This is a genomic window from Acinetobacter apis, from assembly GCF_900197575.1.
GTDB classification, from domain to species: Bacteria; Pseudomonadota; Gammaproteobacteria; order Pseudomonadales; family Moraxellaceae; genus Acinetobacter; species Acinetobacter apis.
This window is the reverse complement of sequence record NZ_FZLN01000003.1, coordinates 1-57,671: the sequence shown is the minus strand read 5'-3', so window position 1 is coordinate 57,671 and position 57,671 is coordinate 1. Positions and strand designations below refer to the sequence as shown.

Below are 57,671 nucleotides of genomic sequence, written 5' to 3'. Positions count from 1 at the left end.
ACAGCTGTGGCTTTGATCTAAGCTTGTACCACAGCGCTCATTCACAATGCGCCACAACACATCGCGATGAGATAAAATATGGTGTAGCACAATGATCAGACCAATAATAATAGCTGCTGCTACACCATATTTCGTTTTCATCTTTACAATCCAGTGTTCAATTACTCTTTGGCAGGATTGACCGTTTTATACTGCTGATTAATATCTAAATCATAGGCGTAAGGACTCAACCACAACTGTTGATATAACTGCTTGACACGTTGTGTAAATTGACCATCATTTAAGACAATTTCTAAGTTGCGAGAATGGTCAAAATATCCGCCTGTCCAGTTCGAAGTACCAATCCAAGTTGTTGATTCATCAATGGTCATATACTTACTATGTATAACACGAGCAAATGGAATAAAGCCATCTTTACTCTTCGGAATCGTCACCAATTTAATTTTAATATTTGGCACTAACGCTAAACTTTTTAACCAAGCAATATCAGGCTGCTTTAAATTCCAATCTGAAACTAAAAGCTCAACTGCAACCCCGCGTGCAGCGGCAGCGCGTAAACTGTTATCAATCAGTGGATAAAAGTTTCTTTTGCCCTTGCCTTCAGCATAACCGAGAGGTGCATATTGCATCACTTGAATAGAAATTTTAGATTGTGCTGTAGCAATCAGTTGAGGAAATGCGTCCTCGGTAACATAGATATTTTCAGGGGTCACTTGAGCTGGACTGGCTAATAAATAATAGCCGTGCAGTGGCTTAGTCAGCACTTTATGTTTTTGGTACTGAATCAATTTTTTGTTGGTGACAAGATTGTGTTGATTCGACCAATCTGTATTGAAGATACTTAAAATTTGCTTGACGATGGTGCTATCGTCAATTTTAAGTCCTGTTTCATGAATGTGTGTAAGTGCACGCCAATCAAAGTTTTGGCTGCCAACAAATGCTGTTTTTTGGTCAACTAGAATATATTTGGCGTGGATAATACCATTTTCTATTTTAGAAAAATCCATCACTCGAAACTCTAAGTTGGGAATACTTTGAATTTCTTTTATGGTGTCTGGATTAGAGATCCCGACCCCTTTTTGATCAAGTAAAAAACGGATTTTTACTCCACGTGTTCCTGCTTGCTTTAATGCTGCCAATACCGTGTCTAAATTCGACTTTGGCTGGTTATATACATAAAACTGTGCAATATCGATTTGATGCTGTGCATGATTGAACATATCCACCCAAACCGCTGTCGCATCTCTTAAATCTTGATTTGGAAGCTGTGTTTCAATTGGTGTATTCACCACCAACTCAAAACCGTTTGACTGCATACTTGCATTACCTACTGAAATAGTTAAACACATAAACAAGCTAAGGCGACTAAAAAGTCGCCCCACTTGGTTTACTGCGTTATGCAAAGGTTTTTTTGTCAGTTGCTTCAGTTTTCCATTCTTTTGCATGACTTTTCTTACTTTTCCCAGCACGGATTAAAAGGATTTTAGAGACTTCGCCAATACGTTCCATACGGCTGCCTAAAAAGTTATTCATGATTAAAGCGATGAGCGCAATACCAATCCCAAGCCCTGTGGCATATAACGCTGTTCCCATACCACCCGATACTTTACTTGCATCAGATGTACCTGATGCTGCTAAAGCTTGGAAGGTATCAACAATACCAAGTACTGTGCCTAATAGACCCAATAATGGTGCAGCAGCAACAATCGTTTCAACAATCCAAATTCCTCTGTTGAGCGCTGTCTTACTGCCAATATATTGTTGTTCAACCACATCTGCACGCTCATTTTCAGTCATATGCGTTGCAAGCAACGGCTCAACCAAAATATAAGCTGGATTTTTGTCTTTTTTCTCAACTTGATTCTCATCAATTGTTTGATGTTGCGTTAATTGATGATCAAGCTTTAGTGTTTGTTTTAATGTCCATGAGAAATAAATCACACGCTCAATGAAAATTACAACCAGTAAAGCCAAAGATGCATACATGATATAAAAAATAATATTATGGATAAGATCAGCACTCATATTTTGTTACCTATTACATTTTTGCAGAAAGTGAAATAACGAATGTTCTTTCTTCACCTATTGCATAAGCAGGTGCCGAACCAGTCGCTACACCAGTTGTTTTCGAGTTAATTTGAATGGTACGTGCGATATCTAGATATTCTTTATCAAAGATATTGTTCACACCAAAGCTAAGTTTTGCTTCTTTAATGAACTTCTTATCAACTGGCAAATTTACGCCTGCAGAGAAGTCAAATGTGGTACGACCTGCGATTTTTTCATCATTGGTCATATCACCATAGAAGGGACCTGTGTAATTGCCTTTAAAGTTCCATGACCACATGTTGTCATCATAACCGACACTTGCAGTTAACAAGTTTTTCGAGGTATTTGGAATTTCTTTACCTTTAGTTGGTAATTCAACACCGCGAGATGTGACGTTATTTTTTTGCTCAGTATCAATGTAACTATACGATAAGTAGTAGTTAAAGTTCTTCGCAAAATTACCACCCCACTCAAGCTCCAAGCCACGGCTATTTACCTTACCAGCATTAATCATAATGCTGTCATTGCTTGCATCTTGGCTTGAAATTTGACGGTTTTTATAACCCATGTTGAAAAGTGTTGCACTTAACAACATTTTTTCAGTTTGGTAACGCCAGCCCAATTCATTATTCAAGCTTAATTCAGGATCTAAACTGAGTGAGTCGCCTGAGTTATACAACACATAGTTTTGTGGTGTACGCATATTTCTTGAAATATTGTAAAACACTTGATGATTTTGATTGATTTGATATTTCGCGCTAAAGTTTGGTAGTAGCTCGTTATATTTTGCTTCTTTTTGAGAAGCAACAGTTGATAAGCTGCCACGGTTTTCACCTTGACGCTTAACACTTTCCCAAGCCAAACCACCAGATAAAGTCACTTGTGGAGATACAAACCAAGTGTCTTGGATCCATACACGTTGCGCTGGCGTGGTTGTAAATTGGTTACGACCTTGAACAATTTTGCCATTTGCATCAGTAAACTGATTTGAGTCAGCCCAACGGTCTGCAGGCCCTGTCACATTATTTGTTGTAATGTACGGCTGTGTTTGACGTTGTCTTGCACGCTCATACCAATAGCCTGCAGATAAACTGTGCTGCTCGTTAATGTCCCATTTTACTTTTGCTGTCACACCTGGACGCCATGTTGCTGTCATTGATGGACGATAAAATGCGGTTGTACCTGCAAGGTTACTTAAATCATAAATACCTGAACGGCTTGATGATCTAGATAAATTGCTGGTTCCACCTGAACCACCACCGTTACCCCAATAGTAATATGGCTGAATACTTGCGCTGACTGTATCGCTTAACAACAATGTTTGCGTAAACGAGATATTCAAGTTTTCAAATGGATTCAAGGCATTTTTATAACGTGGATCATCATAATCTGCACGATGCCCTGTTGTACCAGCTGCGTTCTCTGCAGCATCATAGTTGGCTTTGGTAACATTATTATATTGATAGTTATTTTGCTTATTGTACTTAATAATTAAGTTACTGGTATTGCCATTGTCTGCTTGGTAAAACATGCTGCTTTCAATACGGGTTGATTCAAGTGAACCAAAACCACGCCACTTATCAGCCTCTGTGTTCGATGCAGAAAGCCAAGCGCTGAAATTACCAATTTTACCTGTTTCTATACGAGCAAAGCTTTTACGTAAGCTGTTACTACCAAACTTTTGCTCAACAAATAAACCCGCATCTTTATCAGGGCGTTTGGTTGATAAACCAATATTACCGCCACTAGAACCAATATGAGGACCATCCGCTTCTGATGAGCCTTGTGTTACAAACACTTGCCCGATATTTTCAGAATCGCCCAATAAGTTTGGATACACTGCATAGTTACCAGAGTCATTTAAAGGTACGCCATCTGCTGACAAACCAATTTGATCTGCACTCATACCACGCATGGTATAAGCTAAACCGCTGATTCCTGATGAATCGTTACTGCTTAGTTGTAAACCTGGGACATTCTTAATTTTGTCTAAAGCATTACCTGCACCTGGATTTTTTTCAAGTGCATCTGCTGTAACAACAGAACGTGCTTTAGGCGTATCTTCTTGTACCATCAGACCGCCACCAAGTGCTTGGCCTTGGACACTTACTGTACCGACATGGACAGTAGACTCTTCAGCAGATACGGTACCTGACAAAAGAATGGATAAAACAGATAATGTTAATATCTTTTTTTCAAACACTTTCATTCACTTTCCCCTGTAGGCGATGCTACGGTGCTGTATAGTTTAATGTTGCAACAAATCGTTTTTGACTTTCTCCTGCAAACGCATCTGCAGGAAATGGCTCAACTTGTTTAATGTTTTTCAAGCTTGATAAAGCTGCTCGGTTCAACAACATGCTCTTTGACTTTGATAACACCCCAGCGTCAATAACACGTCCAGAACGATCAACTTCAAGCCAAACTTCAACATTACCTTCTGGGCGTTCAAGCGATGCTTCTCTACCCGTCGGATACCTTTTTTGCTGTTCCACAGCAGATCGAACAGTTTGTAAGTAGCGTGCTTCTGCCGAAGCATTGCCACCTGATGATGCAGGTTTTGGTGGCTCAGCAGGTTTATGCTCTGCCACAGGTTTTGGCTTTTCAGCAGCTACTGGTTTTTCTTCAGCAGCTTTTTCATGTTTGGTTTCAACATGTGGCGTTGGTTCAGCAGGCTTAGTTTGCTCAACTGGTTTTTCAACCTTTTTCTCTTCCACAGGTTTTTGCTTCGGCTCAACTTTTGGCTTGATTTCAGGCTCAACTTTTGGCTTTACTTCAGGTTTGACTTTTGGTTTCGGTTTAACCTGCTCAATAGCATCTGCTACAGGTACTTCAGGTTCTGGTGCTGGTGGCACTACAGGTGGTGGTGCTGTAACTTGAGGTACAGGCGGATTGACTACAGGCTCAGGTTCTGGCTCTGCCAATACAATCTCAATAGGTTTTTCATCATATTTTGGCTCAATTTTCAGCTCTTCAGGCTGCGCCAAAAAGATGAAATACGCACCAACCAAAATTGCAGGACACCAACTTAGAATATGTCGATTACGGTATACTAAGTATGAACTCATGCTTAAGGTTTCCGAGCGGCAAGCGATACAGAGGTAAATCCATCTGTACGTAAACGATCCATCACATTAACAAGCTGTTCTACAGCCACTGCTTTATCACTGTTAATAATGACAGCGACAGGCTTGCCATCTTGCTGTTTAGACTTTAATGTTTGCGTCAACTGATCGAGCGTTGTTGCTTGGCCATCCAATTGAATTTGATCTGCCATTAATGTGACAATTGCTTTCGTTTGCGGTTTAAGTTCTTGTGACGTGGTCGCAGATGGCAATTGGGTTTTTAATCCCTGAGATGGAATTACGTTTAAACTGATCAAGACAAAGAAGACCAATAGAAACATCATTACATCAATCATTGGAACTAACTCAATGTGCGGCTTTGCTTTTTTCGTCTCACTCCAGCTACGCATAATCGAAACCATTTAAGTTAATTAATTCACGAAAGGGTACATTTCATTTATTACAGAAATTTGAATGAAATATTACATTTTTATTAATTGTTAATTTTTTAAGGTAAATTTAAGTTATTAAAAATATTTTAAAAATATTTGTTTTTATAAAAAAATTTCATGAGTAAACGTTAATTTAAGCGTGAACAACAACCTATCAAAATATAATACAACTCGTTCTATCTGTTTATTTGAATTTTTTGCTTGACCCCAAGAAAATTATATATATAATTGCCTCCACGTTGCCGACATAGCTCAGTTGGTAGAGCAACTGACTTGTAATCAGTAGGTCCTCAGTTCGAATCCGAGTGTCGGCACCAGCCAAATATTTAAAAAGCCATCAAATTTAATTTGATGGCTTTTTTTATGCATTAATCTTCAAGTTTTAATGCGTTTGCAATGTCAGTCCATGGAATGTATTTAAAGTTTTGGTGGTCTTCTGGCATCACTTTATGTCCATCTTGAACCACAAGCATTCCCTTCTTCCATGCTCCACCTAAATTTTGGCTGGTCACATCTAAGCCATCGGTTTCTGTGACTGCATCAATGTCTTGTGCAACATTAATACCAATTTTAAAGCGACCACGATATTGATAAGGTGCTTGAGCATCTACTACCACATAACTGTCATTGCCTTGGCTTGAAATCACAAGATAGTCTTTGGTTTTACCATGATAAAGTGCCATACCTTCAATATCATCTTTCAGACCATGTTCACCTACACGAATGACAGCTTGCATCTCTGCTTTTTGCTTTGGATCTAAACTCAATTGCCATACGGCATGATCTTCTTCACCTAAGAAAATTTGCTCATGTGCATCATCGACTACACAACCTTCTGGCTGAGTTTTTACTGCAAAGCGTTTGACTTCTGTGGCTTTTAGTGTGGATTGACCTTGAATATGGTATTGAATAAAAGTCCCATCTTTATCATTTGGAATGGCATAAATTTCACCTTGGCGATCTTTATACATACAAAAACCATAAATATCTTTTAACGAAGTTGGCAACTGACCAATTTCACTGACTACGCCTGTTTTTTTCTGAATTGCAAATAAATGTAGGCTGTTTGCATCACGATTGGTGGCAATAGCCAAATCAATCATCTTACCTTTCCAATTAAAGTCTGGACGTACATCCACATTATTTAAACGGCCAACAGCCAAATACTGTGTTTGCTTACCTTTTAAATCATAAACTTGTAATCCACCTTGTTTATCTGTACCTAAAATACGAGATTGTTCAGGGTTTGCGCGATTATGCCAAATGGCTGGATCATCTGCGGCATCTCCTGCACTCGGCACAGGTACGGTTTGTACTGTCGGTTGAACTATAACGACATCACTTGCAGGAACTGAGGGTTGTGCTTGAGGTGGAGTTTGATCAATCAATGCATGCTTTAATTGATGGTTATCATTCACTAGTGCAATCACTTTATTACTTTCAACTTTCAAACCCATTTGTTCAGGTTTTACCAAATTGGTTTCAATCTGTTTATTTTGCTTCCAAAGCTTTCCATCATATTGATATTGATATTGATAAATATAAGGTGACTTGCCATCGACAATCCACAATGAACGCCCCAATTGAACAATTGCATGTGGCGTGCCTTGAATCGTGCCATAGGGTTGTACTAAGTCTACAATATGACGAGAAAAAGGCGCTTCAGGCTCTGCTGAATATTGCCATACCCCAACATTTTCTTCATTTACGAATAAAGCATGTTGTTGATCTTCAACAAAACAAAACTTACTATTCACAGGGAAATTTAAGCTACGCATACGCTTTGGTGTCAACATTGGCTTTAAATTTTGCCCAATTAACCATTGCTCACCTTTACCTTGTTCACCCACTAAAAATGAAAAAAGTTGCTTTTGATCATCTTGAAATAAACATACATTCTCAATTTTAAAACTGGTTTTTGGCAAATAAATGGTGTTGTCCCATTTACGCTGGTTTAAATTAAAACTGAGAGTCACTGCTTGTTGACGAACAAGATCTACCGTGTGAACAATTAAGTGTGTTGGAGTTAAACGATAATCTAACGCACCAAAACGCCCCTCTACTTTTTGTAATATACGCTGCTGTGCATCAAGAATTTGTAAACCATCTTTTTTGCTGGTTTGAATTAAGCTTGCTTGTGGCCAATTGGAAATGCTCAGCCATTTAGCATCTTCAACCTTAGTTTGTTGCTGCCCCTGTACATCAAAAGTGACCTGAGATGTCACTGGTGTTTGCGCGAAAGCCCCTAGACTGGTCAGTAAGCTGACTGCCAAAAGAGATGTTTTAAATCGATGTAAATTCATGATAAATCACTCTTAAACGGCTTAACTTGTGGTTAAACCGTTTAATATATTGTTCAAGTAAATGGATTAGAAATGTGTCAATGTCAGTGCTAACTTATACGTCGGGCCATATTTTTCATATTGTGAATTTAAAGCACGCTCACTTGTATAGGCGTAATATTTCTCATTACTTAAATTAGCAACATCAAATTTAAGCTTTAAGTTTTTATTGATATTGTAATAAGTGCTTAAATCAACAAATGTTTGACGATCATTATAAATATCTTGATCAGGTTGGCTTACATCAGCAATTTCATATAAGGCACGTGACTTGTAATTGGCCGATACTTTGACACCAAATAAAGCGCTTTCCCAACCAAGCATGACATTACCAATGACTTTAGAGTGGCTTGGAAAATCAATTTTACGTGTGGTTTGAGCATCTTTAATTGTTGCATCTGAGTGGCTTAATGTAGTATTTACCCCCCAAACTAAACCATTCCATGGTGCAGGTAAGCGATCCATTTTTTGTGAATATGACAATTCAATACCATAAATTGTTGCGCTGCTGCCATTTTGATATGTTTTTGCCTCATCAAAATCTGCCCACTGCCCTGAACCTGCTAAATCTGTATTATAAATGAAGTTATTAATGTCTTTATAAAACGCACTGGCTGATAACACCCCTGCATCACCAAAGTATTTTTCTAAATTTAAATCAAAGTTTCTCGATTTTAATGCTTTTAACTCGGGGTTACCAAACTCAGCATCTAGACCATCAATATTCACACCTGGAGATGACTGTGCAAAGGTTGGACGAACCACTGCCGTTGTAAATGCTGTGCGTAACAATGTATTTTGATCTAACTCATAGCGTAAGCTAATGCTTGGTAGCCAATGATGGTAGTTTTGTTTGGCTGTGGTTTCAGTGATAACACCATCATTATATTGCTGACCTGTTGCTGATTTACGTGTGTCTTCATAACGTAAGCCTGCAATGATTTTTAAACGGTCAATGTCTGTGCTATTCATTAAATACAATGAATTGATATTTTCACGGCTTACAAAATCATTGGCTGCTGAAAGTTGCTCATCCAAATAATCATTCGGATTTAAACCATTCAAATGACTTAAAACACGATTCGGGTCAATCAATGGTCCAAAACGTCCTAAGCTATAATCTGCATCACCATAAAAATCATTGCTGTTGGCTAAACCTTCATATAACAAAACATTTTCGTCATTGGTCTTTTCACGGCGACTGATTTTACCACCAAATTTAATTTGATGATTGTATGACCATAAATTGTAATCACGACTTAAATCGAGTTTGATATTTTTTTCAGTATCACGTGTAAATGATTGCTGACGTTCAATACTATTTAAGGTATAGCTACTTGGGTTATATAAAGCATCGCCTGCAACAAAAACAGGTTGTTTGCTGTTGCTATAGCTTAAATTTTTAAACTTAGCGCTGTATTCTGCCGCAGAAATACCGTATGGGTTTTTTTCTTGTGCACGGCTATATCCTGCCTGTGCATCCACCATCCACATGCCGAATTGTTGTTTGCCGCCCAAAACATACGATTGAATATCTTGTGTTTCTTTTCGAGTTTTTAATGCACGAGTGACTTTACCGCTACACACCTGATCAACAAAACATGGTGTTGTATATTTTACCTTCATGGCATTACGAGATTCAGTATCGACAAATTTGCTATATAAAGTTTTTAAATAGTATTCGCCTGAATCTGTTCTAAAGTCGAAATTTAGTCCTGCACCTAAACGCTCACGCTCAATGTCGTAATAACGCATAGCCACTTTATCAACACCTTGACCTGTCCATTCACCGCCCGTTTCTACGTTATCTGAACCAAATTTACGATTTTGATAACTGACTGCAGCGGCTACCCCAAAGTTGTCTTCACCACCCAAAATGCTAAAACGGTTACTAATCGCACCTGAGAACTTAGGGCTATATTTATCTCTTAAATCGTTATAACTGCCTTCAGCTGTCCCGGTATAAAATAGCCCTTTATGATCAAAAGCAGATAGACTGTTCACTTGAACTGTACCACCTAATGAGTTTGCATCCATATCAGGTGTGAGTGTTTTCACCACAGCCAATGACTGAACCAATTCAGAAGGCAACACATCAAGTGCAACGCCACGGCGATTACTTTCAGGTGCAGGAACGAGTGTACCGTTAATTGTTACCGCATTTAAATCTGTACCTAAACCACGTACAGTCACAAAACGGCCTTCACCCTGATCACGCTCAAGTGCAACACCGGGTAAGCGTTGTAAAGCCTCTGCTGCATTGGCATCAGGTAGTTGCCCAATACCATCAGCATGTACAACGCTGCTGATTGAGTCAGAAGAACGCTGTTCTCTTAATGCCGCATTTATACTAGCAGCTTGTCCAACACCAAGGACTTGAATCGTACCCACAGATACAGGATCGGTATCTGCATGTGCGGTGTGCAATGTCATCATTGCAACAAATAAGGTGGTCAATTGAAACGGATGAGTCGATGTCTTTTTATGTGCAAGGCTAAGCATGTTGTATCTCAGACGGATGAATTTTCTGCAATGCACATTAAATTCCTCTGATTAAAGATTTGTTACAGTCATTTTTTTCTATTTATTTTTAAGTCGTTTTTTCTACATTTTTGGCTCTTAATGAGCTGATTTGACTTTGGAATAGAAAATTTTAGATTCTCTTTTTATGCTGAATAATCACTATATGAGATCGCACTATATTTTTTATACCTTCTAATCAAATACAATGAGCTTATTTGACATTCATCATTGCCATCAAAGTGTCATCTAAACCTGCTTATCTAGTGCAAAATATTATATTGCTTTAAACATGGAACGTCTTTCTACGCATTATTATGTCACATGGGTTGCCATTACTGTGTGGTGTATTCTGACAACCACATTATTTGTCATCTATGGTACACCTAAGCCCTTTGCTCATTGGAATTGGGTGGATATTTTGGGTGAAGGTGGCGTCACTATTTTTGTGTGTATTTGGCTAATTTTAATTTTAAAAAGCCGTCCTGATGGTCGTGTGACTGCATATATCATTTATGGCTTATGTTTTATATTTTTTCATTTATGGGCAGATACGCTCGATGAATTTATTCGTTTACCAAAGTCTATTTCATGGAATAATTGGCTAGAGTCGGTGCCTTTTCCGATTGGGATTGCCTGTTTAACCCTTGGTATTTATTATTGGCATCAAGAACAAATTGCAATTTCAAAGCATCTCTTAAAACGTGAACGCCATGTGCGAGACCATCGTTTATTTGATGCATTAACACCACTTGCAGATGCCAATTACTTTAAAATACAGCTTGATGACATCATCCAAAAATTTCCTCAGCAAGAACACTGTGTCATTTTGCTTGATATGAAACAATTTGCTCAGATTAACCAGCACCATGGCTTTAAAGAAGGCTCTTTGGTTCTACAGTATGTCTCTCAAGTTTTAACATTAAATATTAAACCTAATGATTTGGTTTGTCGTTTGGCAGGTGATCGCTTTGTAATTTTATTGCCAAATACCCCACTTTATCGCGCAGAACATATGCAATATCAACTTAGCCAAGTTATTGAACTGAGTCATTATTATAGTGAAAGCAATTCAGTGCGTATTCCACTTGCTGTTTCAAGCGCCTGTATTTTAGTTCAACAACCCACAGCGAAAGATGTATTAAAAACGCTTAATCAAACTTTACATCGCAATAAAAATAATTTAGCAAAGGCCCATGTCATCTATGAGTTATGATCATGATTATCCGTTTATACCGGCACACCACCAACTCTCGTTATTAATTGATTTAGCAGAGCAATATGGTGTTGATCATCACTTGCTGTTGAGTGGAAGTGGCATTTTTTTACAAGATATTTTACAAGGGCAGAAACTGATTTCTTATCATCAGTTTCAGTATATTTTAACGCGAGCCAATAGCTTGTTTAAAGGTGAAGATTTACGTTTTTTATTTGGTGAGCGCTGCTTAACCACACCATTTAATGATGCATTTCAATCCATGCTGTATGCCAAAACTTTAAAAGATGTTTTTACACGTTATATTGAATTTCATGCGTTGATCTGTCCTTGGCTCATTCCAAGAGTAATGTATAGCCATGAAGACATGATCATTTATTGGTTAAATGCCCAAGCACCTGAAAAACTGCACTTGGTTGAAATGACAATGAGTGCTGTAAAAGCCATGAGCCGAGCAATTTATCAGAACAAACTTGAATGGACATTTGAGTTTAATTGCCAAGAGCCCGAATATATTGAGCAATATTGGACGCACTTGGGCGATAATTTAAAGTTTAATCAACCCATTCATTGTATGCGACTCCCTTTGGCTTATTTATCGGAACGTCTGCCACAACATGCTTTAACCATGTCGTCAGTGAGCTATTTAAAAGCACAGCAATCGCTGCATCAGCAACAGCTAACTATGAGTTTTTTAGAGCAAATTGACCAATATATTATGCAAAATATTCAGCATGCTGTGACATTAGAACAAGTCGCAACCTATTTTGATATTAGCCCTGCCACCCTAAAACGGCGGCTTAAAAAACACAATACGCATTTTCAAGCCCAACTTGATCAATGTCGTTTGCATACAGCCGTCATTTTACATCGTGTTCATGGATTTAAAACTGAGCAAATCGCTCAACACTTGGCTATTTCAGATTTAACTAACTTCAAACGAGCATTAAAACGTTGGTGTGGGCAGTCTAATATGCTGATGGTGTGAATAACTTGAAAGTTATTCACAGGCTAGCCTTTTTTGCGCATACCTGTACATAATCAATTAAACCGTCTTGTGCTAACTTTTGGCACAATTTGGCGGTCATTTTAATTTTCAATGTATCTAGACTTTTTAAATGTTGGCCAGGCAATTTACGCTGCACATAATGAGAAAAGCCAGCAAAAACATCTTGGCTTAAATCATCAATGGTAATATCTTCATAACCCAATGCATGCATTTGTGCTTGAAATGCAGTGGCCGTGTATAAATGCTGAATATTAATGTCTGCTGCTTTGAGCAAATATTGATATTTCATTTTTTGATAGGTGGTTAAAGTCTCAAAGCGTGGATTAAGCATTAGATAATGAAATCCAATCCGACCTGAAGGCGCAATATATGGCTGAACATGCGATAAAAACTGCATTGCATCATGATGATAAAGTGCATCTATACACATCACTACATCATACTGTTTTAAGTGAAAAGCATCTAAAGCCAAAAAAGAGCCTTGATGAAGTTGAATGGATTGTGCCCAAGGCTGATGCTGAATTTTTTCCACACATTTTGCTTGTAACTCAACAGCAGTAATGTCTGTAACAGCATGATACTGCTGCCAAAACAGCAAGCTTGCGCCTTGTCCGCAGCCTAAATCGAGCACACGATCCATAGCACGTAATCGCAAGCGTCCAGCCAAGTGATTGGCTAAGTACTGACAGGCTGCAACATAGCTACATGTATTTCGCCATAGCCCTAAATTGGTCCATGGACATACTGCATCATCTCCCAACAATGTTGCATGAATTGCATATTTATGTTGGGAGAGTGCTGATGGAGTTTTGCCAAAAGGCATCTTGGCAAAGGATTTCATATTTAATCTCAATAACCAAGTTCAGGGGCAATTTCGACTTTTGGTTTTAAGCCAACAAATGGTAATGGCGCACCTAAATTTTTAGCAATTTGCATGGCAGAAGTCACTGCAGATTCTAAAATAGGTAAGCCATCGCATGACCATGAACCACAGAAATACACTTTACGGTCAACTGCTTTTTGACGTTGCTGTAATTCTGTATTGAGTTGAACTGTTTGTCCGTTAACAACAGCACGACTTAGCTTCACAGTCGAAACTATTTTCTTTGGATCAATGGGTGTCACAGGACGCCATGTTTGAAAAACGGCCTCTTTACCCACCAAACTTGGCTCAACAGAGTTCATCCATACAGTAAATTGTTGCTTAGTAAATTTGCGGTCCATCATATAGCTTAAAACCGACCAATCTTTACGCTGTGGCGGCATCACGCTTGAGTCAGTGTGAATAACCAAGTCACCTTGCTCAAATTTAAACTGTTTAAGGAGTTCTAAATCTTCAGCAAATTGTTCTTTATTTAAAAAGTCTTCCAATTTATTGGTTGGTGTTGCAACAATTGTGCGATCAAAGTGCTGTTGATAACCTGCTTGGTTTTCCACAAATACTTTTTCACCTTGTATTTCAACTTTACTAACAGGTGATCCACTTTGGATCTCAATACCATCAATCAATTTACTCACAAATGCAGGCGTACCGCCTTGTAAGCGTAACAGTTGATCGCCATTGGTGAGTTGTTGTAAAAACACCAACAATGGTTTTGCAGGCCATTCGCCAATGGTTTGTGGGTTACAAGTACATACTGTATAAAGCACAGGCATAACTGCACCATACCAAAACACTTCTTCAATATCATTTTTATTGATAAATTCAGACAAAGTAATGTCTTGGCGTTTTGATTTAAAGAAACGATATAAAGCACTTTTTAACTGCAACATACCTTTGACTAAACGAACACCATATTGCTGTAACCCTTTACGGTTATTAATAATTGGAAAGTTTCCAATGGGTGCACGAGATGTGGTGAGCCATGTTTCAATTTTTTCTTCAAACAACCAACTGCATGACATATATGTCCGTACAGGATATGTTTTAATGCCCAAATGTGTGGCCAGGCTCAATGTATTACGCCATAAATAGGGGTTCATGACACGTAATGGCACATCAATTATACCGCCATCAAATTCAAGTGTATGGCTATCCATACCTCGCCCAGGCAATGCTTCAAACACGGTGACTGCATGACCTGCATCTTTTAAAATTCGTGCTGCTGCAAGGCCAGCCATACCACTACCAATGACTGCAATATCCAATGTATTAACCTATTTAAATATTCACTTTAGACATTATGCGTGATAGTTCAGCAAAAAACTGTGTTAAAAAATACCATTCTCTGTCCATTTGCTGTACGTTCACGCCCATTAAAATCGCTTTAATTCACAGATTTTATTAATTCAACTTATAAAAACTGATGCTATAACGTTTAACCTTCTGTACCCCATACTTCAGCCACAATATCGTGAATCAGATCAATTTTTTTCCATTGTGCCTCTTCTGCTACGCTGTTGCCTTCTTCTGTAGAAGAAAAACCACATTGTGGGCTGAGTGCCAATTGAGACAATGGCAAATATTCAGCAGCAGCATGAATACGCTCAATAATTTCTGATTCACTTTCAAGGGTTTCCACTTTTGATGTGACCAAACCAAGCACCACTTCGGCTGTTGTATCTTTTAACTTTGCCAATGGTTCAAAACCACCTGAACGATGATTGTCATATTCTAGAAAGTAACGGTCAATATTGTTTAAGTTTTTAAAGATATAATCTTCAATACCATCATATCCACCTTCATAGATCCAAGCAGACACAAAATTACCTCGACAGATATGCATTGCGATCACTAAATCATCAGGTTTATCTGCCAAAGCAAGGTTTAAACTTTTCACACATGCCGCAGCCAATGTCTGTGTAGATTCACCAAACTCTTTCTCTTCATCAACGCGTTGTTGTGACACCAAAAATGCCCAATACACATCATCTAGTTGTAAATAACGGCAGCCTAAATCATAAAATGCTTGAATGGCTTTTTTATAGGCCTGTCCTAAATCTGTTACATAACGGTCTAAATCATTGGCATAAATATCTGAAGAAAAGCGGATTTTACGGTGTAAAAACATGTTTGGACTAGGAATGGTCATTTTCGCAATATGTTTATCATTCTGACCAACAGCATCATGCAAAAACTTATAATCTGCTAAATGTGGGTGTTCAGGATTAAAATCAATTTGACCTGTAATTCGTACTTGGTGCGGTTTGGTTTCAACACCATTAAATTGATAACCTTTTTGCTCATCAAACCCTTCGACTCCTAGTAAGTTTTCCATGAAGTCAAAATGCCACCAAGCACGGCGTAATTCACCATCGGTAATGGCATGTACGCCATGGGCTTTTTGTTGTGCAACTAAGTTTAAAATTTCATCATCTTCTATCTTTCGAAGTGCTTCAAGACCAAGCTCTCCAAGCGTGACTGCTTTGCGCGCGTTTTTTAAACGTTGCGGACGTAAAAAACTGCCCACATGGTCAGCTTTATATCCTGCATATTTTTGTTTTGCTTCGGCTGTTGTATTACTACCCATAATCACACCCTTGTTCTATCGTTATACTTTGATTCATTAAATCGTAACTTTGATCTTTTGTCTAACACCCATAAAAAACATTTATCTCAAAATATAGGTTACGCTAAAAATCAAAAATATCACATATAAAACAATAATTGTGATTTATTTAACATTAAAAGCATGCTTATTGTATGGCATGCTTTTAATCTAAAGATAGAAATAACTCAAGTTACAACAATTAAAAACGGTAGTTGGCTGTTAAAAATACTTCGCGTGAATTGCCCGGAGTGACCCATAGGTCTTTTAAGCTTGAGGTATAATAGGTTTTATCAAATGCATTATTTAATGTTAGCTGAAGGCTTAAATCACGATTAATGTCATAATAGGCATTCATGTTAAAGACAGTATATGATGGTAAATCAAAGCCGTTATCTAGCTCATTTCCAGCACGTGCTGCAACATATTGCACATTGCCGCCTAAGCCAATTTTTTGTTCGCCCGATTGCCATAAATCATATCTAACCAAAAGATTTGCCATGTGTTTTGGACTGTTAAGCAAACGCGCACCTGCATTGTCGCCTTTTTTTACTTCTGCATCGGTGTAAGTATAGACAAATTTTAGGTTTAAGCCATCTATTGGCTCTGCTGTCAAATCAAACTCTACACCTCGGCTTTGCATTTCGCCTGTGGCAACCATATAGGCACTGTCAGATAAATCTGTAGTCAATACATTTTCTTTATTTACATGAAACAGCGTCAGATTTGAGGTGACAGCACCATCTAGCCATTTGCTTTTCGCACCAAGTTCATAGGTCCATGCTTTTTCAGGATCAAAGGCTTGGTTTTGACGACTTAAACCTGAATTTAAGTGGAATGATTGACCAACGCTCGCATAGGCTGACCAATGATCATTAAAGACATAGTTTACTGCTGCACGTGGGCTAAAGTGAGTGAAATTTTGTTTTCCTGATGTTTGCGATACAGGGTCTTTATAGTTTTGCTGATAATAATCAACACGTCCACCCAATAATACTGACCAGTTGTTGTCAATTTCAATGAAGTCACTCAGTGTCAACCCTGCATTTAACTGCGTTTCATCAATATGAAACACAGGCCGCAATTGTTGGGGTAAAGCAACGCCATAAATTGGTTGATAAATGTTGATTTGGTCTTGAGATGTTGCACCGCGTACGCGGTAGCGGTTTAATGCATTATCAATATTTAAATGGCTAAATGTAGTTCCAATCACAACTTTATGCTGTAACTCGCCTGTGGCAAACTCTCCTAACAGATCATGATTGACCAAGTAACTTGTGGTTTCATAATCACGATAACGGCGTTCACGGTTTAGATCTCCTCGAGCATTCAGCAATTGAAATGCTTCAGAAGAATAACCATGCCACGTGTTATTTTTATAATTGAATGCGGCTTTACTTGTCCAAGTATCATTCCAGCGATGTGTTAACCGAAGCTGTTGTAACATATCATTCATGGTCATTAAGCCATCTGCTTTTTCACCTAAAAAGCGATCACGAGGAATCACCCCCAATTGTTGGTTCACAGCAGCAACACCACGGTCAAAACGGCTGTGAATACGTGAATATTCACTGTCATAATCGATTTGTGTTGCATCATTTGGTTGCCATTTTAATTGTGGTGCGATAAATAAGCGATCATTTTTAACATCTTGGCGAAAGCTATGGTTATTTTCATAAGCGATGCCTAAGCGGTAAGCCACGGTGTCTGTCAATGCATTGGTGGTATCTAGCGATGCACGATATTGGTCATGCGACCCTGCACGTAAACTAAGCTCATTTTTTGCAGTAAATTCAGGCTTTTTGGTGACAACATTTAATGTGCCGCCCGGATCACCTGCCCCATACATTGCTGCTTCAGGGCCTTTTAAAAATTCTACTTGGGCCACGTTGACCAAATCTCGTGATGCACTTAAGCCTAAATTTGAAACAATGCCATTTCTTAAACTTACAGCGCCAATGGTTTGGTCTGTATTGAAACCACGCACTGAGTAGTTATCCCAAAAACCACCCATTGGGTTCAATGCAGATACCCCACTGACCATTGCCAATGTATCACTCACACGTTGTGCATTGGTGTCTTTTAGTACTTTCGATGTCACCACTTGAACATTTTTAGGCGAACGCATTGGATCAATTGTAAACTTTGTTCCTGCATCTGATGGTTTTGCAGCGTATGAGTCCTTTGATGCACTTGATTTAAAAGATAAAGTTTCAAGCACTTCAACCGATGCATCTTCAGCAAAACTAAATGGGCTTGCACATAAAACAGTAAAAGAAATCAGGCTTAAACGAAAATGTTTCATACAGTTAAATTAGGCTATAAGTGTTATGTTATAACATTTAATAACAAATCATGAACAATTTCAATGCTTTTTTTTAATCAGAATTTCAGTCTATATAAAAAAGACCACACGCGGTGGTCAAGATTAATCCGCTCAATGGTTGAGTTTAAGCGGATGGTGATGAAATTACACAACGTTTAAACTTTAACTGCACACACAAACCAGATAATAACAATGAAGATGAGAAATTAAGTTCACCATCAATTAATTTCAATGCTGCATCAACAATTGATAGACCTAAACCACTCCCAACAACTTGATGTTGTGTTTGCTCTAAGCGTACAAAACGCTGACGAATATTTTTGATATCAGGCTGCTGAATACCCGGACCGCTATCGTGAATTTCAATGGTGACTTCTGAACCTTGTAAATAGACCTTAATTAAAATCTCACTTAAACTTGGACTGTATTTAATTGCATTGTCTAGAATATTTAACAAAATACTTTCAATTGCTTCTGTGGTGGCCATGATATATAAATCATGTGCTTCAGCTTGAATATCAACACGAACCTGCATGTCTTTTGCATAACTTGCAGCATGAAGCTGATTCATTGCAACACGAATTGCATCAAGTACACTTAATGCTTCTAGTTGTGATCCTGCCATTTCATCTTGTTTTGCCAATGCCATCAATTGGTCGACCAAACGCATCATTCGCTGTGAACTTAATCTTAAATCATTTAAATTATCTTGATACACTGCGGCATTTTGATCAATTTTACTGAGTAATTTAATCTGCAAATTAATGGCAGTTAATGGCGTTCTAAGCTCATGTGCTGCATTGGCAACAAAAAATTGTTGCTGTTTTTGAGCTGACGCCATCCGCTTAAATAAATAATTTAATTCATTAATTGCAGGCGTGATTTCTGCAGGCATTCTGTCTATATGAATGTCTGATAAATCAAGTGGGTCACGTTTAGAAAACACCTGTTCTAGCTCATTAATTGGTTTTAAATGTCGCCGAATTAAGCGATAGATCCCATAAATACCAATAGGCACAAAAAACAAATATGGCATTAACATATTAATTGCCAACTCTTTGGCCAACTCGACACGGACATGAACTTGCTGACTCACTTGAATTTGCCGATGACCACTTGGACGGACGTAAATTTGTAAATCGCCACGTGATGTTTTGTGCCTTGAAAAATATGGTGTTGTGGTTGCAGGCAACAAATAACCATGGGTCAGCCCTGTGGGCTGTAATTCAGACTGATCAATCACATCAATAAATACATCTGTTTCGTCATACCGATGCAACGGATCAAAAGCAGAACTTCTAAATTTTTGATTATGCACTTCTAAAAAATTAGCCATTTCTTGCATTTGACGATCAATCATTTCTTCAGATTCTTCTAAAGCAATCCGATATGCAGAAACACCAATCAAAACCAATAAAATCAAGCTAAATACGGAAATGGTTAATGACATTCTCGTACTGAGTGAATAGGTTTGGTACTGACCATATAATGTTTTAAACCATTTCATTTTTTTCAGCATGATGTTATCAATTTGGCTTAGGTGTATCTAAACAATAGCCGAGTCCGCGTACAGTACGAATTCGACTTTTGCCAAGTTTGGCACGTAAATTATGAATATGAACTTCAATGGTATTGCTTTGAATATCATCGTTCCAATCATAAAGTTTTTGTTCGAGTGATTCACGTGAGAAAATTTGATTGGGATACATCATCATGGGTTCAAGAATAGTCCACTCTTTATTTGATAACACCACCAATTTACCTGCATCCAATAGGCGGTGTGTACTTGGAAACATCTCCAAGTCACCCACTGAAAATGAAATCTCTTGATCGCTATAGGCCGAGCTACGACGAATCACCACTTCCATACGTGCCAATAATTCATCAAAATCAAAAGGCTTGACCAAATAATCATCAGCACCAATTTTTAAGCCCAGTACTTTATCTTTGATTTGGTCTCTAGCACTAAGAATAATCACCCCAGTTTTATTAAATTCAGCTTTTTTACGGATATGTTTTAAAATATCCATGCCTTCAATTTCAGGTAAGCCCAAATCAAGCAAAATAAGGTGGTAGACATCATTAAATAAATAATCAAGAGCCTCTAAGCCCGTTTTTGCCCAATCAACATGATATTTTTCATGCTGTAATAATTGGAATGTGGTCTTTCCAATCATCAAATCATCTTCAATAAATAAAACTTTCAGCATTTAAATGCCCTGACAATGGTTTAATAAATCAAGCTTTGGATTAAGTACTTGAGTTTGGATTTGTAATAAACTGAGCATGGTTGGAAATAAATGATCATGGCTGATGGCATCATTGGCTTGTTGCTGTAAACATGCCACATATTGACTTTTTTTCGGCCACTGATCTGAAAACCACATGACCATTGGCACATGTGTTTGCTCTTTTGGTGCAATTAAATAAGGCGCGCCATGTAAATACATGCCACTCTCACCTGTTGATTCCCCATGATCAGAAACATAATACAAACTTGATGCAATATCGAGCTTTTTTAAACGTTGAATGGTCGATGCCACAATATGATCAGTATATAAAACCGTATTATCATAGGTGTTAATCAACTGATCATGATTACAATCTTGAATATTATTGGTTTGGCATACCGGCTTAAACTGCTCATATGCTTTTGGATAACGCTTATAGTAAGCAGGACCATGGCTGCCAATTTGATGTAATACAATCAATTGATCTTGCTTTAAGTTTTTTATATCCAATTGATCGAAATATGTATTCAAGGCATCAAGCAAAACTTCATCATAACATTCACCATTTACACAAGATGTTTTATAGGCAGGATCATCTTTCGGTGATATGTATGATTTTATGCGGTCACACGCCCCTTTACATCCCGAGTTGTTATCAATCCATGTCACTTGATAGCCTGCACGTTGTGCAATGTCTAACAAGCCTTCTCGATGAGATGCTAAATCTTCATCATAGCTTTTACGGGGCATCCCTGAAAACATACATGGAACAGATACAGAGGTTTGTGTACCACAGGAAGATACTTGTTTGAAGTTAATCACATTTAAAGCACTGAGTTCAGGCGTGGTATTTCGTGCATATCCGTTTAAGCCAAAATTTTGTGCGCGTGTGGTTTCACCAACAATCAATAAGACCACTTTAGGTGTGTGTGTACCGATGCGATGGGCATCTGTACCAAAAGGGACTAAAGGTTGTTTGCCTCGTTTAAACTGCCCTGTAACATAGCCAATTCCATTTGAAATTACATTAAATGGTGAGATTTGTCCTTTTAGTTCACGATGTTCGCGAAAGATAGGTGCATATTGGCCATAAAATGAGAAAAGCCCAACACCAATTAAAAATAATGCGGTAATTATGGTTAAGAGTTTTTGATATAAAATGGATTTCAAAGGCTTTGCCTTAATATCTATCATCAACACAACAACAGCAGGAATAACTAAAAACTGCAATAAATGAATGAAAAGCGGTACAGATAATAAATCCATCGCTTCATTCACATCTGTTTGTGCCACATTTTGGATTTGCTCTTTTGTAATATCAATTCCCAATTGATTGACAAAATAAGAGCACCCTGCGGTTAGGACAATAAAAAAAATCGCTACAAATTTTGCTGTTCTCTGCCAAGAAAAAAGCTGCAAAACCAGTAAATACAACCCACCAATGATGAAAAAAGTCACCAATAAAAATAAAAACTGAGCCAAACCTTGGTAAGAACCAAATTGAGCAACTTGCTCATAAAAACGAAAATTGACTCCCCCAGCCATCCACAATGCAAGCAATAAATTAAACATAAACAATGTCATGTGTAATTTTTTCAATTTAAAAATTTGAGACATAACAAAAAACTAATCAGTGAATGAACAATATATGCCATTAGAAAGTATAAAAATTAAGGGAATGTTAGTTCTCTATACTATTTTTCTGTGTCCAATACACGCTAAATGCCTTGTAGATGACAAAATCTATGCACCATGACCACCAAAACGACCATAAATTATGACTTAAAAAATGTGCACCACGGATCATTTGAATTAAACTCATCATTGCGCCTAAACATAAGGCAAATACAAGACCATAAATGGCATAACGTGGAAAATCTTGGCGATATGCAAAAAATAAAGTTAATAACGCAAACCCACCTGAGGCATGTCCACCGGGCAAGCATTTGCCTTGACCTCTTAAAACCCGCCCCCAATCCACCATTCCATTGACTTGCTCTACCATAGACCATGGGCATGCATGTGGTGATGTTGCTTTTAATACAGCAATTATTGATACTGAGCAAATCATTGATACTAAAACAAAAATACAGATACGTTGTATATGATGATGACTATTGGATATTTTGAAATAAATCAGCAACATTAAATGAATAACAGCAATCATAATGACTAAATACTTCAAACCTTGGTGTCCAATATGGACCAAATACCAATTGTCTTCATAGGCATATTGCCCATTTAAACCAATCCAGGGTCGTGATAAATATTGGTCAATTTCTCCTGCGACAGGAAAAAAGAGATAAATAATGACGGCACAAAGTACAAGCATCAGAATATTAATACGATCAAAACGATAAAGTTTAAACTGATGCAATGGATCACCCCTTTAAAAATAAAGAGCAGTATAAAAATACAAAAATGAGCTTTAGCTTAGGAATTAGAAATAAATTTTCATAAAAATATGTTGGTACTTATTCACAAGCGAATGACTCAACAAATGGCACTTTTTCTAGCCCAAGTTACAACACAGTAGGACAATAGCAACGGCAATTGTCAGAAAAAACGTACAAGAATATTCGATCATTTCGTCTGTAAAGCCAATGACTGATTCAATAGGATGAGTTTATCGCACAGGGATTGACCGAACATAAAAAAATAATGCTAAGTTCATCATCAGGATGCGAGGTAAAACAGGATGTTATACCCTCGGTGAAGAGTTAATAAAAAAGCCTAACAGGATGTTAGGCTTTTTTATATTTAAACTTTTGATCAACGTAGCCTGCGCATACGTTGATCAAGGCAACCATGAATTATAAAAATTCAACCTTACCTGTTTTAACATCATAAATCGCGCCAACAATACCAATCTCACCGCGATCAACCATGTCACGTAACACATCGCTTTGTTTTAAAATGTAGCTAATGTTGTTTTTCACATTCACACGAGTTACTTCTTCAACAAAATTGTGTGTTGATAATTTATGATCAACCGATTGTGCTTTAACTGTATCAATCGCTGTAATAATCGGTTTCAATACATAATGAATATGTGGCATTTCTTTCGATTGAGTCATATCAATCTTTTGCTCATGCACTTGGCATGCTGAAGTAATTGCGCCACAGTCGGTATGACCTAATACCACAATCAGCTTTGAACCTTTTGCTTGACATGCAAACTCAAGTGAACCAAGTACTTTTTGTCCTGCAATATTTCCTGCAATACGTAAGCTGAACAAATCACCCACACCCACATCAAACAACATTTCAATCGGTGCACGAGAATCCATACATCCAAGCACTGCTGCAATTGGGTGTTGGCCTTCATCTGATGTCACTTGAATCTGACGGCTAATGTTGTGGTGCAAACGTTCATGGTTTGCAAAACGCGAGTTACCTTCTTTAAGTTTTTGCAATACATCTTCTGGACGAAGCTGATCTTGAAACGATTTAGTACTCACATCAATGTCTAAAGTATGTTCTTCTACTTCAGGGTAATGCACTTTTAAGCCAACAAATTTCACTGAAATTTGGTGTTTAACTGCAATTTCCTTTTGGAAGTCTTCAATCACTGAATATAAATCTGGATCGATATAATCTGTTTGTGATGCATCAATAACGACAGTCTCACCATCTTTGATGTGTGATAGTGCTGAAACCAATGCTGCACGGTTCAAGAAGCTTACATTTTGCGACAACTCAATACGTGTAATTACCCCATGTACATGTGTTTCACGTACAGTGCGGATACCACGGTGTAAGTTATTGTGCAAAATAAAGATAATGCTAACAAATAAACCAATTAAAATACCAAGCAACAAGTCAGTTGCAATAATAGCAACAACAGTAACGATAAACGGTAGGAACTGCTTCCAACCCTTTTTAAAGAACTGAACAAACAATTTTGGACTAGCAAGTTTATAACCTGTTAATAACAAAATTGCAGCAAGTGCAGACAATGGCACATAGTTTAATAATGGTGTTAAAAACAATACCGCAACAATCAGTAAGATACCGTGGAAAATAGCAGAAAACAGTAAGATACCGTGGAAAATAGCAGAAAACTTTGTTTTTGCACCACTGTTGGCATTGACCGAGCTTCGTACAATTACAGAAGTAATTGGCATACCACCAACAAAACCTGCGAATGTATTACCTACACCTTGTGCAAATAATTCACGGTTTGGTGGAGAATGACGCTTATGCGGATCCATTTTATCGGCAGCTTCTAAGTTCAGTAGCGTCTCAAGTGATGCCACCAATGCCAATGTCACAGCACCAATATAAATTTGTGTGTGACTTAAAAATGAAAAGTCAGGGAAATAAAATAACTGTTCTGTGCTGCCTAAAATTTTAGGTAACTGAATTAAGTTTTGCTCAGTAACCGCAAAGCTTGACCCTGTTTTAACCAAAATATAGTTTAAAACACCCGCAAAAATCACTGCAATCAAAATCGATGGCAATGGAAATTTCTTCAGCTTTGTTGCATCCCAAGACAAGATTAACAATAAACTCAATACACCGACTAAAGTGGCGCCAGCGTCAATAAATGAAAAGACCTGCTGTGGATTCTGCCAGAAATTGCTCATGGCACTGACATCAATACCAAATAAACGCGGTACTTGACCAATGATTAAGATTAAACCAATGGCAGCAAGTAGACCCACAATAACGTTATTTGGAATAAAACTTGAAAATGAACCTAATTTTAAGGCACCAAATACGATTTGCAGTAAGCCTGCAAGAATCATAGAAACTAAAAATGCCTGATAGTTACCACCTAAGGCATCAAGCTGTGTAATCACAACTGCTGTTAGTCCTGCTGCAGGACCTGATACACTAATGTGTGAACCACTGAGTGCACCCACAACAATACCACCAATAACTCCAGCAATAATACCTGAAAGTAATGGTGCACCTGACGCTAGCGCAATACCTAAACAGAGTGGTAATGCAACTAGGAAAACCACCAAACCAGACATTAAATCGTCGGAATAGATAGTCTTACCTAAAACTTGAAATTTCATAAATTTTATTACTATCCTGACTTAAATAGGGGGGAGATGACCAATGCAAGATTGATTCATGAACTTAACAAAATGGAAAATACGTAAAATTAATCGTTATTTATATGTCGAATATCAAAATGTAACAAATCCACTATAGAATTAAAAATTTTATTTTTTAAAGTATACTCGTCAAATATAGCACAAAACCAAATTTTATTATTTAAAAACATAGATTTATATTGAATATAATAAATTAAACACCTAAAATATAGTTACAAAAAACAAACATTATACAATGCTGTAAATTAATTTTTTTAAGTAAGAATTAATAAATACATTTTTATGGATTTTATTGCTGTTTTAATCAATCAATTTTTTGGATATTAAAACATCGATTTTTGTATTCCATTTCGACAAAGTTACGCACTCTGAACCCACAGATTGTATAGTTATGATTCAAGACAAGCGTTGAGTAAATATACAGCTTGATCATAATGGAATTTCTGTTCTTTTAGCTAGAGAAGTTTGATGTCAAAAATAAGGATTTTGTTGATCAATTGTTAAACAAAAAAAGCCAATCAATTGGCTTTTACAGTTTTTATCATTTAAGTTAAATTATAGCTATGGTTGTTTTAAGAAAGGCCATGCTGCACGTAAATAAATAACCATCGACCATAATGTTAGAATCACAGCAGTATATAGTAGTAAATAAGCAATGAAGTCTAGCGGTTGCCAATTCAATAAAAATACACTAATGGCAATCATTTGAAATGCAGTTTTATATTTACCCACAGTTGATACCGCCACATTGGTTCGCGCGCCTAGCTCAGCCATCCACTCTCGAAGTGCAGAGACTGTAATTTCACGTGAGATAATGACGATTGCAGCGAATGCCATCATAATACTTGGTTTCCACTGCACCAATAAGATTAATGCCGCAACCACCATGAGTTTGTCTGCAACCGGATCTAAAAATCGTCCAAAGGCAGACGTCTGGTTTAATACACGTGCAAGATACCCATCAAACCAATCGGTTAATGCAGCAAGAATAAATAATGACGTTAACAGCGCATGTCTAAATACAATTTGCTTTTCACTGTCCCCCGCACCTACAGCAGGAGGCCAATACGCAATTAATAAAAAAACAGGGATTAATACAATCCGTGCAATGGTCAAAATATTAGGAATATTCAGGATTTTCCCTGCACTCATATCAGTCCGCCAACTCACTCTAATCGATTGTATCCACAATACGCCTATAAGATATTTTTATTGTATCTAAATATGATGACACTTTATACGAAATCCCCTGTGGTGTCGACTGCATAAATTATAAAGTTCGCTGGCCTGATGAGTTAGGTGAATTTCACTTATTCATGCAACACTTTATAGATGACTTTTGCCATAGATGCACCAATGCCAAGCACTTGAGTCAATTCTTTTTCGGATGCCTTCAATACGCCTTGAATTCCACCAAAATGTGTCAGTAAGTCTCGGCGGCGTTTCGGACCCAATCCTGGAATCACTTCAAGTACAGAACCTGCACGACGTTTATCACGCTTAGCACGATGCTTGGTAATAGCAAAGCGATGTGCTTCATCTCGTACCTGCTGAATCAAATGCAATGCTTTATTGTCTTCTGGCAATTGAATTTTATCGCCATTGGTAAAATGTAGCGTTTCAAGCCCGGGCTTTCTGCCCTCACCTTTTGACACACCCACCATAAAAGGGTCTAAACCTAAGTCTTTCATGACTTCAATCGCCATATTAAGTTGTCCCTTACCGCCATCAATCAACAATAAATCAGGCAACATGGCTTTTTTATAACGGCGAGTCAATGCTTGTCTCATGGCTGCATAATCATCACCGGGTTCAATATCTTCAATTGCAAACTGTCGATAATCTCTTTTACGCATACCACCTTGGTCAAACACAACACATGAAGCAATCGTTGCCTCACCCATGGTATGACTAATATCAAAGCACTCTATACGGTCAATCGGTTGCTTTAAAATATCTTGTAATTGATGGAAACGTTCCATAATTTCTAGATGATTATTAAGCTGACCCTTAATGGCATGCTGTACATTCATTTTTGCAAGCTGCAACCATTCTGCCCGTGTTTCTCTTACTTGGCTTTTAATCACAATTTTTTTGTTAAATGCTTGGAATAAGGCTTGTTCTACATCTTTTTGATCTGGCAAAGCATGACTAATGATTAGCTCTTGAGGAATTTCATCAGCCACTTGGAAGTAAAAGTTTGCCATAAATTGGCTTAACATCTGACCAAGATCATCAAATAACATATCTGGAAAATAGCTTTTCCCACCAAGCATCCGACCATTTCGCACATGCATAATTTGAATACAAGTCACGCCTGCCAAATAAGCAATGGCTAAAATATCTGCCTCACCTTTAACTTTATACACCGCTTGCTGGGCAGATATTTCACGTAATAAGCCCAAACGATCACGGTAAAAAACTGCTTTTTCAAACTCAAGCTGTTCGGCCGCCTGCTCCATTTGTTGGATCAATTCTTGGTTCAGCTCTTGTGTATTGCCTTGTAAAAATTTTAATGAGTTATCAACATCTTTTTTATAATCTTCAGGCGAAATGAGCCCAACACAAGGCGCTGTACAGCGCTTAATTTGATATTGTAAGCATGGGCGTTTACGCTGAGCATAATAGCTATTTTCACACTGACGTACATTAAATAACTTTTGTAGTGTCAACAGCATATCGCGTGCAGCTTGTGCACTTGGGTAAGGACCAAAAAAACGACCTGCTTGATGTTTGCCTTTACCGCGCCCACTGCTGATGCGTGGGTATGGCTTATCAGCAGAAATAAAAATATATACATAAGACTTATCATCACGCAGCATAATATTATAAGGCGGTCGATGCAGCTTAATTAAATTTTGTTCAAGCAATAATGCTTCAGTTTCAGATCGAACAATTAACGTTTCAATGTCATGAATTCTAGCAACCAAAGCTCTTGTTTTTGGGTGTTCAATGGTTTTGGCAAAGTAATTGGAGACACGATTTTTTAAGTTCTTTGCTTTACCAACATACAATAGCTCACCTTGTTGACCAAGCATTTTATACACGCCTGGCAATTGGGTCATATGGGCTAATATCTTTTGGATATGCGGGTCAACACGTGAATTCAAAATCATTCTTCTATCAGGACTATTCATAATTATGTGACGTTATTTTATTTATTTTCAAGGTCATTTAAACGTCTGTTAAAACTTGTCTAAGTCCACGTTCTTGTTTATAAAACAACCTGAGCATTCAAAAAACTAAAAATACAGGAAATTGATACAACAGATTAACTTATTTTCATATCAAGTTATCGTAGAATACGTAACAATATTGATCTATGAAAGATATAAAATAATTTTTTCCGTCACATTTCTGCAAAAAAGGAGATCATGACATGATCCATCACGGACATGCCATTACTGTTCAGATGCTAGAGGGCGGAATTGCAGAGTGTTGTTTTCATCTTCAGCATGCCATATTGCATGAGTTAAATGACATTCAAGCCGCACTTGCCGCAATAAAAGCGAATACATCCATTCAAGGGCTGGTCGTCTCGTTTCAACCGCACTCGTCTGAGACCAATGATAACAATAAGCCGTATGATGAATTATTACAGCAAGAAAAAACAGATTTAAGCACTTGGCTCGAACAAGCCAACCAAGTCTTTAATCAACTTGAAGATTTAACTGTGCCTAAAGTTGCGATTTTGCAACAATCCACTTTTGATATTGCCTTAGAAATTGCACTGTGTTGTGAATACCGCGTTATGGATCAGCACAGCACATTAAGGTTGACCCAACATCAACATGGCATTATGCCGTACCTTGGCGGCATGATCCGATTACCCCGCATCATCGGCTTAGACCATGCGATTGATGCTCTAATTTATACAAATAGCTATACAGCAACTGACGCGTTAGATATCGGGCTTATTGATGCCAAAGTTGCACATGATGATGTCTTCCCTGCTGCACTCAAACTGATGCAGTGGGCAATTGGTGATTCAAGCTGGTCAAATAAACAAAATAATAAAAAACATGCACTCGCATTCCGCCCTGTTGAAAAAGCCATGCTGCTTTACGCAAGAAAAGAACAAATATTGGCAGATTTTCCAATTCAGCACATGCCAACTGGCAAAATCTTGCTTGATGCATTGTTAGATACCATTGATCTTGACCGCACTGAAGCATATGACGTCATTCAAAATGCCATGCTTCATGTTCTAGACAGTCCAACACGACATGCAGTGCACGGACTCTCAGAAGCCAAATCAATATATCAACAGCACTTACCCTCTACACGACCATTTCAAACCCTTGCTTGGCTTGGTGAGGGTTATAATCACTATTTAGAGCACTTGTTTGTGCAACAACCACAATTGAATTTAATCATTCAAGCACCATCTGCACAAATTAAACTGCGCTACGCTGAATTTGCAGCACAATGGGCACAGCAATATTCAATAGAAGAATTAACAACTAGATTACAACGCATTGATATTGCTAATGATCATGCCTCAATTGCCCATGCAGACGTTATTTTTGACACAGATGTCAGTGACTTACCAAGTAAATTGTCTGTTTTATATGGGCTTGATAAAGCAGCAACACCAACTTATATCGTTACCTTACATGCACATCAGTCTATCAATGCGCTTGCGTCAGCTTCACATCACCCTATTCATTTAATAGGCACATACTTTTTTCATGATTTTTACCATCCACAATTGGTGGAGGTGGTCTGTCATGACAAAACATCGGCACAAACCCTTGAAGATGCATTACAGTTTATTCAGCAATTAGGGCACACACCACTGATTGTGAAAGATCGAAAAGGTCGTTTTATTCACCGCGTTTTATCCGCTTATTTCTTCGCTTTTAATCAGCTTATTGATGAAGGAATCAGTGCACCATACATCGATCAGCTTTTAGAAGATTTTGGATGGACACAAGGACCTGCGGCATTGGCAGATCAGATTGGTATTGAAACCTGTTTGACATTTCAAGAGCAATTACAAGCGAAACATACAGAACAGGTGTCATGTTTTAAAACATTATATGATGCAGATCGCCTAGGTCAAAATAACTTGAAAGGGTTCTATGCATATCAATCTACAAATCAAGGATCATTCATACGCAGCAAGGATTCAGAAGTAGCAGATTTATTGCCGCAAGCAGAATCAAATGCTCAAATCTCAGCACAAAGTATCATTGATCGTTTAATGATTGCACTTTGCAATGAAGTATTACACAGTGTGTCAGATCAAACGGTATCGTATGCTACAGATGCAGACTTAGCAGCAGTATTGGCATTTGGTTTTCCAAAACATCTGGGTGGTCCATGTCGTTATGTAGAGCATTATGGATTACGTGAATATATTGCATTGTGCAATACCTATGCACATTTGGGCGCACATTATCATGCCCCCAACTGGTTGCATGATGTGGTTGAAGCACAAACCTCATTGTTTCAGGAGCATGTGCTATGAGCAAACTTCATCCACGTGACACAGTGATTATTGATGCCGTTCGAACCGCTATTGGGCAACCGCAAGGTGTTTTACAGCATTTAAATGCTGAACAGCTTTCTGCTGCAACCTTACAGCAATTAATACAGCGCCATGAATTTGATTTAAATGAAATAGAAGACTTCATTTGGGGTTCAGCTGATGTCATTTCAGCACGGCGAATTGCTTTAGCTGCACAACTGCCTGTAACCGTCACAGGTCAAGTGATTCAGCATTTACAAGGCTCATCCATGCAGGCACTCCATGCAGCCGCTGCACAAATAGCCACTGAACAAGGTCATATTTTTATCGTGGGTGGTGTTGGCGTCACACCTTCTCAAGTCATGCCATCCGCACCAATTGCAGGTTATGCTCATGCTTCATTTAATCCGCTATACAGCGATGAATTTTTAGCACACCTCAATCAAATCAGCCGTGAAGCACAAGATCAGTTGGCATTACAATCACAACAAAAAGCATGGCTTGCACAGCAGCGCGGTCATTTTCAGGCTGAAATTGTACCTATTCAAGGACTGAGCAATCATGGTTTGATGACGACATGTCACACAGATGAGTTGATTACCCAAGATTTAACTTTTGCCGCACTCAAAACCTTACCCACAATACATCAGCAACATCATGCAACACTCACCATAGGCAACACTGCAAGTCAAGGTATTGGTGCATCAGCGCTTTTACTGATGTCCGCTGAACATGCTCAAAGCTTAGGTCTTCAACCCAAAGCCGTGATTCGTGCCATGGCTGTAGCGGCATGTGACCCTGCCATTGCAAGCTATGCAACTGTTCCTGCCATTCAAAAAGCCCTTAAACGTGCAGGGCGCACCATTGAAGAGATTCATACTTTTGAACTCGATGAACACTCTGCTGCAGCCCATTTAAGCATTGTGAAAAACTTAAACCTGACTCAACGTCAAGACCGTATTAATATGTATGGTGGTGCTATTGCACTGGGACAAGTTATGGGTTCATCTGGCACACAAATGCTGACCACCCTCTTGCATATCATGGAGCACAAAAATACCACTCTAGGGCTTGCAGCATTATCAATGGATTTAGGACAAGGCATTGCCACCGTGATTGAACGGATTTAACTTATTTAAAGTATTTTTTACAGTCTGACTTGCCTTTTTGAAAAAGGGCGTCATGTAAATGCCCAAGCTTATACACAGAATGATGAGGAAGAAAAATGCGCGTTGATATTTGGTCGGATGTGGTTTGTCCTTTTTGCTACATTGGCAAAAAACGTTTAGAGCGTGTGGCACAGGCCATGAATTTTGAGCTTGATGTTCATTGGCATAGTTTCCAACTTGATGCTGATGCACCTGCGTCACATGACACCTCAAACACCGTACGTTTAGCGCATAAATATGGTCGCAGCATTGAAGACATGACACAAATGCAAGAGAATATTGCACAGATTGCACAAACAGAAGGCATTGACTTTCAATGGCAACAGGCAAAATCTGGCAACAGCTTCAATGCGCATCGAATTATTCATTTGGCGCAAAGTAAAGGACTAGGCAATCAAGCCAAAGAAGCCTTCTTTTATGCCTATATGACAGAGGGTCTTGCTATTGGCGAGCGCGAAGTACTCGATGAAATTGCTTCACGCATTGGACTAGACCATGGTGAGGTTGAAGATGTGCTCAACAGCGATGGTTTTAAAGAGTTTGTCGAATATGACGAAAAGCTTGCACGTGAAAAGTTAAACATTAGCGCTGTCCCGTTCTTTGTCTTTGATCAGCGCGTGGCTTTGGCTGGTGCACAACCTGATGAAGTCTTTAAAGAAGTACTGCAAAAAGTATTAGACAGTGAACAAAATGCCTCAGATGAAGCAGACACTGAGTAAAAGAACATGGCTGTCTTTCAATAAAATTTAAAGACAGCCATATACCATGAAACAACAACGTTATATCTCATCTTTAAGACTAGTTTAACGCACATCGTTACAATCATTGCCATAACGATATTTTGATAAAGAATCACTGTGATTAAATCTTTATATGTTGGTCTATTGATGATAGTGGTATTCAGCTTCACTGAAACCAACATCACAACTGCATTTCATCTATTTGATCAAGTGCCTCAAATGAATGCTTTATTCTCAGCGCACCTGCCTGCACATTTTCGTATTAAACACCATTTATGTGAAGCCAAACCTATTCAAAATACCAAAAGCACAGTGCCTGCTTTATTACCCCCACTTACTGTGGAGTCAGTTGAAGAAAAACCACTTGATTTTGATCCTTATTCTGCCGCTTTTGCCAATCAATTGATGAGCATTTTTGGCACAGATTCACTTGCTTATCGCTTAGCCAACAATGAAAAAAAGACTGTACATATCCGCACCTTTGGCACGCATAAAAAAAATAATCATAAAAATAAAGCGAAAGAAAAGCATTGGATTAATGAAGTAATGAGCGAAGTCTCTAAAATTCTTCCTTTTCAAAATGACATCAATTTAGGCTCAAATTCAAATACAGATGTTTATGTTGAACTGAGTGCTGAAAAAAATTGGAATGTTTTTTCTGACTGGAGCTTAGATACAACACAAACATTTCGCTATGGAGCGCAAAGTAAAAACTATTCAGAAACTGATTTTAACTTTTCACAAAAAAGAAATGGTGAAGACTTGGCTGCTAACCGTTTTTCAATCATTAAAACCTATGAAGCAGAAATTACATGGAATGATAAGCTGTTTATGAAACAACAGTTTTTAAATGAGCATCAGCTAACGTATGGTATTTACACAGGTGGGGTGTATAACGAAGAAAAGAAAGATTTAGAGTTGCAAAGTTGGGGGCCGTATCTAGGCTGGCGAATTCCGTTATGGAAAAAATGGATTTACTTAGATAACGACATCTCCTATTACAAAGACATAACAGCCACAGATGGTTATTCTTTCAGTGCCAATTTACAACTTGAAGCTTTCTTCTAAAAGCAAGATGCGCTGATCAATCAGCGCATCTTGAATAGAGTTACTTGATCAATAAACTATTGATACGTTTGACATAAGCAGCTGGATCTTCAGGTAAACCACCTTCAGCAATCACAGCTTGATCAAAAATGATATTGGCTAGATCATCAAACTGACCTGTTTCTTCAAGTTTCTTCACAAGCGGATGTTCTGGGTTAATTTCTAATGTTGGTTTTACATCAGGAATTGCTTGACCTGCTTGTTTTAGCATACGCACCAATTGCGGTGACAATTCGCCTTCACTGGTGACCAAACATGCTGGCGAGTCCACCAAACGTGTTGTCACACGTACATCTTTGGTTTTATCTTTCAAAGCATCTGTTAGCTTTTCAATGATTGGCTTAAATTGTTCTTGTGCTTGTTCTAATGCTTTTTTCTCGTCAGCATCTTGCAAGTCACCTAAATCAACTGCACCTTTGGCAATGCTTTGCATTGCTATACCGTCAAACTCATGCACAAAGTTCATTGCCCACTCATCCACACGGTCTGCCATTAGAATAACTTCAATCCCTTTCTTCTTAAAGAGTTCAAGTTGAGGCGAGTTTTTAGCAGCATTTAAACTATCTGCGGTCACATAATAAATGGCTTTTTGACCTTCTTTCATGCGCTCTTTATAAGCTGCAAGTGAGGTGCTGATTTCATCGTTTGTTGATGTTGCAAAGCGTAATAATTTTAAAATACGCTCTTTATTGGCCGCATCTTCGCCTAAACCTTCTTTTAATACACTACCGAATTCAGCAAAGAACTGTTTAAATTTAGCTTGATCTTTTTCATCTTCAGATTTAGCCAAGCCATCTAATACAGTCAGTACACGGCGTGCATTACCTTCACGAATCAGCTTCACGTCACGGCTTTCTTGTAGTAATTCACGGCTGACATTCAGAGGTAAGTCTGCGCTGTCTACAACACCTTGTACAAAGCGTAAGTAATTTGGAATGAGGTTATCCGCATCATCCATAATAAATACGCGTTTCACATAAAGTTTAATACCTGCTTTGGCATCACGCGTGAAAATATCTTGTGGTGCCTTACTTGGGATATAAAGCAGCTGTGTATATTCGGTATTTCCTTCAACACGGTTATGTGACCATACCAATGGTTCATCAAAAGCATGTGTTAAGTTTTTATAAAACTCTACATACTGCTCATCTGTCACATCACTTTTGCTTCGTGTCCATAATGCACTGGCTGAGTTAATGGATTCCCACTCATCCGTTTTTACATACTGACCGCCTTTTGGTTCTTCACCTTCAGCCACTTCCTCTTCTTGCCATACTTCTTTTTGCATTTGAATTGGCAAGCTAATGTGGTCTGAATACTTATTCACAATTTGTTTTACTTTATATGATGCCAAGTAATCGCTTGCATCTTCACGTAAATGTAAAATAATGTCTGTACCACGTGATGCTTTAGTGATTTCTTGAACTTCAAAATCACCTGTACCACCACTAATCCAACGTACGGCTTGATCTTCACTCACACCTGCACGACGTGATTCCACCACAATTTTATCTGCAACAATGAAACCTGAATAGAAGCCTACACCAAACTGACCAATGAGGTGCGCATCTGACTTTTGATCGCCTGTGAGTTTTGACATAAAGTCTTTGGTACCTGACTTCGCAATAGTACCTAAGTTATCAATGGCTTCTTGTGCTGTTAAACCAATGCCATTGTCGGAAATAGTAATAGTGCGGTTATCTTGATCGAGAATCAGACGAACTCGTAAATCTGGGTCGTTTTCATAAAATTCAGGATGATTAATACCTTCAAAACGTAACTTGTCACATGCATCAGATGCATTCGATACAAGCTCACGCAAAAATATTTCTGGATTTGAATATAAAGAATGGGTCACTAAATGTAATAGCTGTGCAACTTCAGCTTGGAAACTATAATTTTTTGAAGATGTTTGTTCGCTCATCATGGTTCCTTAATTTTCATTCACTTATTACATGAGATACTTCTATGAATGGTGTACCTCCGCTTTTTTTCAAGTCTAAAATTACTTTTTTTTGAACATGATGACGTTGCTTCATTAAAATGCTGTAGATTTTTTTAAATGATAATAATAAAAGTAAATAATTTATTGATAACTTGAGATGGCTAGAATCACACCACATAACAGTGCCAATACTTTTAAATATTTCATTCTATTCCCCCATAACAAAGCCAATATGAGCGCTCATATTGGCTTTTAAATTACAGTTTTTACAAACATCTTTTATCAGGGTCTACAAAAAAATTTCAATATCTTAATCAAAACTACACCTAGAAAAAGTAGCTAAAATCATTCAACCTTAGATTTTTGACTTGAACCCGCATGATATTGCTTAAAATACAATCAAGTAGATACATAAATTCATATTCATCTCATACTTCAAAGCAAATTGTATTTAATTTAATTTAATAGTTTTAATTTTATTATCATAAATATCTTTATATCTTAATATCTTACCTTTTACCTCAAACCAATTTCCTAATTGTACTATATGTAAGTCATTACGAAGCCTAATAAAATCATAATAATTTACTGTTTTACCACTATCCAAATCTATAGTGTTGCTTGCAATAGCATATAAATCTCCATCAAGATTCATAAAAATAAATTTATCATAATGCTCATTAGCACTTATTAACTGAGGAACTAGCTCTAGAGCTAATTGTCTGTTATAGACGATTTTTTTTATATCAGTTTGTTTTTTACAGGTATTTAAAGAGGTATTCTCTATACATTTCGACTCAAGGTTCTTATTTATGAAATTAATTTTTTCATAGCTTATTCTACTCTTTTGGGCTGCGATTAACTTCTCACCTTTATTTTCGTAAAACATTATAGGAAAGGGTATACTGTTATTAATATCTTTTTCAACAGTTTTGTTATCAACATCGATTACTGATTGTGTCTTCTGCTTTTTTTCTCCAAATGAGTTTGATACACATATTTTTAACATCAACTCTTTTTTATTTTTATCTAATACTGTTAAAAATGATTGAGCACCAAGATTTTCTTCTGGTACAGTTATTCTATAAAAATATGAGCTATTTTTAAAACCAAAAATGGTATTATTAGAACTATCTAACCACCTTAGTAAAGGCTCTCCTTTAGTGAACTCTTTAGTCATTTCCAAGTTATTAATATCGGTACCAATACGATAAGATGCTTGATCTTTTTCTTTATTATAACAAATAGAAATATTTCTTTTTTTTGACTCATTAAGCTGACATGCCATAATCTCAGTTTCTTTTGAAAAACATAAATTTTTAGCTAATGCGCTATACATAAACAAAAAACTAGTGCTCAATACAAATAATTTTATTACATTTTTCATTTAAAAATTTCCTCGGCTTCTTTATATGCATTTTGTCTATGTAATAATCCAGTATTCCCACCATTCACTCTTAATGTTACTGCTACAACATCACTATACCCATGATTTGCATCAGCTTTTTCAAAAACTCTCCTACCAACAGACCAAAACCACATTGCACTTCGAATTGCATACTGTACTTTATTTATTTCATCAGGATACTCCACAAAATCTGGGGGAATATCTTTCCAATAATTTGTATATGCTTTCTGAAAACTACTGTAATTATCATAGCCTGTTAATTGAATAAGTCCTCTTCCCCGTAACTTATAGCCATCAGTTGGGAACTCTTTTCGATTTCCATTCTTTTTTTGAAAATGCTTTGCACTAATTGCTTCTACATTTGCTTGTCGAGAAAAACGTGGGCCTTTTTTAGTTTTTCTCCAAGTAGGATGCTCTAAATAACCATCTTTCTCTGCTTCATCAGGATGAGTTCTGTAATATTTACTAAATCCTTTTAGTGCAGTTGGAGAATATGTCCAATTTTCTACCTTTCCTTTTAAATCACTGCCAACCTCACCTTTGATTTGTGCAAAAAAGTGACGCTGACGTATGTGGGTATCTAACTTAAATTCTTTTATTTTATCATTTACTTCATTTACCACAATATTTATATCTGATTGATTAGCATCAGGAAACAATTTAATTAATTGCGTAGCATTAATTAAAATAGCGTTATCAGATTTATGTTTCTGTGTGATTTTTTGAAACCCAAAACCACTGCATTGAATTAAATTATTTAATCCTTTCTCTTTAGCTAATTCTACTAAATTCTGCCCATTTAATTCTTCTAGATTTTTAGCAAAAAGCTTATTTAATTTATATTCGCTATCATACTCTCTAACATCCATATGAATCCAAGAATCTGAACCATCGATATTACGCTCTAAACCAAATTTATTTTTCATCCAACCAAACCAAGCTTTTTGATTTTTCATTAACCACTTCTTTCTAATAACCTCTTCAAGTTCTATACCAACAATTTTTTGTCCAGCTTTGTTATACACATGAAAATCTATCGCACATCCCATATGATTTGAAGATGTTCTATGGTGCTTAATATTATTTTCAATACACCGATATCCTGATTCGATATGATGTACATAATATCCTTCAGGATTTTCAAGCTTTTTAAAATAAAAGTTAATTGCCTTATAAGCCCAAATTAAAGAACGATGAATACCTGGAAACTCTACTCCATTTACTATTTTGGTCATATTTTTGACAGTTACTGAGTATTGTCCTTTCTTATTGCTACCATACCCCTCGCATTTTTTACAAGGACATTTAACTTTATGTTTAGGTAGCATAAAAATATCTTCATTAAAATCCATGCTAAATTTGTCTAAAGCCACCAATAAAGAACCACAAATCTTACCTGTTTCAGCCACACCCATATAATCACGCTGAAATTGCTTAATACAACTGGCTGTTAAATCTGTAAATTGATCTGTCGGTAATGCTCCACCAAATCCAGCTAAGCGGATATTAATTTCGCGAATAAGTTCTCCATTGCCACTTACAATACATTGTGGTTGTATTTGGCAAGGGGGCGCTACATCTGTTTTAGGTGTACCTGTAGCTTCACTTCGGTTAGGCATAGTTTCTATAGGTATTCTATTAACTTGATTTTCTTGCTTAATTTTTTGATTTTGCCATTCTTCCGCTTTTTTCTTCGCCTCTGTAGTTGAAATTGGCTGTGGTGGTGGCATTTTTAATAAAGATTTATCAGCTTTTGTAAATGCTTGTGGCTTATTTTCTAGTTTTAATTTTTCTCCTGTTTTAGGCTTTTCTTCATAGTGATTATTTCCTTTTGCAGGTATTTCTACAGGTAGTTTTATCACCTGACCAACACTCAATTTATTTTCATCTTTTAGATGATTCAGTTGGGCTAAAGCACGAACCGTGACATGATTTTCTTTAGCAATTTTTCCTAAAGTGTCACCTGTTTTTACTTTATGCGTTTTTCTTTTATACGTCTGAGTTACACCTTCATATAGCATAGTAAGCGCGTCAATCATTACTTTAGGGCTACGTATTATTGCTACCATACGATCCTTATCTAATGTAATGCTACCTAACTTTTTAAACTGCATGGTAAACATATTACGAATATAAATATCTAGAATCGTTCCTTTATCGCGGCTAATTGGAACAATATCTCCTTTTGTTGTTGTACCACCTGTTGCAACTACTTTACCTGTTTTTTGGTCTTTGACTTCATATACAGCTCCATGAATAGGATGACCAAATAAATCTAAAACCTTCATACATATTACTGATTTTTCTTTATTCATTTCTTTTACTCAAAATTTCGAATCTTTTAACTAAACATGGAGTTATTACATAAAATCTTCTTTATCTTTACCTTCAACATGAATACCCCAATCATCATCAGTTCCAACAAGTACTTTTACTTTTGAAGAGCTTCCTGTAGTAATTTTTCCTGTGCGCCCATGTTCATCAATAGAGCCTGCTAAATGATGTCCAGTTTCAGGAATCAATGCTTGATATTTGAGTTTTTTAAAGTCGGACTGCCAAAATAAATGGTATAAATCTATTCGATTACTGTACTGTGGTGTATTTGGTAATTGAGGAAGTTCATACGTTATTTTCTCTCCCTGTTTAAACTGATGCTGTGTTGCGTAGTAAGAAATACCTTGTGATGTTTTAAGCGTGATACCATCTGGAGAAATGAGGACTTCTGAACCGCCTGATTTTAAAGATATTCCTTTTGGACTAATCATTTCCAAAATATCTTCAGTTGAAATTATCTTAAGCATTTTTCGTGCAATAAGCTCAATCATGTCATCTTGTGCATGAATATCAATTTTGCCTTTTGCAGCTTTTGCACTAATACCTTTTGTAGCTGCAAACACACTTATTTTGTTTTGTGCTTGAGCAATTAAATTATTTTGCGTGCTCATGTTGATGCTATCACCAGCAATTTGACTAATTTTGGCACTTGCAGATAAATGGATATCCTGTGCTGTACTTAGTCCAATACCATCGGGGGAACTAAGTACCAATAATGCCTTATTAAATTTTGCAATATCTTTTTCAATCTGTTCTGCAAATGCTTTTAACTGATCAATCGTTTCAATCTCATCAGTTTGTTGTTTTTTGGCGACTTCACTTAGTGCTTCACTACTTTCTTTATTTTGCTGAAATTGTTGCCGAGCTACTTGAGCATCAAGATGGTCATCGGTGTCAAGTTGTTTATAGGTAGAAATTAAAAGACCTTCACCCGCTCGTACAGCGCCCCATTGATCTGTTCTGAGCTCAAAACCCTCACCGCGATCTTTACTTTCAGATTCTTGTTTTGGTTGACTGAGTTTTCCAAGATTAAGTTGACTTGAACCATAACTACTTTGCAATTGCGCACTAATTTGTCCGTTAGTATCATCGAAACGAAGTTGGTTATAACCTGACCCTTTGATCTCTTGTGAACGTATCCCACTTAAGCTTTTAGTTTCAGGGAGTTGCCCTATCTGATCAAATTGTGTCGGGTGACGTTCTGCCTCATGCAAACGGCCTGTAACAAATGGACGGTCAACATTGCCATCAAAAAAGTCAATTACAACCATTTCACCTACACGTGGTAAGAATCTTGCTCCATATCCTTCGCCTGCCCAAGGAGTGAGCACATCGACCCATGCAGAATCAGTATCACTCAAGTTACTTCCTGCACCACCGTCATGATGATTATCTTCTTCGCGACTAAATAAGAAACGAACTTTGATTCGTCCCCACTGATCAACATGAATTTCTTCCCCTTCAACACCCACCACTTGCGCACGTTGAACATGGACGATCGGTTTATGCTGCTCAGGATAGTATTCTGGAACTATTGTAATATTGCGTCTGACCAGAGTTAGAGTATTACCTTGACGCTGCTCATCTTCTTGAATATTTTTATGATGCCAACGACTTGATGTGAATAACTCTTCTGCCTGTTTTTGAATATCTTTCGGTAAATTATTTTGGTTATAAAAGTGTTTACTTAAAATGAGAAAATCTTGATCTGAACCTGTGTGTAAGTCTATTTCAGGATGACCCTTTAACTTAAACCAATAGCCAACTTGAGCATCACGTACTGTACTATGTGCTGTAAAGTATTTTGACTTTAAGCTGTTTTGATCAGATAGATGACGATTTAACATTTCAACTTGTTGGTGACTTGACGGCGTTGTGCCATCTTCTTGATTTAAATCCCCAACCCATGCTGGGCTAATATGCCAAGCATCTTCTAAGCTTAGTATCTCACTATCATATTGACCACTCTGCTGATCAAAAGAGAGAACTGAACCCGCACCATCTTCTTGTTCTAAATATTGGGGTTGCCATCTTTGCACATGTACTGCACTTGATTGAAGCTGACGACATGCAGTAAAACTGGTGATGGTATCTAATCTTTCTGTGGCATCACTGCGATGAAAACGAATCAGTTGACGATCTAATGCTTTAAACTGAGCGTTTTCATCAATTAAGCGTAACTTCTGTGCTTGGATTTGGTCTTTATTATGCAAAACAAAGCTTTGACTTTCATCAATAAGCCAATTAATTCCTTCACTACGCCATAGCCGTGTCAGAAACTCATATTCTGTTTCTGCAGATGTTTGCATAGTAAATGGTCGTACATCATATGTTTTACTCAAGCCATTCAGATCAAGGATTAAGCTTGCTGCAAATAATGGGCTCTTGTCTTGCCACTCTTTAAAGAGGATCTGTGTGATATCTAACACAGATTTATTCATAAATACCCGACTATTACGGCGCTTATGCCAAAGCGAGGTTGCATCTTGAACTTTAAGTTTGTAAACACTTAATGAACCATCGTGCTGTCCTTGTGAGGCTTCTATAACTATCCCTGTTATTCTAAATAATTGACCCAAATCTGTAATTTGGTCGACTGCGACTTGGCACCCGATAAAGTCTTTCAATGCAATTGCAGGATTGGCTGACAAACAAATAAGCTCACAACTCACGCCCTTATTAATTTCATGATTGCCATCAATTCGTTGGATAAAAAGTTGTGGATTTAGAATTGGATCTGAAAATTGAGCATGTATTGCTCTTTTTTGATAACCAAACCCCATTTTTTCTAATAAATTATAAATATTAACCATAATAAGTAAATTTAGTTAATTAAAATACATATTATATAGATATTGCACGAAATAGCATATAGTGAATTATAAAAATTAGAACAAACCAAAGTAAGAACGTTTTAATGCCAGAACCAGATCAATGAGCCCATTTGTAGACGATGTCTAATTTTGATAGCAAACACAGACCATTAGATATGCTTTAGCATATCCATATAAACATTGATGTTATTTTCAGTTAGTCTAAATTGCTTTGCTTTAAATAGTGTAGATTACACCTTCAATCTTTAAATTTTCAGCAAAACAAGCTTTCATTTAATTTAGAAAAATTTTTACTTTAAAAGAGAAGTTAAACAAGATAAAGAAAGCATATGAGATTTTACGATTTGGCAGCACTAAAATCCGTTCAAAATATAAACAGCTAAATAATTGTCTTTAATCTATTGAAATAAAAACATTAAATTAGAGCTTAAGTTTTACTTTCTCCTAATTTCTATCCAAATCATTAAGCAACATTTTAGATAAGTAGAAGATAATTTTATAAAAACAAAAAAATACTCTCATTTGTTTAGAATGAGAGCCGCTAATAAAATTAAAACAGTTATTATGATTATTATTTAAATCAAAACCAACATAAATAACATGATTTAAAGGCGATTTATTTTCAACCTCAAAATAATATTATGCATATATATATTAAAATGCAACTCTATTTTAGTACAACCATATAAGTAATTGATAATAATAAATATAATTAAAATTTTATATTCCTAATAAGAAAATATTAATATAATACTTGACTGTTTTAGTCGGTTTAAATTATCTAAAATAGATATTAATCATATTAAATAATAATCATAAAATAATACCTGACTATTTTAATATGATTAATACGATACTGATAAATAACAATAGATTAAAACTCAAAACTATTTTTAAATCATTTAATTGATTATTTAAAAGTGAAGCAATTGCAACATAGTAATATTTAATCGCTATAACAAGATGATCAATTGTTTTTTAATCTACTCTAGACTCAAATACTGTCTTCTATACAATATGCGCCACGAGTTGGAGTATATCATGTCACAAACGTCATCTTTAAAACGTGGATTAAACACACGACACATACGTTTTCTTGCTTTGGGATCTGCCATTGGCACAGGACTATTTTATGGTTCTGCTTCAGCAATTAAACTTGCAGGGCCTTCTGTATTGTTGGCTTATATCATTTCAGGGATTGCAATTTATATTGTTATGCGTGCACTTGGTGAAATGGCAGTCCATCACCCTGTATCGGACTCTTTTAGTCGTTATGCATCTGACTATATTGGTCCATTTGCAGGATTCACCACAGGTTGGACGTATGTCTTTGAAATGGTGATTGTTGCTTTAGCTGATGTGACTGCATTCGGTATTTATATGGGTTTTTGGTTTCCCGATGTACCACGCTGGATTTGGATTTTATCGCTCATTTTCTTTTTAGGCGCTATCAATCTGATTCATGTCAAAGTTTTTGGTGAGCTTGAGTTCTGGTTTTCAATTATCAAAATCTCTGCAATTGTAGCTATGATTTTTGGTGGTTTTGCCATTATGCTATATGGCTTTCATATGCCAAACAGTGATTTCACACCTGGAATTGCTAACCTTTGGCAACATGGCGGCTTTATGCCAAATGGGTTTATCGGTTTTATTGCCTGTTTTTCTGTCGTTGTTTTCGCTTTTGGTGGCATTGAGGTTATTGGGGTCACGGCAGGAGAAACTGAAAATCCAAAAAAATCGATCCCACAAGCGATTAATGCTGTTCCAATCCGTATTATTTTGTTTTATGTGCTGACTATTTTTATTTTGATGTCTATTTTCCCTTGGAATCAAATCGGTAGTCAAGGCAGTCCTTTTGTGCAGATTTTTGAAGGACTGGGTTTAAAATCTGCAGCAGCTGTACTCAATATTGTTGTGATTACCGCAGCTATCTCTGCCATTAACAGTGATGTATTTGGGGCTGGTAGAATGATGTATGGCATGGCACAAAAAGGTCAAGCACCACAGAGTTTCAGTAAAACATCAAAACATGGCGTACCATGGCTTACAGTGGTTGCAATGGTCATTATTTTGTTGTCAGGTGTCATCCTAAACTATCTCATTCCTGAAAATGTTTTTGAAATTATTGCCTCTATTGCAACTTTTGCCACAGTCTATGTTTGGCTCATGATTTTACTTGCACATTTTGGAATGCGAAAAAAATTAACAACTGATGAAATCAAAGCACTCAGTTTTCCAATGATTGCTTGGCCTGTTGCCCCTATAATCGCAACGCTATTTATGCTGTTTGTGATTGGTCTGATTGGTTATTTTCCTGCTACACGTCCTGCACTTTATGTTGGCCTAGCTTGGCTTGCATTATTATTTGTCATGTACCAACTTTATGTGAAAAACAAAATTAAAAACAGCTAACAGCAAATACTAAAAAAGCGCATTTCAATGCGCTTTTTTAATTCAAAATTTATGGCTTTACCATAATAAAAAAGCACCCGAAGGTGCTTTTTTAATTGAAATTGATTAGAACTGTTCTTCGTTTAAAGCTTGGCTGAATGCCTGATCTACATCGCTAAAGTCATTTTGTAACTCAAACTCTGCAGCATCTGCTTTTTGACGACGACGTTCTAAGTGGTAAGCCAAACCTGTACCTGCTGGAATCAAGCGACCAACAACCACGTTTTCTTTAAGACCACGTAAATCATCTTCTTTACCTGTCACTGCAGCTTCGGTTAAGACACGTGTTGTCTCTTGGAACGATGCAGCTGAGATAAATGAATCTGTCGATAACGATGCTTTCGTAATACCCATCAATTGACGATCAAACTTAGCAGGGAACTTATCTTGCGCAAGCGCAGCTTGGTTCTCTTGAACGACACGGATGTAATCCACTTGTTCGCCTTTGATGAAGCTGGTATCACCACCATCAACAACATCCACTTTACGAAGCATTTGACGTACAATCACTTCAATATGCTTATCATTGATTTTTACACCTTGTAAACGGTATACGTCTTGTACTTCGTTCACGATGTAGTTGGTTAATGCCACTTCGCCTTTTAAGCGTAAGATGTCATGTGGGTTTTGTGGGCCATCAGAAATGGTCTCACCACGGTTCACACTCTCGCCTTCAAAGACGTTGATTTGACGCCATTTAGGAATCAATTCTTCGTAGATTTCACTGCCGTCATCTGGCGTGATCACTAAACGATATTTACCTTTAGTTTCTTTACCGAAGCTCACAACACCTGTGATTTCAGCCAAGATCGCATGCTCTTTTGGTTTACGTGCTTCAAACAAGTCAGCAACACGCGGTAGACCACCGGTAATATCACGTGTACGTGATGATTCTTGTGGTACACGACCAATAACATCACCCACACCAATAGTTTCGCCATCACGGACGGTCACAATCGTGTTTTGTGGTAAGAAGTAGAACTGCTCACCTTCTGCTGTATCAAGTGCAATTGCAGGACGTAAATCTTTACCTGATGCAGGACGTGCTGTCACAGGAAGAATTTCAACCGTGGTCATGCCTGTTGTATCATCAGTTTTTGATGTCGCTGTTGAACCATCAACAATTTGTGAGAAACGTGCTTTACCAGCAAACTCTGTTACAAGTGGATGCGTATGCGGATCCCATGTTGCAACAATACCGCCGCCTTCTACAGCTTCGCCATCTTTTAATAAGATGCTTGCACCGTAAGGTAGTTTATAACGTTCTCTCTCACGACCAAGCTCATCCGCAATACCGATTTCACCTGAACGCGATACAGATACTAAATGTCCTTTAGGATGCTGTACTGTTTTCACATTGTGGAAACGTACTGTACCTTTGTTACGCACTTGTACACTATTTGCAGCAGATGTTCTGCTTGCAGCACCACCCACGTGGAATGTACGCATGGTTAACTGAGTACCCGGCTCACCAATTGATTGAGCAGCCATAACACCGACTGATTCACCTGGGTTCACCATGTGACCACGTGCCAAATCACGACCATAACATGCAGCACATACACCAAATGTTGACTGACAGCTTACAACTGAACGAACTTTAACTTCATCCACACCTGCCTCTTCGAGGTAGGCTGCAATCTTTTCATCAATCAGTGTGCCTTTTGCAAGAACCACTTCATCATCAGATGCACGTTTAACATCTTCAGCAGTTACACGACCCAGTACACGATCACGTAATGCTTCAATCACATCACCACCTTGAATGAATGGTGTCATGACTAGACCTGATGTCGTACCACAATCTGGTTCAGTAATTACAAGATCTTGTGCAACATCGACTAAACGACGAGTCAAGTAACCTGAGTTCGCAGTTTTTAATGCTGTATCGGCCAAACCTTTACGCGCACCGTGTGTAGAAATAAAGTACTGAAGTACTGTCAAACCTTCACGGAAGTTCGCTTTAATCGGTGTTTCAATGATCGAGCCATCTGGTTTTGCCATCAAGCCACGCATACCTGCGAGCTGACGAATCTGCGCTGCACTACCACGCGCACCAGAGTCAGACATCATATAAATACTGTTAAACGATTTTTGCTTCTCATCTTCACCTTGCTTATTTTTCACAAGTGTTGAAGACAAGTTGTCCATCATCGCTTTTGCAACTTGGTCATTGGTACGTGCCCAAATATCGACCACTTTGTTATAACGTTCACCCGCTGTAACAAAGCCTTGCTCAAATTGATCTTCAATTTCACGAACTTCAGCTTCAGCTTTATCAATAATCGCTTGCTTGGTCGGTGGAATCACCATGTCTTCCATACCTACAGACACACCTGAGCGTGTTGCTTGACGGAAACCAAGGTACATCAATTGGTCAGCAAAAATTACTGAATCTTTTAAGCCCAATTTACGGTAGCACGTGTTAATCAACTTCGAGATGTTTTTCTTGGTCATCTCAAGGTTAATCATGTCAAAGCTTAAACCTGCAGGAACAACTTCCCACAATAAGCAACGACCTGGTGTTGTATCAACAATAATGGTTTGCTTATCGCGATTGCCATTTTCATCAATAATCGTTTGATGTACACGTACTTTCACACGCGCATGCATCGCCACTTGATTGGTTGCTAAAGCACGGTTTACTTCATGTGTATCCGCAAACACCATGCCTTCGCCTTTCGCATTTACCGCATCACGTGTGATGTAGTAAAGACCCAATACCACGTCCTGTGAAGGAACGATAATTGGTTCACCATTGGCAGGCGATAGAATGTTGTTGGTTGACATCATGAGTGCACGCGCTTCAAGCTGTGCTTCAATGGTCAATGGTACGTGAACCGCCATTTGGTCACCGTCAAAGTCGGCGTTAAATGCCGCACAGACAAGTGGGTGTAAACGGATCGCTTTACCTTCAATCAATACCGGCTCAAACGCTTGTAAACCTAGACGGTGAAGTGTTGGCGCACGGTTTAACATCACAGGGTGCTGACGAATAACATTCGCAAGTACATCCCATACTTCAGGTGTTTCACGCTCAACCATTTTCTTCGCAGCTTTAATGGTTGTTGCTTGGCCTGATGCTTGTAGTTTTGCAAAAATAAATGGTTTGAATAACTCAAGCGCCATTTTCTTTGGTAAACCACACTGATGTAAACGTAATGTTGGTCCAACGGTAATTACCGAACGACCAGAATAGTCCACACGCTTACCAAGTAAGTTTTGACGGAAACGGCCTTGCTTACCTTTGATCATGTCAGCCAAAGATTTCAGTGGACGTTTGTTTGAACCAGTAATCGCACGACCGCGACGACCATTATCAAGCAATGCATCAACAGACTCTTGTAGCATTCGTTTTTCGTTACGAACAATAATATCTGGCGCAGATAACTCTAACAGGCGTTTTAAACGGTTGTTACGGTTAATTACACGACGATATAAGTCGTTTAGATCAGACGTTGCAAAACGACCGCCTTCAAGCGGTACAAGTGGACGCAAGTCAGGTGGTAATACAGGTAATACATTCATTACCATCCACTCAGGCTTGTTATTCGACTCACTGAATGCTTCCATCAACTTCAAACGTTTTGATGCTTTTTTCAGTTTTGTTTCAGACGTTGTTTGTGGAATTTCTTCACGTAAACGAGCAATTTCAGCTTCAAGATCAATATCTTTCAATAAGTCTTGAACAGCTTCAGCACCCATTTTCGCTGTAAATTCATCGCCATGCTCTTCAAGCGCTGTATAGTATTCTTCATCATTAAGAAGTTGATACTTTTCAAGCGTTGTCAAACCTGGGTCTGTCACAATGTATGATTCAAAATACAATACGCGCTCAATATCACGTAACGTCATATCAAGCAACAAACCAATACGGCTTGGTAATGATTTTAAGAACCAGATGTGCGCAGTTGGTGATGCAAGGTCAATATGACCCATACGCTCACGACGGACTTTAGCCGTTGTGACTTCAACACCACACTTCTCACAAATCACGCCTTTGTATTTCATACGCTTGTATTTACCACACAAGCATTCGTAATCTTTTACAGGGCCAAAAATTTTCGCACAGAACAAACCATCACGTTCTGGCTTAAATGTACGGTAGTTAATCGTTTCAGGCTTTTTAACTTCACCATGAGACCATGACTTAATCATTTCTGGTGATGCAAGACCAATACGGATGCGGTCAAACTCAATTGGAGTATGGCCGTCTGATTCCGTTTTCTTACGCATGATATCGAGTAAGTCTTTCAATTCTTTTCTCCGTGAGCCGAGGGAGCGATCACTCACTCGGCAGGGTCACAAATATTGTTTTATTCTGAATAATGGGCTAAGCAATCGCTTAGTCACCATTTTTCAGTTCAATGTTGATACCTAAAGAACGGATCTCTTTGGTCAATACATTAAATGACTCAGGCATACCAGGATCCATATAATGGTTGCCATCTACGATGTTCTTGTAGATTCGTGTACGACCTTCAACATCATCTGATTTCACAGTTAGCATCTCTTGAAGCGTGTATGCTGCACCGTATGCTTCTAATGCCCAGACTTCCATCTCACCGAAACGCTGACCACCAAACTGTGCTTTACCACCTAATGGCTGCTGCGTAACTAATGAGTATGAACCTGTTGAACGCGCATGCATTTTGTCATCCACCAAGTGGTTGAGTTTAAGCATGTACATATAACCAACAGTCACAGGGCGATCAAATGCTTCACCTGTACGTCCATCATAAAGTGTTTGCTGTCCTGTACGTGGCAATTCAGCAAGTTCAAGCAATTCTTTAATTTGCTCTTCTTCAGCACCATCGAATACAGGTGTTGCAAGTGGTACACCTTGACGAAGGTTACCAGCAAGACGTAATACTTCTTCATCAGTCAAAGTATCAAGCTGTTCTTGCTCACCACCCACTTTATTGTAGATCTTGTCTAAGAATGCACGTAGTTCAGTGATTGCACGTTGTTGTTTAAGCATTTTATCAATTTGCTCACCCAATCCACGCGCAGCTAAACCAAGATGCGTCTCTAGAATCTGACCCACGTTCATACGTGATGGAACACCTAACGGGTTCAATACGATGTCAACAGGAACACCATTGGCATCATGCGGCATGTCTTCAACAGGTAGGATGTTTGATACAACACCTTTGTTACCATGACGACCCGCCATTTTATCACCAGGCTGAATACGACGTTTAACAGCCAAGTACACTTTAACAACTTTCAAGACACCTGTTGTTAATTCGTCACCTGTTGAGAGTTTGCGTTTTTTCTCTGCAAATTTCTCATCAATATCAATGCTCTTCTCTTTCAAGTAAGCTTGAATTTGTGTTAAACGTTCAGCAATCGCTTCATCAGCAGGTTGAATTTCTAATAAGTCAACAAGCTCTAAGCGTGATAAAACGTCATCAGTCAGTTGATCACCACGTTTGGTTGTACCGCCACCATGTGACACTTGGTCTTTAAGTAGGCGAACAATACGTTCACGCGCTGCTTCTTCAAAGATACGATATTCTTCTTTCAAGTCTTTGCGATAAGCATTTAATTGTGCTTTTTCAATCGCAAGTGCACGATCATCTTTCTCTAAACCATCACGAGTAAAGACTTGAACGTCAATCACTGTACCTTTAGTGCCTGATGGTACGCGTAATGATGAATCTTTCACATCAGCCGCTTTTTCACCAAAAATTGCACGAAGAAGTTTTTCTTCTGGTGTCAGTTGGGTTTCACCTTTTGGTGTCACTTTACCAACTAAGATATCGCCAGCTGTTACTTCTGCACCGATGTAAACAATGCCTGATTCATCAAGTTTTGATAAAGCCGCTTCACCCACATTTGGAATATCAGCTGTAATTTCTTCAGCACCAAGTTTTGTATCACGTGCAACACATGACAACTCTTGGATATGAATTGATGTTAAACGGTCTTCTTGAAGTACACGTTCTGACAATAGAATCGAGTCTTCATAGTTATAACCATTCCACGTCATAAACGCGACGCGCATGTTTTGACCGAGTGCAAGCTCACCGCCATCTGTTGATGGACCATCAGCAAGTACATCACCACGACCCACTTTATCACCTAAATTAACCAATACTTTTTGGTTAATACATGTGTTTTGGTTTGAACGGGTGTATTTGATCAGGTTGTAAATATCAACACCTGCTTCACCTGCGATCATTTCGTCTTCATTGACACGAATCACAACACGTGATGCATCAACAAATTCAATCACACCGCCACGTCCAGCAATCACACATACACCTGAGTCACGTGCTACATGCGCTTCCATCCCTGTACCTACAAGCGGTTTGTCCGCAAGTAATGTTGGCACAGCCTGACGTTGCATGTTAGAGCCCATGAGTGCACGGTTTGCGTCATCGTGTTCAAGGAACGGAATCAATGATGCAGCAACAGAAACAACCTGTTGTGCAGAAACATCCATATGTGTCACACGCTCAGGCGGTGTACGAACTGTTTCACCTTGATGACGTACAGTCACCATTTCATCAATCAAGTGACCATCTGCATCAACTGCAGAGTCAGCTTGTGCAATCACTGTACCGACTTCTTCAATAGCAGAAAGATATTCTGTCTCTTCAGTCACACGACCATCAACCACTTTACGGTATGGTGTTTCTAAGAAACCAAAATGGTTTGCTTTCGCATACACAGACAGTGAGTTGATCAAACCAATGTTTGGTCCTTCAGGCGTTTCAATCGGACACACACGACCATAATGTGTATGGTGTACGTCACGTACTTCAAAGCCTGCGCGTTCACGCGTTAAACCACCTGGGCCTAATGCTGATACACGACGCTTGTGCGTAATTTCAGACAATGGATTGTTTTGATCCATAAACTGAGACAATTGGCTTGAACCAAAGAATTCTTTGATTGCAGCAGCAACTGGTTTCGCATTGATTAAGTCTTGTGGTGATAAATTATCTGTTTCTGCTTGGCTTAAACGATCTTTAACAGCACGTTCAACACGTACCAAACCAACACGGAATTGGTTTTCTGTCATCTCACCGACAGAACGCACACGACGGTTACCTAAGTGGTCAATATCATCCACTTCGCCTTTACCGTTACGGATTTCAATCAACGTACGCATCACATCTGTAATGTCTTCGTTCGAGAGAATACCTTCGATTGCACGCGTTTTTTGGTCTTCAGCCACTTCGTATGGACGATCTAAACGACGGTTGAACTTCATACGTCCAACAGCAGATAAATCATAACGCTCAGCAGAGAAGAATAAATTGTTAAATAGATTCTCAGCTGCTTCTTTGGTTGGTGGCTCACCTGGACGCATTACTTTGTAGATTTCAACAAGCGCTTCATCGCGACCATGTGTCGTGTCTGCACGTAGTGAATCTGCTAAGTATGAACCACGATCAATATCATTCGTAAATAGAATATTGAACTGTTTCACGCCGCCTTCAGCCAACTTCACCATCACTTCATGACTAAGTAACGTGTTTGCAGGGATGATTTCACCACCATGCAATTCAATGTTTTCTGCTGTGATGTGCTCATACAAGTACTCATCAGGTACAGCAAGCTTGGTTAAGCCTGCAGCTTCCATTTGACGTACATGACGTGCATTAATACGCTTGCCTTGTTCAACAATCACTTTACCGCTGTTATCTACGATATCGAATTGTGCCATTTCGCCACGTAAGCGCTCTGGAACAAGCTCAATTTGGTAGCTGCCTAGGTCAAGATAAACAGGGACTTTTTCATAGAACAAATCTAAAATTTGTTCATCGTTATAATTTAAAGCACGTAGAATAACAGTCGCTAGTAATTTACGACGACGATCAATACGGACATAAAGCAAATCTTTTGCATCGAATTCGAAATCTAACCATGAACCACGGTAAGGAATGATTCGAGCTGAATAAAGGGTTTTATTAGAATGTGTTTTGCCTTTATCACTGTCAAAGAATACACCCGGTGAACGGTGAAGCTGTGACACAATCACACGCTCTGTACCGTTAATCACAAATGTACCATTGTCAGTCATCAAAGGCATTTCGCCCATGTAAACTTCTTGTTCACGGACGTCTTTGATTGATTTGGTATCGCGATCTTTAATGATCAGGCGAATTTTAACGCGCATTGGTGCAGCATAAGTTGAGCCACGTAAAATACATTCACGCACGTCAAACTCAGGCTTACCTAAAGTATACTCAACAAATTCTAAAGCAGCATTACCGGAATAACTTTCAATTGGAAAAACTGAACGAAATGCGGCTTGGAGACCAATATCTTCTCGGTTTTTTGATAATGTTCCATCTTGTAAAAACGTTCTGTACGAGTCAACTTGAATTGACAATAGGTACGGTACGTCCATCACTTGGGGCAATTTACCAAAATTCTTACGGATCCGTTTTTTTTCGGTATATGAGTATGCCATTTGGAGTCCTCGGAAAGTACTAAACTAAATCCGCCTGCAGTTCGGATTTAGAAGGATTACGCAGGCCGATATGGCCACCACTACTTACAAATGCTGCAAATTAGAGTGGTAATAAAACGCTTAACAATATTTTTAAGCTTAAAAAATATTGTTAAGCGTTTGAAATTTCGCCGTTTTCATTGTCATTTGATAGAATGTTCAAATTTCAATAAAAACCGAGCCGATTATTGTAACGCAAAAAGGCTGACGACCCAAGAGCCACCAGCCATTTTTGGAGCCAATTTTTTTAATTACCGACTCCCAAAACAGATTACTTAAGTGTAACTGTAGCACCAGCTGCTTCAAGTTTCTTCTTAAGTTCTTCACCGTCTTCTTTGCTCACGCCTTCTTTAAGAACTTGTGGAGCGCCTTCAACTAGGTCTTTAGCTTCTTTCAAGCCAAGGCCAGTTGCTTCACGAACTGCTTTAATTACAGCTACTTTGTTTGCGCCAAAGCTTGTTAATTCAACATTGAATTCAGTTTGCTCTTCAACAGCAGCCGCGCCAGGAGCAGCAGCAACTGCTACAGCAGCAGCAGATACGTTGAATTTTTCTTCAAATGCAGAAATTAATTCTACTAATTCAAGAACTGTTTTTTCAGCAACTGCGTTAAGGATTTCTTCGTTAGATAAAGCCATGAGAATAACTCCAAATGGATATAAATGGTGGTAAGGTAATGAGTTTAAGCAGCTTCTTGCTCGTCTTTCTCTTTAAGGGCAGTAAGTAAACGACCCAATTTAGAGATAGGAGCTTGAAGAACGCTAGCAAGCATAGTAAGCGCTTTTTCTTGGTTCGGAAGATTTGCAATAACGCTAACTTCTTCACCAACATAAAGCTTGCCTTCAAACGCTGCAGCTTTTAACTCGAATGCTTTGTTTGTTTTCGCAAATTCTTCGAAAATACGTGCCGCAGCACCCATGTCATCTTCAGAATTTGAAAAACCAAGAATTGTTGGACCAACAAGGTTGTCACCTAAGATCTCAAATTGAGTACCTTCAAGTGCACGTTTTGCAAGCGTGTTACGCACGATACGAGTTGAAACACCAAGCTTACGCGCTTCAACACGAAGTTGTGTTAACTTCTCGACATTTAAACCTTGATAGTCAGCAACAACAGCAGAGAAAGCTTTGCTCGCAGTTTCATTCACTTGAGCAACGATTTCTTTTTTGTTCTCTAATAGTAGAGCCACTGTAAAACCTCCTAAGGTGATTTATGCATCCTTTTGAATGCACTCCCAATTCGTAAGTCCTAAGACTTACACGCGGAGGATGAATAAATCACACCACCGCGTCTACGCAGGCTGGGTTATTAAGAAAAGCAAGCTTCTCGCCTGAGGTCTTTGACGCCAATAGAATCAAGTTCTATCAATTCAAAGTCCAACCCCAAAAGCAAAAGATCTTTGCTTTTAGAGATTAAAAATTCTGTCTAACGATTAGTTAGAAATGCTGTTTACATCAACGCTTAAACCAGGACCCATTGTCGAGCTTAGCGTAATTTTTTTGATGTAAATCCCTTTAGATGTCGCAGGCTTAGCTTTTTTCAAGTCATTCACAAGCGCTTCTAAGTTTTGACGTACTGCATCGATTTCAAAACCAACTTGACCGATACCTGCATGAATAATACCGCCTTTGTCTACACGGTAGCGTGCTTGACCAGCTTTAGCATTTTTTACAGCATTTGCAACGTCAGGTGTTACTGTACCTACTTTAGGGTTTGGCATTAAACCACGTGGACCTAAAATTGTACCTAACTTACCTACAACGCGCATTGCGTCAGGTGCTGCAATTACAACGTCAAAATCTAGATTACCTTGTTGAATGCTTTCAGCAAGATCATCAAAACCAACGATATCTGCGCCTTCAGCTTTTGCAGCTTCTGCAGCAGCGCCTTGAGCAAATACTGCAACACGTACAGTTTTACCTGTACCTGCAGGTAGTGTTGTTGCACCACGTACGACTTGGTCAGATTTACGTGGGTCTACACCAAGGTTCACAGATACGTCTAATGACTCTTTGAACTTTGCAGCAGGAAACGCGTTGATTAACTGTAAAGCTTCTTCTAAAGAATACACTTTGTTTGAGTCAATCGCTGCAATGGCTTTTTTACGTTTAGTTAACTTTGCCATATCTTATAGCTCCACATCCAAGCCCATAGAACGTGCAGAACCCGCAATGGTACGTACACGCGCATCTAAATCTGCACCTGTTAAATCAGGCTCTTTAGTTGTTGCAATTTCTTCTAATTGAGCGCGAGTTAAAGTACCCACTTTGGTTTTATGCGGCTCAGGAGAACCCTTTTGAATCCCAGCAGCTTTCTTTAAAAGAATAGATGCAGGTGGTGTTTTCATGATAAATGTGAATGATTTATCATTGTACACAGTGATTACAACAGGAATCGGAAGACCTGGCTCAACTTTTTGAGTTGCAGCATTGAATTCTTTACAGAATGCCATGATGTTTACACCACGTTGACCTAATGCAGGACCAATCGGTGGTGATGGATTCGCTTTACCAGCTGGAACTTGCAGCTTGATATAGCCGTCAATCTTTTTAGCCATTTTAAAATACCTCTGGGTATAACGCTTATTCAGCTTCCCAATATGTGAACTATCTTTCTTGTTGCACTAAAGTGCGACCGCAAGTTGAAATTAATCAGCTTTCTCAACTTGGCGGAATTCCAATTCGACTTGTGTTGGGCGATTAAAAACGTTAATCGTCAACGTCAAACGAGATTTTTCATATAGGACTTCTTCCACAACACCTTTAAAGTCTGTGAAAGGTCCATCAACGACCAATAATTCTTCGCCAGGCTCAAACATCGTTTTAGGACGAGGTGCTTCACCTTTATTGCGTACACGAGCAAGAATTGCATCAGCTTCTTTTTGAGTAATTGGCGCAGGTTTTTCAGGTGTTCCACCGATAAAACCTAAGACTTTTGGACATTCTTTTACGATATGCCAAGTGTCATCATTCATTTCCATTTCAACCAAGACATAGCCTGGAAAAAACTTACGTTCTGACTTACGCTTCTTACCATCTTTCATTTCCACTACTTCTTCAGTAGGGACAAGAATTTCACCAAAGCTTTCAACAACAGCACTACGCTGGATTCGCTCATTGAGCGAACGCATCACTTGTTTTTCATAGCCTGAATAGGCATGAATAATATACCAACGTTTCATCGCTTTCTACCCGATTATTAGCTTGACTAACCAACTGAGTGCGTAATCAAAGCACCATAATAAGATTGCAGCAACCACGACAACTAAAATAACTTGCCATGAGTTGGTCACCGTTTCTTTTTTGGTTGGCCAAGTTACTCTACGTAGCTCTATGCGTGCATCCACAAGCAAGCGAACGAATCCCTTGCCTTGATGGGTGGCATATAATAAACCCAAAGCCACAATGATACAAGCCAAAACCACACCGATTTGCACCCAAACGTTACTCGCAGGTGCCCAATATGCAGGAAGATATTGATTTGTAAGAGAAGCTCCAATCAATAAAATAATTGCAAGAACCCATAAAACAATATCTAAAGGCGAACTGGTACGGACAACTTCGGTTGCATCATTTTTCTGAGGAACTGGCGCGTCGCTTAATGCGTCACGCGATTTATCATTCGACATCTTTTTACTCGTCGTAAAATTCGCGAATCCATTATAAGGACAAAATAGTCAGCATCAAGCTTAAACTTTAAAATATATGGCAGGCCAGGAGGGACTCGAACCCCCAACATTCGGTTTTGGAGACCGACGCTCTACCAATTGAACTACTAGCCTATTAAGTAAATCGAGAGCTTACGCTCCCGATTTAAGGTATTTATTATGCAATAACTTTAGCAACAACACCAGCGCCTACAGTACGACCGCCTTCACGAATCGCAAAACGTAGACCAGCATCCATCGCAATCGGGTGGATCAATTCTACTGACATTTCAACGTTGTCACCTGGCATAACCATTTCAACGCCTTC

39 protein-coding genes and 2 tRNA genes (1 of these 41 running past the window's edge) are annotated in these 57,671 nt (G+C 38.2%); 8 read left to right on the top strand and 33 right to left on the bottom strand.

Features of this window, described 5'->3' with window-relative positions; all coding sequences use genetic code 11:
- The 6 genes in view from CFY84_RS08355 to CFY84_RS08330 are tightly spaced (at most 22 nt apart) and all read right to left on the bottom strand, a layout consistent with a single transcriptional unit that may run on beyond the window.
- On the bottom strand, positions 1 to 141 hold the beginning of the coding sequence (locus CFY84_RS08355) for a CDP-diacylglycerol diphosphatase (RefSeq protein ID WP_088823768.1). Its footprint begins 591 nt before the window's first position; only the first 141 of its 732 coding nucleotides appear in the window; it begins with the start codon at positions 139 to 141; its stop codon lies off the left edge, out of view.
- Positions 142 to 161: 20 nt separating this feature from the next.
- The gene (locus CFY84_RS08350; RefSeq protein WP_213062828.1) at positions 162 to 1,445 is read right to left on the bottom strand and encodes a phospholipase D-like domain-containing protein; all 1,284 of its coding nucleotides are present in this window, start codon (positions 1,443 to 1,445) and stop codon (positions 162 to 164) included.
- Positions 1,396 to 2,025, bottom strand: a complete 630-nt coding sequence (locus tag CFY84_RS08345) for a MotA/TolQ/ExbB proton channel family protein (protein ID WP_088823767.1) — start codon at positions 2,023 to 2,025, stop codon at positions 1,396 to 1,398. The genes CFY84_RS08350 and CFY84_RS08345 overlap by 50 nt, the downstream gene beginning before the upstream one ends.
- Before the next feature lie 13 nt (positions 2,026 to 2,038).
- Positions 2,039 to 4,258, bottom strand: a complete 2,220-nt coding sequence (locus tag CFY84_RS08340) for a TonB-dependent receptor family protein (RefSeq protein WP_088823766.1) — start codon at positions 4,256 to 4,258, stop codon at positions 2,039 to 2,041.
- Between the two features lie 22 nt (positions 4,259 to 4,280).
- Positions 4,281 to 5,117, bottom strand: a complete 837-nt coding sequence (locus tag CFY84_RS08335) for a TonB family protein (RefSeq protein ID WP_088823765.1) — start codon at positions 5,115 to 5,117, stop codon at positions 4,281 to 4,283.
- 2 nt (positions 5,118 to 5,119) lie between these two features.
- Entirely contained in the window at positions 5,120 to 5,524 is a 405-nt protein-coding gene (locus tag CFY84_RS08330) for an ExbD/TolR family protein (protein ID WP_088823764.1), read from the bottom strand.
- A gap of 283 nt (positions 5,525 to 5,807) precedes the next feature.
- Between CFY84_RS08330 and CFY84_RS08325 the strand changes: the two genes are divergently transcribed.
- Positions 5,808 to 5,883, top strand: a tRNA-Thr gene (locus tag CFY84_RS08325).
- Between the two features lie 51 nt (positions 5,884 to 5,934).
- Here the strand turns inward: CFY84_RS08325 and CFY84_RS08320 are convergent.
- Both CFY84_RS08320 and CFY84_RS08315 read right to left on the bottom strand, forming a co-directional pair.
- Positions 5,935 to 7,869 (bottom strand): phytase, encoded by a 1,935-nt coding sequence (locus CFY84_RS08320; RefSeq protein WP_088823763.1) that lies wholly within the window; start codon positions 7,867 to 7,869, stop codon positions 5,935 to 5,937.
- Between the two features lie 66 nt (positions 7,870 to 7,935).
- Positions 7,936 to 10,410 carry a TonB-dependent receptor gene (locus tag CFY84_RS08315; protein ID WP_088823762.1) on the bottom strand — a complete coding sequence of 825 codons (2,475 nt, stop codon included), beginning with the start codon at positions 10,408 to 10,410 and terminating at the stop codon, positions 7,936 to 7,938.
- 310 nt (positions 10,411 to 10,720) lie between these two features.
- Between CFY84_RS08315 and CFY84_RS08310 the strand changes: the two genes are divergently transcribed.
- Both CFY84_RS08310 and CFY84_RS08305 read left to right on the top strand, forming a co-directional pair.
- The gene (locus tag CFY84_RS08310; RefSeq protein ID WP_088823761.1) at positions 10,721 to 11,644 is read left to right on the top strand and encodes a GGDEF domain-containing protein; all 924 of its coding nucleotides are present in this window, start codon (positions 10,721 to 10,723) and stop codon (positions 11,642 to 11,644) included.
- Positions 11,634 to 12,632: a helix-turn-helix transcriptional regulator gene (locus CFY84_RS08305; RefSeq protein ID WP_088823760.1), complete on the top strand. Its 999-nt coding sequence runs from the start codon at positions 11,634 to 11,636 to the stop codon at positions 12,630 to 12,632. Before CFY84_RS08310 ends, CFY84_RS08305 begins: the two co-directional genes overlap by 11 nt.
- 16 nt (positions 12,633 to 12,648) lie before the next feature.
- Here CFY84_RS08305 and CFY84_RS08300 read toward each other — a convergent pair whose 3' ends face one another.
- The 11 genes from CFY84_RS08300 to uvrC all read right to left on the bottom strand — a co-directional run bounded on the left by CFY84_RS08300 (position 12,649) and on the right by uvrC (position 28,883).
- On the bottom strand, positions 12,649 to 13,494 hold the full coding sequence (locus CFY84_RS08300; RefSeq protein ID WP_228149627.1) for a class I SAM-dependent methyltransferase: 846 nt from the start codon (positions 13,492 to 13,494) through the stop codon (positions 12,649 to 12,651).
- 8 nt (positions 13,495 to 13,502) lie between these two features.
- Positions 13,503 to 14,801, bottom strand: a complete 1,299-nt coding sequence (locus CFY84_RS08295; RefSeq protein ID WP_143218779.1) for an FAD-dependent oxidoreductase — start codon at positions 14,799 to 14,801, stop codon at positions 13,503 to 13,505.
- Positions 14,802 to 14,971: 170 nt separating this feature from the next.
- A complete protein-coding gene (locus CFY84_RS08290) occupies positions 14,972 to 16,123 on the bottom strand; it encodes a 5-methyltetrahydropteroyltriglutamate--homocysteine S-methyltransferase (RefSeq protein WP_088823759.1) in 1,152 nt (383 codons plus the stop codon).
- A 220-nt stretch (positions 16,124 to 16,343) separates the two neighbouring features.
- Entirely contained in the window at positions 16,344 to 18,446 is a 2,103-nt protein-coding gene (locus CFY84_RS08285; RefSeq protein WP_088823758.1) for a TonB-dependent siderophore receptor, read from the bottom strand.
- 145 nt (positions 18,447 to 18,591) lie between these two features.
- Positions 18,592 to 19,986, bottom strand: a complete 1,395-nt coding sequence (locus CFY84_RS08280; protein ID WP_228149626.1) for a sensor histidine kinase — start codon at positions 19,984 to 19,986, stop codon at positions 18,592 to 18,594.
- A gap of 7 nt (positions 19,987 to 19,993) precedes the next feature.
- Positions 19,994 to 20,677, bottom strand: coding sequence for a response regulator (locus tag CFY84_RS08275; RefSeq protein ID WP_088823757.1), 684 nt, complete (start codon positions 20,675 to 20,677; stop codon positions 19,994 to 19,996).
- Complete coding sequence (locus CFY84_RS08270; RefSeq protein WP_407640204.1) at positions 20,678 to 22,282, bottom strand: phosphoethanolamine transferase; 1,605 nt, start codon at positions 22,280 to 22,282, stop codon at positions 20,678 to 20,680.
- 97 nt (positions 22,283 to 22,379) lie between these two features.
- Complete coding sequence (locus tag CFY84_RS08265) at positions 22,380 to 23,075, bottom strand: phosphatase PAP2 family protein (protein WP_088823755.1); 696 nt, start codon at positions 23,073 to 23,075, stop codon at positions 22,380 to 22,382.
- A gap of 436 nt (positions 23,076 to 23,511) precedes the next feature.
- On the bottom strand, positions 23,512 to 25,725 hold the full coding sequence (locus CFY84_RS08260) for a bifunctional SulP family inorganic anion transporter/carbonic anhydrase (protein WP_213062827.1): 2,214 nt from the start codon (positions 25,723 to 25,725) through the stop codon (positions 23,512 to 23,514).
- A 603-nt stretch (positions 25,726 to 26,328) separates the two neighbouring features.
- Complete coding sequence (gene pgsA, locus CFY84_RS08255) at positions 26,329 to 26,919, bottom strand: CDP-diacylglycerol--glycerol-3-phosphate 3-phosphatidyltransferase (protein WP_088823753.1); 591 nt, start codon at positions 26,917 to 26,919, stop codon at positions 26,329 to 26,331.
- A 158-nt stretch (positions 26,920 to 27,077) separates the two neighbouring features.
- Positions 27,078 to 28,883: an excinuclease ABC subunit UvrC gene (gene uvrC / locus CFY84_RS08250; protein WP_088823752.1), complete on the bottom strand. Its 1,806-nt coding sequence runs from the start codon at positions 28,881 to 28,883 to the stop codon at positions 27,078 to 27,080.
- A 263-nt stretch (positions 28,884 to 29,146) separates the two neighbouring features.
- On the opposite strand from uvrC, the gene CFY84_RS08245 reads away from it, so the two are divergent.
- The 4 genes from CFY84_RS08245 (at position 29,147) to CFY84_RS08230 (ending at position 34,217) form a co-directional block, all read left to right on the top strand.
- The gene (locus tag CFY84_RS08245; RefSeq protein WP_088823751.1) at positions 29,147 to 31,240 is read left to right on the top strand and encodes a 3-hydroxyacyl-CoA dehydrogenase NAD-binding domain-containing protein; all 2,094 of its coding nucleotides are present in this window, start codon (positions 29,147 to 29,149) and stop codon (positions 31,238 to 31,240) included.
- Positions 31,237 to 32,370: an acetyl-CoA C-acyltransferase gene (locus CFY84_RS08240; protein WP_088823750.1), complete on the top strand. Its 1,134-nt coding sequence runs from the start codon at positions 31,237 to 31,239 to the stop codon at positions 32,368 to 32,370. Before CFY84_RS08245 ends, CFY84_RS08240 begins: the two co-directional genes overlap by 4 nt.
- 95 nt (positions 32,371 to 32,465) lie before the next feature.
- The gene (locus CFY84_RS08235) at positions 32,466 to 33,128 is read left to right on the top strand and encodes a DsbA family oxidoreductase (RefSeq protein WP_088823749.1); all 663 of its coding nucleotides are present in this window, start codon (positions 32,466 to 32,468) and stop codon (positions 33,126 to 33,128) included.
- Positions 33,129 to 33,296: 168 nt separating this feature from the next.
- Complete coding sequence (locus tag CFY84_RS08230) at positions 33,297 to 34,217, top strand: hypothetical protein (protein ID WP_143218778.1); 921 nt, start codon at positions 33,297 to 33,299, stop codon at positions 34,215 to 34,217.
- A gap of 40 nt (positions 34,218 to 34,257) precedes the next feature.
- Here CFY84_RS08230 and htpG read toward each other — a convergent pair whose 3' ends face one another.
- The 4 genes from htpG to CFY84_RS08210 all read right to left on the bottom strand — a co-directional run bounded on the left by htpG (position 34,258) and on the right by CFY84_RS08210 (position 42,759).
- Positions 34,258 to 36,180, bottom strand: coding sequence for a molecular chaperone HtpG (gene htpG, locus CFY84_RS08225; protein ID WP_088823747.1), 1,923 nt, complete (start codon positions 36,178 to 36,180; stop codon positions 34,258 to 34,260).
- A gap of 472 nt (positions 36,181 to 36,652) precedes the next feature.
- Positions 36,653 to 37,588, bottom strand: a complete 936-nt coding sequence (locus CFY84_RS08220; RefSeq protein WP_088823746.1) for a hypothetical protein — start codon at positions 37,586 to 37,588, stop codon at positions 36,653 to 36,655.
- Complete coding sequence (locus CFY84_RS08215) at positions 37,585 to 39,924, bottom strand: LysM peptidoglycan-binding domain-containing protein (protein ID WP_088823745.1); 2,340 nt, start codon at positions 39,922 to 39,924, stop codon at positions 37,585 to 37,587. Before CFY84_RS08215 ends, CFY84_RS08220 begins: the two co-directional genes overlap by 4 nt.
- Before the next feature lie 45 nt (positions 39,925 to 39,969).
- A complete protein-coding gene (locus CFY84_RS08210; RefSeq protein ID WP_088823744.1) occupies positions 39,970 to 42,759 on the bottom strand; it encodes a type VI secretion system Vgr family protein in 2,790 nt (929 codons plus the stop codon).
- Positions 42,760 to 43,818: 1,059 nt separating this feature from the next.
- Between CFY84_RS08210 and CFY84_RS08205 the strand changes: the two genes are divergently transcribed.
- Positions 43,819 to 45,189: an amino acid permease gene (locus tag CFY84_RS08205; protein WP_088823743.1), complete on the top strand. Its 1,371-nt coding sequence runs from the start codon at positions 43,819 to 43,821 to the stop codon at positions 45,187 to 45,189.
- Between the two features lie 105 nt (positions 45,190 to 45,294).
- On the opposite strand, the gene rpoC is transcribed toward CFY84_RS08205, so the two are convergent.
- The 10 genes from rpoC to CFY84_RS08155 all read right to left on the bottom strand — a co-directional run.
- Positions 45,295 to 49,485, bottom strand: coding sequence for a DNA-directed RNA polymerase subunit beta' (gene rpoC, locus CFY84_RS08200; protein ID WP_088823742.1), 4,191 nt, complete (start codon positions 49,483 to 49,485; stop codon positions 45,295 to 45,297).
- A gap of 88 nt (positions 49,486 to 49,573) precedes the next feature.
- Entirely contained in the window at positions 49,574 to 53,659 is a 4,086-nt protein-coding gene (gene rpoB / locus CFY84_RS08195; protein ID WP_088823741.1) for a DNA-directed RNA polymerase subunit beta, read from the bottom strand.
- 310 nt (positions 53,660 to 53,969) lie between these two features.
- The gene (rplL, locus tag CFY84_RS08190) at positions 53,970 to 54,335 is read right to left on the bottom strand and encodes a 50S ribosomal protein L7/L12 (protein ID WP_088823740.1); all 366 of its coding nucleotides are present in this window, start codon (positions 54,333 to 54,335) and stop codon (positions 53,970 to 53,972) included.
- Positions 54,336 to 54,379: 44 nt separating this feature from the next.
- Positions 54,380 to 54,886: a 50S ribosomal protein L10 gene (gene rplJ / locus CFY84_RS08185; protein ID WP_088823739.1), complete on the bottom strand. Its 507-nt coding sequence runs from the start codon at positions 54,884 to 54,886 to the stop codon at positions 54,380 to 54,382.
- 243 nt (positions 54,887 to 55,129) lie between these two features.
- Positions 55,130 to 55,822 carry a 50S ribosomal protein L1 gene (rplA, locus tag CFY84_RS08180; protein ID WP_088823738.1) on the bottom strand — a complete coding sequence of 231 codons (693 nt, stop codon included), beginning with the start codon at positions 55,820 to 55,822 and terminating at the stop codon, positions 55,130 to 55,132.
- A gap of 3 nt (positions 55,823 to 55,825) precedes the next feature.
- Positions 55,826 to 56,254: a 50S ribosomal protein L11 gene (rplK, locus tag CFY84_RS08175; RefSeq protein ID WP_088823737.1), complete on the bottom strand. Its 429-nt coding sequence runs from the start codon at positions 56,252 to 56,254 to the stop codon at positions 55,826 to 55,828.
- 90 nt (positions 56,255 to 56,344) lie between these two features.
- Positions 56,345 to 56,878: a transcription termination/antitermination protein NusG gene (nusG, locus tag CFY84_RS08170; protein WP_088823736.1), complete on the bottom strand. Its 534-nt coding sequence runs from the start codon at positions 56,876 to 56,878 to the stop codon at positions 56,345 to 56,347.
- 6 nt (positions 56,879 to 56,884) lie between these two features.
- Positions 56,885 to 57,325, bottom strand: coding sequence for a preprotein translocase subunit SecE (gene secE / locus CFY84_RS08165; RefSeq protein WP_088823735.1), 441 nt, complete (start codon positions 57,323 to 57,325; stop codon positions 56,885 to 56,887).
- A 77-nt stretch (positions 57,326 to 57,402) separates the two neighbouring features.
- Positions 57,403 to 57,478, bottom strand: a tRNA-Trp gene (locus tag CFY84_RS08160).
- Between the two features lie 43 nt (positions 57,479 to 57,521).
- Positions 57,522 to 57,671, bottom strand: a 150-nt coding sequence (locus tag CFY84_RS08155; protein ID WP_456049141.1) for an EF-Tu C-terminal domain-related protein, incomplete at its 5' end; no start/stop codon positions are given.

What these genes read in the sequence shown, in the direction of transcription:
- CFY84_RS08350 (WP_213062828.1), bottom strand. Translation starts at nt 1,445, where the DNA reads ATGCAAAAGAATGGAAAACTGAAGCAACTGACAAAAAAACCTTTGCAT.
- htpG (WP_088823747.1), bottom strand. Translation starts at nt 36,180, where the DNA reads ATGAGCGAACAAACATCTTCAAAAAATTATAGTTTCCAAGCTGAAGTT.
- CFY84_RS08285 (WP_088823758.1), bottom strand. Translation starts at nt 18,446, where the DNA reads ATGAAACATTTTCGTTTAAGCCTGATTTCTTTTACTGTTTTATGTGCA.
- CFY84_RS08235 (WP_088823749.1), top strand. Translation starts at nt 32,466, where the DNA reads ATGCGCGTTGATATTTGGTCGGATGTGGTTTGTCCTTTTTGCTACATT.
- CFY84_RS08230 (WP_143218778.1), top strand. Translation starts at nt 33,297, where the DNA reads ATGATAGTGGTATTCAGCTTCACTGAAACCAACATCACAACTGCATTT.
- CFY84_RS08310 (WP_088823761.1), top strand. Translation starts at nt 10,721, where the DNA reads ATGGAACGTCTTTCTACGCATTATTATGTCACATGGGTTGCCATTACT.
- CFY84_RS08215 (WP_088823745.1), bottom strand. Translation starts at nt 39,924, where the DNA reads ATGAATAAAGAAAAATCAGTAATATGTATGAAGGTTTTAGATTTATTT.
- CFY84_RS08305 (WP_088823760.1), top strand. Translation starts at nt 11,634, where the DNA reads ATGAGTTATGATCATGATTATCCGTTTATACCGGCACACCACCAACTC.
- CFY84_RS08335 (WP_088823765.1), bottom strand. Translation starts at nt 5,117, where the DNA reads ATGAGTTCATACTTAGTATACCGTAATCGACATATTCTAAGTTGGTGT.
- CFY84_RS08275 (WP_088823757.1), bottom strand. Translation starts at nt 20,677, where the DNA reads ATGCTGAAAGTTTTATTTATTGAAGATGATTTGATGATTGGAAAGACC.
- CFY84_RS08240 (WP_088823750.1), top strand. Translation starts at nt 31,237, where the DNA reads ATGAGCAAACTTCATCCACGTGACACAGTGATTATTGATGCCGTTCGA.
- CFY84_RS08260 (WP_213062827.1), bottom strand. Translation starts at nt 25,725, where the DNA reads ATGAAATTTCAAGTTTTAGGTAAGACTATCTATTCCGACGATTTAATG.
- secE (WP_088823735.1), bottom strand. Translation starts at nt 57,325, where the DNA reads ATGTCGAATGATAAATCGCGTGACGCATTAAGCGACGCGCCAGTTCCT.
- CFY84_RS08280 (WP_228149626.1), bottom strand. Translation starts at nt 19,986, where the DNA reads ATGCTGAAAAAAATGAAATGGTTTAAAACATTATATGGTCAGTACCAA.
- pgsA (WP_088823753.1), bottom strand. Translation starts at nt 26,919, where the DNA reads ATGAGTGCAGGGAAAATCCTGAATATTCCTAATATTTTGACCATTGCA.
- CFY84_RS08315 (WP_088823762.1), bottom strand. Translation starts at nt 10,410, where the DNA reads ATGCTTAGCCTTGCACATAAAAAGACATCGACTCATCCGTTTCAATTG.
- CFY84_RS08290 (WP_088823759.1), bottom strand. Translation starts at nt 16,123, where the DNA reads ATGGGTAGTAATACAACAGCCGAAGCAAAACAAAAATATGCAGGATAT.
- uvrC (WP_088823752.1), bottom strand. Translation starts at nt 28,883, where the DNA reads ATGATTTTGAATTCACGTGTTGACCCGCATATCCAAAAGATATTAGCC.
- CFY84_RS08245 (WP_088823751.1), top strand. Translation starts at nt 29,147, where the DNA reads ATGATCCATCACGGACATGCCATTACTGTTCAGATGCTAGAGGGCGGA.
- CFY84_RS08345 (WP_088823767.1), bottom strand. Translation starts at nt 2,025, where the DNA reads ATGAGTGCTGATCTTATCCATAATATTATTTTTTATATCATGTATGCA.
- nusG (WP_088823736.1), bottom strand. Translation starts at nt 56,878, where the DNA reads ATGAAACGTTGGTATATTATTCATGCCTATTCAGGCTATGAAAAACAA.
- CFY84_RS08320 (WP_088823763.1), bottom strand. Translation starts at nt 7,869, where the DNA reads ATGAATTTACATCGATTTAAAACATCTCTTTTGGCAGTCAGCTTACTG.
- CFY84_RS08205 (WP_088823743.1), top strand. Translation starts at nt 43,819, where the DNA reads ATGTCACAAACGTCATCTTTAAAACGTGGATTAAACACACGACACATA.
- rplA (WP_088823738.1), bottom strand. Translation starts at nt 55,822, where the DNA reads ATGGCAAAGTTAACTAAACGTAAAAAAGCCATTGCAGCGATTGACTCA.
- rplL (WP_088823740.1), bottom strand. Translation starts at nt 54,335, where the DNA reads ATGGCTTTATCTAACGAAGAAATCCTTAACGCAGTTGCTGAAAAAACA.
- CFY84_RS08300 (WP_228149627.1), bottom strand. Translation starts at nt 13,494, where the DNA reads ATGAAATCCTTTGCCAAGATGCCTTTTGGCAAAACTCCATCAGCACTC.
- rpoB (WP_088823741.1), bottom strand. Translation starts at nt 53,659, where the DNA reads ATGGCATACTCATATACCGAAAAAAAACGGATCCGTAAGAATTTTGGT.
- CFY84_RS08340 (WP_088823766.1), bottom strand. Translation starts at nt 4,258, where the DNA reads ATGAAAGTGTTTGAAAAAAAGATATTAACATTATCTGTTTTATCCATT.
- CFY84_RS08270 (WP_407640204.1), bottom strand. Translation starts at nt 22,282, where the DNA reads ATGACATTGTTTATGTTTAATTTATTGCTTGCATTGTGGATGGCTGGG.
- CFY84_RS08220 (WP_088823746.1), bottom strand. Translation starts at nt 37,588, where the DNA reads ATGAAAAATGTAATAAAATTATTTGTATTGAGCACTAGTTTTTTGTTT.
- rplK (WP_088823737.1), bottom strand. Translation starts at nt 56,254, where the DNA reads ATGGCTAAAAAGATTGACGGCTATATCAAGCTGCAAGTTCCAGCTGGT.
- CFY84_RS08330 (WP_088823764.1), bottom strand. Translation starts at nt 5,524, where the DNA reads ATGCGTAGCTGGAGTGAGACGAAAAAAGCAAAGCCGCACATTGAGTTA.